The organism is Streptomyces sp. NPDC005898 (genome assembly GCF_040629635.1).
GTDB lineage: Bacteria > Actinomycetota > Actinomycetes > Streptomycetales > Streptomycetaceae > Streptomyces.
The window spans coordinates 1-57,671 of record NZ_JBEXWC010000005.1 but is presented as its reverse complement, the minus strand read 5'-3'; the positions used below and the strand labels follow the sequence as shown (position 1 = coordinate 57,671).

The window sequence follows — 57,671 nt, the reverse complement described above, 5'->3', positions numbered from 1 at the left end:
TGATGGCCGCCCGGCTGACCGGCGAGAAGCGCGTCGACCACGCCGTGCGCGCCTTCGCGCAGATCGCCGGCGCGCATCCCGACTGGCGGCTGCGGATCTTCGGCAGCGGCCACCGCGAGCGGCACCTGCGCCGCCTGGTCGACGGGTTCGGCCTGCACGACCGCGTCGAACTGCTGGGACCCTGCCAGGACATGGCCGCCGAGTGGGCCAAGGCCGGCCTGAGCCTGATGACCGCCGGGCACAACGAGGCGTTCCCGCTGGTGCTCCTCGAAGCGCTCGCCGCCGGGGTGCCCGTGGTGGCGTACGACGTGCTGACCGGGCCCGCCGAGATCGTGCGCCACCGCGTCGACGGGCTGCTCGTGCCGCCCGGCGAGGTCGACGAACTCGCCCGCTCCATGGACGAGTTGCTCGGCGACGACGCGACACGGCGGGCGTACGCGCGCGCCGCCCGCGAGGGCGTCTACGCCCGCTTCTCCTCGGCGGACGTCACCGCCCGCTGGGAGGAGCTGTACACGCGGCTCGTGGCCGGGCGGGAGCGGCCGCGCCGCCTTCGCGGACGCGCGGACCGGGTGGCGCTCGGTGTCGCGTCCGGCGGCTGCGGCTTCAGGCCCACCGCCCCGCACACCTTCGACGCCGCGGCCGCCGCCGACGAGCGGGCCCGCGAGGACGAGATCATCGCCGCCGACACCACGGGCCGCGTCATCCGCTCGGTGGGCCGCCTCGCCGAGCGGCGCGACGACGTCCTCGCGCCGGACATGGCGCGGTGGAACCTGCGACTCACCGCGTCCGCCCTGGAGGCCGAGGACGTGCCCTACGTCCTGGTGCGCACCCCCGACGGCACCGCCCACACCCTGGCCGTGGCCGCCGACGACCGGAGCCGCGCCCTCAAGGCGCTGGCCGGGGCGCTGCGCGGACAGCCCGTCTACGCCGAGCTGGTCAACCCGCGCGACGCGGCGCCCGGCGCCGTCCTCGCCGAGCGCCTCGACGCCATCGGCGACCTGTCCGGCGTCAAGGTCTTCAAGCCGGTGACCACGACGACCCTGTCGCTGCGGCACGGCGCGGGCCTCGCCTGCACGGTGGCGTTCTGGCCGAGGGCCGCGCCGGGGGTGCCCGGCGCCGGGGCCGCCGAGGGCTTCCGCGCGCCGTTCGGGACGACGCTGGCCGGCGCGGAGCTGCCCTCGCTCACCCCGACGGCGACGCTGCGGGTGGGGGACCGCGCCTATCCGACCCTGCGGATCTTCACCGAACTCCTCGTCAAGGACGTCGACTTCCCCGTCGACGCCGTCTACACCTGGGTCGACGACTGCGACCCGACGTGGCGGGCCCTGCGGGACGCGGCCCGGGGCGGCCCGGGGCAGGAGTCGGCGGACGACGGCGCCGTGCGCTACCGCAACCGCGACGAGCTGCGCTTCAGCCTGCGCTCCCTGGCGATGTACGCGCCGTGGATCCGGCACGTGTACCTCGTCACGGCGGGCCAGGTCCCCGACTGGCTCGACCGCGACCACCCCGGGCTGACCGTCGTGGACCACCGTGAGCTGTTCGCCGACCCCGAGGCGTGCCTGCCGACCTTCAACTCGCACTCCATCGAGTCGCAGCTGCACCGCGTCGAGGGCCTGTCGGAGCACTTCCTGTACTTCAACGACGACATGTTCCTCGGCCGCCCGACCACCCCGGACACCTTCTTCCTCAGCAACGGCCTGGCCCGCTTCTTCTGGTCGTCCGCGTCCGTGCCCGCCCTGCCCCTGGCGCCGGACGACGAGGGCTATCTGGCGGCGGCGAAGAACAACCGCGAGCTGCTGCGCCGCGCGTTCGGCAGGACGACGACGCACAGCTTCTTCCACGTGCCCTACGCGCTGCGCCGCAGCGTCCTGGCGGAGATCACCGAACGCTTCCCCGAGGAGCTGGCGGCCACCGCCCGCAGCCGTTTCCGCTCCGTGGGCGACCACTCGCTGGTCTCCTCGCTGCACCAGCACTACGCGTATCTGACCGGGCGGGCGGTGCCCGGCTCCATCTCGTACGACTTCGTGGACATCGGTGACCGCGCCGACCACGCGCGGCTCGGCCGGCTGCTGCAGAACCGCGACCGGACGGCGTTCTGCATCGGCGAGTCCCCCGACAGCGGCATGGCGGACGAGGAGATGGCGCTGGCCATCCGGTCGTTCCTGACGGCGTACTTCCCGGTGCGCTCGCCCTACGAACGCTGAGCGGGGGCCAGGAAGAGCCGCCGTACGACGCGTTCGGCGGCCCGCCCGTCGTCGTAGGGGCAAAAGCGCGCCCGGAACGCGGTGCGCAGCTCCGTCGTGCCGGGGGTGTCCCAGCCGCCGTCGCGGAACAGGTCGGCCAGCTCGTCCTCGGTGGTGGCCACCGCCCCCGGCGTCTCGCCCGGCCGCCCGGACAGCAGGTCGAAGTAGGTGCCGCGCGCCAGGCGGTAGGCCTGCCAGTCGGGGGCGTACGTCACGATCGGGCGGTCCAGGCAGGCGTAGTCGAACATCAGCGAGGAGTAGTCCGTGACGAGCGCGTCGGCGGCGAGGCACAGGTCCTCCACGCGCGCGTACCCGGTGACGTCCACGAGGCCGGGGTGCGGGTCGAGCCCGGCGTCGCCGCCGTAGAAGTAGTGGGCGCGCACGAGCACGACGTAGCGGGGGCCGAGCCGTTCCGCGAGGCGCCTGAGGTCCAGGCGGGGCAGGAAGCCCTTCTGGTAGTCGCGGTGGGTGGGCGCGTACAGCAGCACGGTCCGGTCGTCGGCGATGCCGAGGTGTTCGCGGATGCGGGCGATCCGCTCGTCGTCCGTCGTGAAGTACACGTCGTTGCGCGGGTAGCCCGCCTCCAGCGGCTGGTAGGCGGTGGAGGGGTAGACGCGCTCCCAGACCTCCGTGGAGTGCGGGTTGGCCGAGAGGCTGAAGTCCCACTGGTCGGTGTGGTCGAGGACCTTCTGGAAGCTGATGCCGTGCGTCCCGGCCGGGTAGCGGCGCTGGTCCAGGCCCATCTTCTTCAGCGGGGTGCCGTGGTGGGTCTGGAGGTAGACCTGGCCGGGGCGCTTGGTGAAGCCGCCGGGGAAGCTGGAGTTGTTGACGAGGTACGTGGCCCTCGCCATCGCCTCCCAGTAGCGCCGGGAGCCTTCGACGACGTACTCCACCCCGGGGGGCACCTTGTCCTGGTGACGTCCGGAGACCACCCACACGCCCCGGATGTGCGGGGCCAGTTCGCGGGCCTTGGCGTGGATGGCGGCGGGGTTGCAGGAGACGGCGCGGTTCCAGTAGGCGCCGTAGACCGCGAGGTGCGGGTCCAGGGAGCGGTACAGGTCGGCGCGGTAGGCGGCGCGCATGGCGCGGGCGCGCAGCTTCTTCTTCTGCCGCCCGAGGTGCCGGGTGACGCGCAGGCGCCGCGACTCGGCCTTGCGCAGGCCCTCGTGGGCGGCGAAGGAGGCGGCGGCGAGGGCCTTCTCGCCGGGAGTGCGGGGCTCGGTGCTCGCGGGCGCGTAGGTGCGGTGCAGGCGGGCCGCCTCGCGGAAGAAGTCGCGCCGGTCGCCCGCGCGGATCCGCCCGGGGTCGTCGAGGACGGCGAGGAGGTGCGCGGCGGCGTGCGGCAGCAGCCGGGCGCGGTCGTCGGGCCCGGCGGCGGCGAGCAGCTCCTCGTACCGCTCGACGAGGGCGAAGTGGTGGCGGCCCGGCGTCGTGGAGAAGCTGCCGCCGCGCCGCTCGCGCCAGCGCACGCAGCCGCGGTCGAGGACCGCGAGGCGCCCGCCCGCGCGCAGGGTCGCGGTGTGCACCGGCACCACGTCCTCGTAGGCCCCCTCGGAGAAGGCGAGGTGGCGCGCGCGCCAGAACTCGCGGCGGAAGACGCGGTTCCAGGCGGCCGGGGGGAGCGCCAGGGGCCGGCTCGCGTCGGGGGTGCCGCCGGGGCGGACGGTGTCCCACCAGTCGACGCGGTCGTGGCCGAGGAGCAGCACGTCCGGCTCGCCGTGTCCGGTGAGGGCCGCGTCGATGGCCGCGAGGGCGCCCGGCAGCAGGAGGTCGTCGCCGTCGAGGAAGAGGAGGTGGTCGCCGGTGGCGCGGTCGGCGCCGGCGTTGCGGGCGGGGCCGGGGCCCGCGTGGGCGGCCAGCCGGATCAGTCGCACGCGCGGATCGCGCTGGGCGTACTCCCCGGCGATGGCGGCGCAGGCGTCGGGCGAGGCGTCGTCGACGACGAGCAGTTCGAGGTCGCCGAAGGACTGGGTGAGCACCGAGTCCAGGCACTCCCGCAGGTAGCCCTGGACGCGGTGGGCGGGGACGACAACCGAGAAGCGCGACATGTCAACCGACCGTAGTCAGCCGGACACCGCCTGTCGAAGACCTGCCGTCACTCATTGGGGTGGAAGGCGGTGGAGAAGCTGACCGTCGGGAGCGGGCGGAGGGCAAAGGGGGATAAATATGCCCGTACTCTCACGAAAGGCCGGTCGCCGTGCAGCCCCGTCTCAGCGTCGTCGTGCCCATCTACAACGTCGAGGAGTTTCTGGAGGAGTGCCTGGAGTCGATCGCGCGGCAGACCATCGACGGGCCGGGCCGGCCAGGCGGTCCGGAGGGGCCGGGCGGCCTGGAGTGCGTCATGGTGGACGACGGTTCGACGGACTCCAGCCCCTCCATCGCCCGTGAGTTCGCCGCCCGGGACCCCCGCTTCGTCTACGTCCGCCAGCGCAACGCCGGGCTGAGCGCCGCCCGCAACACCGGTGTGCGCAAGGCGTCCCCCACCGCCGAGTTCCTCACCTTCGTCGACAGCGACGACGTGGTGCCGCACGACGCGTACGAGCGGATGATCGCCAGCCTGGACGGGACCGGCTCCGACTTCGCCTGCGGCAACGTCTGGCGGCTCACCGAGCGCGGCCGCTCCCAGGCCTGGCAGTACAAGTGGCTGACCGAGCAGCGCGCCCGTACGCACATCACGCGCGACCTCGACCTGCTCTCCGACCGCGTCGCGTGGAACAAGGTCTTCCGCCGCTCCTTCTGGGACCGCCACCGCTTCGCCTTCCCCGAGGGCAAGCTGTACGAGGACACGCCGGTGATGATCCCGGCGCACTTCCTCGCCGGTTCCGTGGACGTGCTCAGCGACCACGTCTACTACTGGCGCGTGCGCGAGGGCTCCATCACCCGCCGGCGCACCGACGTCAAGGGCGTGCGCGACCGGATCGCGGCATGCGCGCACGTCTCCGGCTTCCTCGCCCGGCACGCGCCGGAGATGAGGAAGACGTACGACGCCTCCTGTCTGCGCGACGACTTCGTGTACTTCCTGGAGGGGCTGCCGATGGGCGGGCCCGAGTACCGCGCGGCCTTCATGACGGACGCCGCCGCCTTCCTGCGCCGCGCCGATCCGTCCGTGATCGCCGGGCTCCCCGTGGACCTGCGCGTCAAGTGGCAGCTCGTGCGCGAGGGACGCACCGCCGAACTCATCGACCTGCTCTCCTTCGAACGGACCAACGGCACCGCCTTCCACGTGCGCGGCACGGTGCGCCGCCGCGCCTCCTACCCCGGCGTCGGCCGGCTCCCCGAGAAGCTGACGCGCGTCGGACGGCACGAACTGCCCGTCGTGGCACGGGCCGGCGAGGCGCGCTGGGGCGCCGACGGGAAGCTGCGGATCAGCGGATACGCGTACGTGCGCAACCTGGAGGCGACCCGGCCCGGGCACTCCGTGAAGGCCGGGCTGCTCAAGTCGGTCCGCAGCAAGCGGGAGTTCCGCCGCGTGCCGACGAGGACGGTCGCCGCGCCGGAGGCCACCGAGCGGTCACGCCAGCGCCTGCACTGCTACGACCTGTCCGGCTTCGAGATGACGATCGACCCCGAGCAGTTGAAGACCGGCGGGCGGTGGCGGCCCGGCAACTGGCTGCTCGGCGTGGTCGTCGCCGGCCACGGCACCGTGCGGCGCTCGGCCGTGCGGGCCGCCGACGGCGGGTCGGCGCAGTCCCTGGTGCGCGAGCTGGACGACGGGCTGCGCCTCGTCCTCGGCCACAGCAAGGGCCGGCTCGTGCTGCGCGTCCAGGAGTACGCGGCCCGTGTGGAGGCCCATCGGCGCGACGGGGGTGACGTGGTGCTGAGCGGCAGCCTGCCCGGGCGGCTGCGTCCCACGGCCCTGCGGCTCACCCACAAGCACTCCGGGACCGAGGTCGAGTCCCCGGTGGCCCGCGCCGACGACCGCTTCGAGGTGCGCGTACGGCTCGCCGACCTGGCGCGGGTGGCCCCCACCCCGCACCTGGCGCCCAAGGAGGTCGAGCCGCCGCACGGGGAGCGCTGGCAGGCCAACCTCGTGCTGCCCGACGGCACCCTGAAGTCCCTCGCCGCCACCTTGGACCTGCCCCCCGGGCGGTACGCGACGGACACCGGACGCGAACTGTGCGCCACGGCCAACGACCAGGGGCAGCTGGTCGTGGAACTGACCCGGCAGCCGGTTGCCGACCGCATCGCCTGGGGCGCCGACGGCACGCTGACCGTCGAGCTGTCGGCCACCGGCGCCGGCTGGCCCGAGGCCGAGTTCGTCCTGCGGCACAGCGGCCACGACGAGGAGCTGGTGGCCCCGGCCGAACGGACCGGCGACCGACTGCGCGCGGTCCTCGCACCGGGGGGCGGCGCCCTGCGGGAGGGCCGGTGGTACGCCTTCCTGCGGGAGACCGGGACGGGGCCCGGCGGGGCGGGGGACGGTCGGCCCGGGGCCCGGGACGGACACGGTGGGGGCCGGGACGGACACGACGGAGACCGGGACGGGCAGGTCGGGGTCCGGGACGGGCACGGCGAGGGCCGGGACGGGCACGGCGAGGGCCGGGACGGGCACGGCGAGGGCCGGGGCGGACACGGCGGGGGCCGGGACGGGCACGGCGAGGGCCGGGACGGGCACGGCGAGGGCCGGGACGGGCACGGCGAGGGCCGGGACGGGCACGGCGGAGACCGGGGCGGGCAGGTCGGGGTCCGGGGCGGACACGGCGGAGACCGGGACGGGCGCGGTGGGGGGCGGCGGGGTGATGACGGTGTGCCGGTGCGGTTGCTCGCCTCGGTGGCGGCCGCGCTGCCCCTGCACCAGGAGGTCGAGGGGCGGGAGTTCACGGTCGACCGGCGGTTCGGCGACCGGCTGCTCGTCGAGGCGGGGTCCGTCCTCGCCCGCTCCGAGCGCGGCGCCTACCGGCAGCACCGGCTGCGCACCGCCCACTATCCGGGCTGCCGCGAGCGGCCCCTGACGGACGCCGTCCTCTACCTCGACGGCGACTCGCCCCGCGCCGTCCACGAGGAGCTGGTGCGGCGCGGCGCCGAGGTGGAGCACCTGTGGGTCACGCACGACCAGCAGACCCCCGTCCCGGCCGGCGCGAAGGGCGTGGAGCAGTACAGCGCCGCCTGGTACGAGGCGCTGGCCCGCTGCCGCCGCATCGTCGCCTCGGGCCACCTGCCGGAGTTCTTCGAGCGCCGCGAGGGCCAGACCGTCGTACAGACCTGGCACGGCGCCCCCCTCAAGCGCATCGGCACCGACCTGACCGACACCCTCTACGCCGACCACGGCCACCTCGACGCCCTGCCGGGCCTGTCCCGCCAGTGGGACGTGCTGGTCTCCCCCAACCGCTTCTCCACCCCCCACCTGGGCCGCGCCCTCGCCTACGACGGCGAGGTCCTGGAGGCGGGCTCGCCCCGCAACGACGTGCTCTTCGGCGACGACCGCCACAAGGTCGCCGACCGGGTGCGCCGCGAGCTGGGCGTCGGCCCGGACAAGCGGATCGTGCTGTACGCGCCGACCTACCGGGACCATCTCGCGTACGCCCCGGGCCGGTTCCGCTACGAGCCGGCGCTGGACTTCCGCGCGGCGGAGTCGGTGCTCGGCGACGACCACGTCCTGCTGGTGCGCAAGCACCCGCTGACGTCGGGCCGGCTGCCGGGCGCCCGCGCGCCCTTCGTCCGCGACGTGTCGGCCCACCCCCGGGCGGCCGAACTGCTGCTGATCGCCGACGTGCTGGTCACCGACTACTCCGCGCTGATGTTCGACTTCGCGCACACCGGGCGTCCGATGCTCTTCCACGCCTACGACCTGGAGCACTACCGCGACACGGTGCGCGGCTTCTACCTCGACTTCGAGACGAGCGCCCCGGGCCCGCTGCTCGCCTCCACCGGCGAGGTCGTCGAGGCGCTGCGCGACCTGGACGCGATCGCGGCCCGGCACACGGACGCGTACACGGCCTTCCGCGAGGCCTACTGCGATCTGGACGACGGCGGGGCCGCCGCCCGGGTCGCGGAGAGGCTGATGCGGTGAGCGGCACGCTCATGGCCCGCCGGACCCTCCACGGCGCGACGGCCCTCGGCGGCGCCCCCCGTTTGCGCCCCTCGCCGTACCTGGTCTTCGGCGGGCTGTTCTGGCTGGTGATGTCGCTGGCGTTCTGGCGGGTGCCGATGTGCTGCGACTTCGGGCAGCACGCGGCGGTGGTGGAGCGCCTGAAGGCGGACCTCCTGCACCCCTCGCACCCGATGGCGGACCTGCCGGGCCAGGGCAGCGCGTACTACTCGCCGTACGCGGTCGCGCAGGGCCTGTTCGCGCGGGCGACGGGCCTCGCGGGCTGGGAGGTGGTCAAGCTCGCGGGTCCGCTCAACCTCCTCGTGCTGCTCACCGGCATCGGCCGCTTCGTGCGGGTGCTCACCTCGCGCCCGTGGGCGCCGGTCCTGGCACTGGGCGCGATGGTGCTGCTGTGGGGCACCCGGATGGCGTGGTGGAGCGGCTATCTGGGCCTGATGTCGATGACGGGGAACCTCGGCTACCCCTCGACCTTCGCGATCGGTTTGGCGTTCTGGGCGTGGGCGTGGGCCGGTTCGCTGACCCGGCCCCCGGAGCGGGGCCTTTGGTCCTACGTGGGTCTCGGCGCCCTGTGCGGGCTCATCCTGCTCGTCCATCCGATCTCCTCGGTGGCGGCGGTGATCGGCGTCGTCGCCTTCGCGGTGTCCGGGCGCGTGCTGTGGCCGTGGGCGGCGACCGGCCTGACGGCGGTGGTCGGGGCGGCGCTGTGGCCGTACTTCAGCGTCTTCTCGCTGGTCGGTGACGAGAGCGTGGACTGGATCCACCGCCAGCTCTACACCGAGATGCCCCAGCGCTTCTGGCTGGCGCTGCTCGGCCTGCCCGCGCTGTGGCTGCGGCTGCGCAGGGACCGCAGGGACCCGCTGGTCGTGATGTTCGTCCTGGAGTGCGCGGTCGTCGCCTACGGCTGGTTCAGCGGCCACTACACCTACGGGCGCATCCTCGGCCTGACCCTGGTCCCGCTCCAGTTCGCGCTGGCCATCGAGCTGGCGGCGCCGCGCACCTGGGGGTGGCGGCGGGGCGCGCTGGCCGGGGCGGCGGCGCTCGGGGCGTGCGTGGGGTTCTTCCAGATCCAGGCGGGGGCCGTGGTGCCCCGAGCGCTGGACCCCATCGGCTTCGACCAGCCGCCGCGCTGGCCCGGTTACGGCTGGGCGAGTGGCCACATGCGCCCCGGCGACGTGGTGCTGACCGACGGCTACCGCCCCACCCGCTCCGTGCCGGGCCACGGCGCCAACCTCGTCGCCCCCGCCTGGCCGGACGCCTCGCTCGACGAGGACGTGCGCCGGCGGCGCCTCGCGGCCGTGCGGACCTATCTCTCCCCCGACTCCACTCGCGCGGAGCGCACGGCGATCGTCCGGCGCTACGACGTGCGGTGGCTGCTGCTCTCCCCCGGGCAGAAGGTGCCGCCGGAGGCGGTGGTCGTCGACTGGAGCCGGCGGACCGGCGAGGTGCTCGCGCGGGTGGGCGGGGCCACTCCGACGAATGCCCCCCTAATCGGATAATTACGAGCAACCTATAAAATTTCCTCCGTGGACCGCATCCTGCCTCTCCCGACTGCCCTGAACACTCCCGCCCCTAACGCCCGCTCCTCCCGGGTCTCCGTCGTCGTGATCGGCTTCAACGACGCGGCCCACCTCGCCGACGCGGTGCGCTCCGCGCTGGCCCAGGGCCCCGTCGTCCACGAGGTCATCGCCGTCGACGACTGTTCGAGCGACGGCAGCGCGGAACTCCTCGCCGGGCTCGCCGCGCGGGACCGGCGCGTGAAGGTGCTGCGCCGCGAGAGCAACAGCGGCGGCTGCGGCACCCCCCGCAACGACGGCATCGACGCCGCGTCGGCGCCGTACGTGATGTTCCTCGACAGCGACGACGTGCTGCCGCCCGGCGCGGCCGCCGCGCTGCTCGCCGCCGCCGAACGGCACGGCAGCGAGGTCGCGTCGGGGCTGTGCGTGCGCCGCGAACTGCCCTCCGGGCGCGACGTGCCCTGGCAGCCCGAGCTGTACGCCAGGGCCCGGCTCGTCGCCCGGCCCGAGCTGCGCGCCCGCCTCGTCCACGACACGCTGTGCGTCAACAAGCTCTACCGCGTGGACTTCCTGCGCGAGCACGGCATCCGCTTCCCCGAAGGCCGCTTCGTCTACGAGGACTTCGTCTTCACCGCGCGCGTCCTGGCCGCGGCCCCGCGCATCGCGCTCGTCCCGGACACGGTGTACGTGTGGCACGTGCGCCGCGCCGCCGCCAAGCTGTCGATCTCCCTGGACCGCTCCGGCATCGCCAACTGGCGGGCCCGCATGGAGGCCCACCGGCAGTCCGTGGAGATCCTGCGGGACGCCCGCGGCAACGGCGGCAAGCGGCTCGCGCGGGCGGCCCGCACCAAGTTCCTCGACCACGAGCTGCGGATGTACACCCGCGAACTGCCCGCGCGCGGCAAGGAGCACCAGCGCGAGTGGTGGGCGCTCACGCGCGCGTACCTGACGACGTTCGACGCCGCCGACCTCGACGCGGCGCCCGCCCCCGGCCGCGTCATCGCGCGCGTCGTCCTCGCCTCCGAACGCCCCCGTGACCTGGCCCGGCTCAAGCAGGTGGCGGCGCGCCCGGCGCGGCTCGCCCCGCCCTATCCGAGGGCGGCCGACGCCACGCCGGTGTGGGCGGACGACCTGCCCCAGGTCACCCTGGAGCACCTGCTCGTGCGGCCCATGCGGCTGCTGCCCCTGGCGGTGGACGGCGAACTGCGTCCGCGCGCGGGCGGCGCCCGGCTCACGCTGCGGCTGCGCGAGCTGTACGGGCGGGTGGCGGAGGCGGGTCCCGCCACCGTCGACGTCGACCTGGTCCACCGGCACAGCGGCCACCCGGGCCTGCGCCGTACGGCGTCGTTCGGCGCCGAGCGGCCCGGCGAGACCTGGACGGCCACGGTCCTGCTGGACCTCGCCTCGCTGGCGGGCGGGGTGTGGGACGTGCGGCTGCGGGTGCGCTTCGCCGACGGGACGGTGCGCGAGACGACCGCGCACGCCGTCACGGGGCCCGGACTGCTGCGCCGCACGGTGGTGCCGGGCGGCCGGCGCGGCATCCTCCTCGTCCAGCCGTACGCCACTCAGGCGGGCCACCTCTCCGTGCGCCTCGCCCCCGGCCCACGGGGCGTGGCCGGGGTGGCGAAGCGGCGCCTGGCCCGCCTGGTCCGCGCCGTCACCGGCCCGCGCGCCCGCTGACGTGCCCCGTACGCGCCCTCTGCGAGACTGCGGGTCCCGGAGCCGAGCAGACCGGGGCAGGCGGCACAGAGCACACGTACGACAGGACAGGACGCGACGACCATGACCTGGCTGATCACCGGAGGCGCCGGATACATCGGAGCGCATGTCGTGCGCGCCCTGACCGAGGCGGGCGAGCGGGCCGTGGTCTACGACGACCTGTCCACCGGCATCGCCGACCGCGTCCCCGCCGGCGTCCCCCTGGTGACGGGCTCCACCCTGGACGCGGACCTGCTGGCCCGCACCCTCGAGGACCACGCGATCACCGGCGTCGTCCACCTCGCGGCGAAGAAGCAGGTCGGCGAGTCGGTGGAGCAGCCGCTGCGGTACTACCGCCAGAACGTGGAGGGCCTGCGGGTCCTCCTGGACGCGGTGGTGGCGGCCGGGGTCCCCTCTTTCGTCTTCTCCTCCTCGGCAGCGGTCTACGGCATGCCCGACGTCGACCTCGTCACCGAGGAGACGCCGTGCGTGCCGATGAGCCCCTACGGCGAGACCAAGCTGGCGGGCGAGTGGCTGGTGCGTGCCACGGGGCGCGCGCACGGCCTGGCCACGGCGTCCCTGCGGTACTTCAACGTGGCGGGCGCGGCCTCGCCCGAGCTGGCCGACACCGGCGTCTTCAACCTCGTCCCGATGGTCTTCGAGAAGCTCACGGCCGGCGAGGCGCCCAAGATCTTCGGCGCGGACTACGCCACCCCCGACGGCACCTGCGTACGCGACTACATCCACGTCGCCGACGTGGCCGAGGCCCATGTGGCGGCCGCCCGCAGGCTCGCCTCGGCGGCGCCGGGCACGGACCTCACCCTCAACGTCGGGCGGGGCGAGGGCGTCTCGGTCCGCGCGATGACGGACCTCATCAACGAGGTCACGGGCCACGCCACCACGGCCGAGGTGACCGCCCGGCGCCCCGGCGACCCGGCCCGCGTGGTGGCCTCGGCGGACCGCGTCGCGGCGGAACTGTCCTGGTCGGCCGAGCGCGACGTACGCGACATGATCGCGTCGGCGTGGGCGGGCTGGACGCGGCTGCACCCGGGGGCAGCGCCGAAGTAGCCGCCAAGGGGCTGCCTCAGGGGGCGCGAGGTGCTGCCTCAGAGCGCGCGAAGTGCTGCCTCAGAGCGCGCGAAGTGCCGCCTCAGAGCGCGCGGAGTGCCGCCGCCGTGGCCTTCGCGAGCCTGCCCAAGTAGCCCTTGGGCAGGTCGGCGCGCACCACCACCGAGCGCCAGTAGAGCGGCCCCGAGAGCAGGTCGAGGGCCAGCTCCTCGTCGGCGCCCGCCCGCAGCTCGCCCCGCTCGACGGCGGCCCGCACGATGCCGCTCGCGACCCCGTGCTGCCCCTCCCGCAGTGCCTTCTGCAGGGCCTCGGCGATCTCGGGGTTGCGGGCCGCCTCGGCCTGGAGATCGGGGATTACCTGCGAGGCGACGGGGTGGCGCAGGGCGCGCGAGGTCACCTCGTACAGCAGCCGCAGGTCCCCCTCCAGCGAGCCGGTGTCCGGCGCGGGCAGGCCCTGGACCGCTATGGCCGACACCAGGTCGAGCACGAGGTGCAGCTTGGAGCGCCAGCGGCGGTAGACGGCCGTCTTGCCGACCCCCGCGCGGCGCGCGATGCCCTCGATGGACATGCGGGCGTATCCGACGGAGGCCAGCTCCTCGAAGACGGCGGTCCGGATGGCCTCGGTCTTGTCCGCGCGGAGCACGGCGGCCCCGGCGGGCGCCCTGCGGCGGGGCCGACCGCCCCCGGGGCCGTCCGCCTGTTCACCCTGCTGCCTGCTCGTCGTCATGCGGACAGCATAAAAGCGCGACGACGATACGGTTGCGTTCCGACGTGACGAGTCCTACGCTCGGCGTTGCGACGATACGGGCCCGTCCCGACGTGTGTCGCAGCCCTCCGCAGCCTCCCCGAGCGAAAGCCACGCACGTGAGCCAGGTCCTCGACGCACCCCCGCCTCCCGCCTCCGCGCAGGCGGCCCCCATGAGCCCCGCCGAGCTGGCCGCCCGGCACGGCCTGACCGTCAGCGGCGCCCGCCCCTCCCTGCCCGCCTACGTCCGCCAGCTGTGGCAGCGCCGCCACTTCATCACCGCCTTCGCGACCGCCAAGCTGACGGCGCAGTACAGCCAGGCGAAGCTCGGCCAGCTCTGGCAGGTGATGACCCCGCTGCTGAACGCGGCGGTCTACTACTTCATCTTCGGCGTCCTGATGGACACCAGGCGTGACGTGGACGACTACGTCCCCTTCCTCGTCACCGGCGTCTTCGTCTTCACGTTCACCCAGGCGTCCGTCATGGCCGGCACCCGCGCCATAGCGGGCAGCCTCGGCCTGGTGCGCGCCCTGCACTTCCCGCGCGCCTCGCTGCCCATCTCGCACTGCCTGCAACAGCTCCAGCAGCTGCTCTTCTCCATGGGCGCGCTGCTGGTCATCCTGCTCGGCTTCGGCGTGCCGCCGACGGCGTCCTGGCTCCTGGCGGTGCCGGTCCTCGCCCTCCAGTTCACCTTCAACACCGGCCTCGCGCTGGTCATGGCCCGGCTCGGCAGCAGGACGCCGGACATCGCGCAGCTGATGCCGTTCGTGCTGCGCACCTGGATGTACGCGTCCGGGGTGATGTGGAGCATCGACGCGGTCCTGAAGGACAAGCACCTGCCGCACGTCGTCCAGGTGCTCCTGGAGTGCAATCCGGCCGCCGTCTACATCGATCTGATGCGGTTCGCGCTGATCGACAGCTTCCACGCCGACCGGCTCCCGCAGCACGTGTGGGCCTGGGCGCTGGGCTGGGCCCTGCTCGCCGGGATCGGCGGGTTCATCTACTTCTGGAAGGCAGAGGAGACGTACGGCCGTGGCTGAGACCGAGACTTCCCCGGAACCCGCGCCCACCGTCATCGTCGACCGGGTCGACATCGTCTACCGCGTGCACGGCGCCGGCGCCACGGCCGGGCGCGGCGCCGCGACGGCCGCCCTCGGCCGCATCCTCAAGCGCGGCGGGGCGCGTGGCACACGTACCGTGCACGCCGTCAAGAACGTGTCCTTCACCGCCCGCAAGGGCGAGGCCATCGGCCTGATCGGCACCAACGGCTCGGGCAAGTCCACCCTGCTCAAGGCGGTCGCGGGCCTGCTGCCCGTCGAGCGGGGCCGGATCTTCACCGATGGCCAGCCCTCCCTCCTCGGCGTGAACGCGGCCCTGATGAACGACCTGTCGGGCGAGCGCAACGTCCGCCTCGGCGGTCTGGCCATGGGCATGTCGCGCGAGCAGGTGCAGCGGCGCTACCAGGAGATCGTCGACTTCTCCGGGATCAACGAGAAGGGCGACTTCATCACCCTCCCCATGCGCACCTACTCCTCCGGCATGGCGGCCCGCCTGCGCTTCTCCATCGGCGCCGCCAAGGACCACGACGTCCTGCTCATCGACGAGGCGCTGGCCACCGGCGACCGCTCCTTCCAGAAGCGCTCCGAGGCCCGCATCCGCGAGCTGCGCGCCCGCGCGGGCACGGTCTTCCTGGTCAGCCACAACAACAAGTCGATCCGGGACACCTGCGACCGGGTGCTGTGGCTGGAGCGCGGCGAACTGCGGATGGACGGCCCCACGGCGGACGTCATGAAGGAGTACGAGCGGTTCACGGGCGGCGGCAAGGGTTAGCCGACGCCCGCACCGTCCCGCTGGGTCGCCGGGTCGCCGCGAGCCACCGTCCAAAACCGGACAGGTAGCCCTTTTGTCGCATCAATAGCCGCATCCTTACACTATGGGAGCGTTTAGCAACAGAAGGAGTGCGCGTGCAGCCACGGCTGAGTGTTGTCGTCCCCGTCCACGACGTCGAGCTGTACCTCGACGAGTGCCTGGAGTCCCTGGCGGCCCAGACCTTCACGGACTTCGAAGTGGTCATGGTCGACGACGGGTCGCGGGACGGCAGCGCGGCCATCGCCGGGCGCTTCGCGGCGGCCGACCCCCGCTTCCGGCTGATATCGCAGGAGAACAAGGGCTTGGGCGCCGCCCGCAACACCGGTGTGCGGCAGATGTCCCCGCACAGCGAGTACCTCGCGTTCGTCGACAGTGACGATACGCTGCCCCCGACGGCGTACGCGCTGCTCATCGAGACGCTCGACGCGACCGGCTCGGACTTCGCGGCGGGCAACGTCACGCGCTTCCGCTCCGCCGGGTACGTCCAGTCGCCCGTGCACCGCGTGCCCTTCGCCACGACCCGGCTGCGGACGCACGTCTCCCGGTTCCGCCCGCTGCTGACCGACCGCACCGCGTGGAACAAGGTCTACCGCCGCTCCTTCTGGGAGAAGCACCGGCTCGCCTACCCCGAGGCCATGCTGTACGAGGACGCCCCTGTCAGCGTCCCCGCGCACTACCTCGCGGACGCCGTGGACGTGCTGAGCGAGCCGATCTACAACTGGCGCGAGCGCGAGAGCGGCGAGCGTTCCATCACGCAGAACCGCACGAACCCGCAGGGTCTGATCGACCGCGTGAAGTCGATCCGCATGGTGCGCGCGTTCCTGCTGGCCCGCGTGGACGACGACCCCATGTACGCCGAACACCTGCGGGTCTACGACGACAACGCGCTCGCCGAGGAGATCCCGCTCTTCTGGAAGGTGCTGCCCGGCTCGGACGCCGCCTATCAGGAGGCGTTCCTGGAGCACGTGGGCCGCCTGGTGCGCGAGATCGGGCAGGACGCGGTGCGCGCGCTGCCCGTGCCGCACAAGCTGAAGCTGTACCTGACCGTGCACCGGCGCCTGGACGAGCTGATCGCGCAGCTGGAGTTCGAGAAGGAGCACGGCGGTTCGATCCCCGTCACCGGGACGCTGCGCCCCCAGGCCGACTACCCCTTCCTCGACCCGACGGTCCCCGTGCCGGACGCGGTGCTCCGCCTCGACCAGGAGCTGCGGCTGCGCAGCCGGCTCGACGAGGCCGCCTGGCACGACGGCAAGCTGTGGCTGACCGGCTGGGCGTTCCCCCGCCAGCTCGGCGCCGAGTCGCGGGGCAAGGCCCTCAAGTCGCTGATCCTGAAGGAGAAGGGCAGCCGCCGCACGGTGCTCGTGCCCGCGCGCAGCCACATCGACCCGGAGGCCACCGTCGCCTCGGGCGCGGAGTTCCGGCACGCCGACTGGGCGGGCTTCGGCGCGCTGGTGAACCCCGCGCGGCTGCGCCGCCGGGGCCGGTGGGTCGACGGCCTGTGGCGGGTGCGGATCGCCGTCGCCGGCACCGGCATGACGCCCCGGCGCGGCCCGCTGCACGGCGCGGGCACCGGCTCCGGCCAGACGCCGCCCGCGCACTGGGTCGCCGAGGACGTCCGGGTGGCCCCGCAGATCCAGGACGGCGAGCTGGCCATCCGCGTGGAGACGGCCCACGCGCGTGCCCTTGAGGTCCGCGCCGAGGGCTCCCACCTCGTCGTACGCGGCATCCTGCGCACCGCCCCCGACGGCGCGCCCCGGCTGCGCATGCGCCACCGCGAGTCCGGCGCGATCCGCACCGTCCCGCTGGACCTCGGCGTCCCGCGCGACGGCCGCGTCCCCTTCACGGCCCGGGTCGGCACGGCAGCCCTGACGCAGGTGCGCGAGGACCACGAACGCCTGCGCCCGACCCAGGCGGAACGCTCGATCGCCCGCTGGGACATGTCGGTGGAGATCGTCACCGGCACCGGCACCGGCACCGGCACCGACGCCGACGCCGGCAACACCGGTGCAGAGCCCGCGTCGACGCGGCTGGCCCTCGTCCTGGACGACCGGGAGGGCTTCTCCGGCGCCCAGTTCCCGCACGCCGGCCGCGCCATGTACGCCCGGCGCAGCCCCGGCGGCTACCTCCAGTTCGTGGACCAGCCCGTCCAGCCCCTCGTCGACCGCGTCTCCGTGTCCCCCGACGGCACCGTCACCCTCACCGGCAGCTACCCCGCGCCGGGCGCCCACGCCCTGGACCTGATGCTCCGCCAGACCTGGTCGGGCCACGAGTACACCTTCCCGGCCCGCGCCGACGACGGCCGCTTCGAGGCCCGTTTCGTCCCCGCCCCCACCCACCGCCCCACCGGCGGAATCCCGCTGCGCGCCGGCTTCTGGTGGCCGTCCGTCCGGCGGCCGGACGGCACCCGCACCGCCGTCCAGCTCGCCCCGCCCGTCCACGGCCACCTCCCCATGGAGGTCGAGGCGCACGGCAAGCGCGTCGAGCTCCAGGCCCGCCAGTACGACCAGTTGGCCCTGATGGCCCATTCCGAGCTGCGCCCCGACGAGCGCAGCCGCTACCGGCAGACGAGGCTGCGCACCGAGACCTACCCGGCCGCCCGCCACGAGCCGCTGCGCGAGGCCGTCCTGTACGACGTCTTCGGCGGCCGGATGTACGGCGACTCGCCGCGCGCCCTCCACGAGGAGATGGTCCGCCGGGGCCTGCCGGTCGAGCACCTGTGGGTCGTCAGGGACGGCCAGTGCCGGGTCCCGGCCACCGCGAAGGCGGTGCGCGTGCACAGCCCCGAGTACTACGAGGCGATGGCCCGCTCCCGCTACCTCGTCGGCAACACGCACTTCCCGCGCTGGCTGGTGCGGCGCGAGGGCCAGCAGATCGTCCAGACCTGGCACGGCACACCGCTGAAGCGCATCGGCTTCGACTTCGCCAACGACCACTTCGCGAGCACCCAGTACCTCGTGGACCTGGACCGCGAGCGCCACCAGTGGACGATGCTCCTGTCCCCGAACCGGTTCAGCACCCCGATCCTGCGCGGCGCCTTCCGGTTCGGCGCCGACGTGGACGGCGAGCTGGTGGAGACGGGCTACCCCCGCAACGACGTCCTGCTGGCCCCCGACCGCGCCGAGCGCGCCGCCCGCGTGCGCCGCGCGCTGGGTCTGCCCGAGGGCAAGAAGGTCGTCCTGTACGCCCCGACGTGGCGCGAGGACAAGCAGCGCCACCGGGGCGGCTTCCTCCTGGACCTGCGCCTCGACCTGGAGAAGGCGCGGCACGAACTGGGCGAGGACCACGTCCTGCTGGTGCGGCCGCACGCGCACGTCGTGGAGCCGGTGCCGGGCGCGGGCGACGGCTTCGTGTGGGACGTGGCGGGCCACCCCGACGTCATGGACCTGCTCCTGATCGCCGACGTCCTGGTCACCGACTACTCCTCGGTGATGTTCGACTTCGCCGTGACGGGCCGTCCGATGCTCTTCTTCACGTACGACCTGGAGCACTACCGCGACCGGCTGCGCGGCTTCTACTTCGACTTCGAGCGGCGCGCGCCGGGCCCGCTCGTCCCCACCTCCGACGACCTGATCGCCGCCCTGCGGGACGTGGAGGCGGCGAGCGAGCCGTACGCAGAGGCGTACGAGGCCTTCCGCGCCGCGTTCTGCGACCTGGACGACGGGCGGGCCGCGGCCCGTGTGGTGGACCGGATGCTCGCCCACCGAGGGGCGGCCGCCGTATGAGTACGCGGAAGGGGGGCACCGCCGTGCCCGGACGCAGTGACACCGCCGAGCCCGTGCTGAGCGTCGTCGTCCACGGGCGTGACGTCCAGGGCCGGCTGGGCGCGGGCCTGGACGCGCTGGCCGCGCAAACCTCCCCCGGCGTCGAGGTGGTCGTCGCCGCGGTGGGCGCCGCCGCGCGGTCCGCCGCCGCCGACCGGCCCGGCGTCACCGTCGTCCCGCTGCCCGAGGGCACGGGCGAGGCGGCGGCGCGGGCCGCGGGCGCCGAGCGGGCGGCCGGCCGGTGGCTGCACCTCGTGCCCAGCAAGGACACCGTGCCGACGGGCGCGCCCCGCATGGTCGCGGACCGGGTGGCCGCTCTGCCGGACGGCGTGGACGTCCTCGTCGCCGACCACGTCCGCTCGACGTGGCGCCACCAGGGCCTGCCGAGCCCCGACGGCGGGCACCTCGCCCGGCAGGGCCGCCGTGACCTGCCGCTCGCCGACTGCGCCGACCTGCTGCGGGTCACGCCGCTGCTGGGCGTGCGGGTGCTGCGGGCGGACTTCTGGCGGGCGCACGCCGAGCGGCTGGCCGGGGACGACGAGACGTTCGCCGCGCACGCCGCGCTGCTCCTCGCGGACCGGATCGCCACGCTCGACCAAGTCATCCTGAACGTACGGGAGTTGCGGCCGGAGAGCCTGCCGCCGGTCCCGCCCGAGGCGCGCTTCGGCGTCATCGCGCGGTACGAGTCGCTGCTCGCCCTCGCGGACGGCCTCGGCCTGCCGGCGGCGCCCCGCACCGCGCTCTACGACGTGATGGTCGGCGACTGCCTGCGGATCGTCGCCCGCGAGAAGCTGCCCGAGCCGGTGCGCGAGGAGTTCTTCCACCGCGCCGCGCGGGCCGCCGTCGCCCTGCGCCCCGAGGGGTATCAGCGGCCGGCCGGCCTGGAGGGCGTGCGGCGCCGCATCCTCGAAGAGGACGCGTACACCAAGTACCGCACGTTCCGGGCCGCCAACCAGCAGCGGCGCAAGCTGCGTTCGGCGGTGCTCGCGCGCAGGCACCAGGTGGGCGTGAAGGTCCGCGACCTGCGCTACCGCAGGGACCTGGAGCGCCCGGTCGACCCCCGCCTCGCCGTCTTCACGGCCTACTGGGACCGGGGCGTGGCCTGCAACCCGGCGGCCATCGCCACCAAGCTCGCCGAACTCGCCCCGCACATCCACCCGGTGTGGGTCGTCTCGGCGGCGAACGCGCCACTGCTGGCGCCCGACACCGACCACGTCGTGCCCGGCACCCGCCGCTACTGGGAGGTGATGGCGCGCGCCAAGTACCTGGTGAACAACGTCAACTTCCCCAACGCGATCGTCAAGCGCCCCGACGCGGTGCACGTCCAGACCCACCACGGCACCCCGCTCAAGCGCATGGGCCTGGACCAGCTCGACTACCCGGCGGCCGCCAAGGGCCTGAACTTCCACAGCCTGCTCGCCCGCGTCGACAAGTGGGACTACAGCGTCTCCGCGAACAGCCACTCCACCCGCATGTGGGAGCGCGCCTATCCGTCGCGTTACGAGTCCCTCGACCACGGTTATCCGCGCAACGACGTCTTCTACCGCGCGACGGCCGCCGACATCCGCGCGATCCGCGAGAAGCTCGGCATCGCGCCGGGCAGGCGGGCCCTGCTCTACGCGCCCACCCACCGCGACTACGAGGCCGCCTGGACCCCGCGCCTGGACCTGGCGACCCTCGCCGACCGCCTGGGCGAGGACACCGTCCTGCTCGTGCGCGGCCACTACTTCTACGGGGGCGCCGCCTCGCCGCTCGCGGGCCTGCGCAAGAGCGGCCGGGTCATCGACGTCTCCTCCTACGACCCGGTGGAGGACCTCTGCCTGGCGGCGGACGCGCTGATCACGGACTACTCCTCGATCATGTTCGACTACGCCAACCTCGACCGGCCGATCGTGGTCTACGCCGACGACTGGGAGACGTACGCGACGACACGCGGCGTCTATTTCGACCTGATGGCGCAGGCGCCGGGCCAGGTGGCGCGCACGCAGGAGGAGTTGACGGAGCTGTTCACCTCCGGCGCGTGGCGCGACGCGGCGGCCGACAAGGCCCGCGAGGCGTTCCGCGAGCGCTTTTGCGAGTACGACGACGGGCGCGCCGCCGAGCGCGTCGTCCGCCGGGTCTTCCTCGGCGAGAGCGAGAACTCCCTGCCGCCGGTGACCCCGCTCGCCGGGCGCACCCCGGCCCCGACGCCCGAGGAGGCGACGCAGCGATGACCCCGATACCCGACGTGACGGTCACGGTGATCGTCTACAACGACGCGGAGCGCCTGCCGCGCGCGGTGGCGTCCCTGCGCCGCCAGACGCACGAGAACATCGAGATCATCATCAGCGACGACCACTCGACGGACGACACCCCTGCGGTGGCGCGGCGGCTGGCGGCGCAGGACGACCGCGTCACGTATCTGCGCCTGCCGGCGAACAGCGGCGGGTGCAGCGCGCCGCGCAACCGCGCCCTGGAGATCGCGCGCGGCCCGTTCCTGATGTTCCTGGACAGCGACGACGAACTGCCCGAGCGGGCCGTCGAGTTGCTCCTCGCGGCCCACCGCGAGCACGAGGTGGACTTCACGATGGGCGCGGTGGAGCGGGTCCGCGTGGACACGGGCCGCACCTCCACCTGGATGCCGCACCTGGTGGCCGAGCGCCGCACGGTGCACGGCATCGCGGCGGAACCGGCCCTGTTCTTCGAGCACCTGTCGACCAGCAAGATGTACCGCCGCGCGTTCCTGGACCGCAACGACCTGCGCTTCCCGGAGGGCATCCACTACGAGGACCAGCTGTTCTCGGCGCAGGCGTACTGCCTCGCGCGGGCCTTCACGGTGATCCCCGAGCCCGTCTACCGCTGGTACATAGCGCCGTACGAGGCGGCGGAAGCGGCGTCGATCTCCAACCAGCGCCACAAGCTGTCGAACGTCCGGGACCGCGTCCACGTGCAGCGCCTGATCGACGACTTCCTGACGTCGAGCGGCCACGGCGCCCTCCAGGAGGCCAAGGACCACAAGTTCCTGAAGCACGACTTCCGGATGTACGCGGGAGACCTCCCGTTCCGTGACGAGGAGTGGCTGACGGGCTTCGCGGACATCGTGAACCCCTATCTGGCGGGGCTGTCCCCCGGCGCGTACGCCCGCCTGCCCCGCGCGGAGCGGGTCGTCCTCCAACTGGTCCGCGACAACCGCCTGGCGGAGGCGCGGCTTGCGGCGCGGGGCCTCGGCCACGGGGTGGCGCCGCGCGAGACGTCGATGGACGCGGAGGGCCGCGTGTACTGGGGCGGGCACGTCCCGCAGACGCCCTCGGGCCGCGCGGAACTCGACCTCACCGACCTGGGCCTGGACTCCCGCCCGTTCCCGAGCGCGCAGTTCCGCCACGAGATCACGCGGATCGAGCGGGGACCCGGCGCCAGGGTCGACCTGACCGTGCGCACCTACGACCCCGGCCTGCGCCTGCCCGTGGGCCCCCAGGTGGCGACCCTCCTCGTGGCCCCCGGCCACCGCCGCATGAAGACCCCCTTCCGCCTGGACCCCGTCCTCCCCGGCGTCTTCGAGGGCACGGCCCGCCTGGACCTGGCCCGGGCCCCCCTCCCCCTCGACGGCTTCGAGGGCGTCCGCCACCCGGTCCTGCAACTGACCTCCGGCGGCCTGCGCAACACGTCCCTGCTCCTGGCCCCGCTGACCTTCCCCACCCTGCGCGCCCGCATCGACTACCGCTCCGGCGCGACCCCCCACGAGGTCACACTCGAACCGGAGGGCCGCGCGACGGGCCGCCTCCAACTCCGCTGGACCCCGGTAGGAGTAACGGCCCACATCATCCGCCCCCTCACACGCCGAGCCGCCGCGAAGACGGGCCCCCGCCTCCGCAGAACAGCCCGCCTGGCGGCGAGCGTGCTGCGCTGAGACCGGTCCGGTACGCCGTGGCCGGGCCCGCGTTCACCGCGCGGCCTCGATCGCGTCCGGCGAGGTCGTCCACTCCCGCCCTCCCTCTTCCGGCGCGAGCCACACCACGGGGGGCGTCTCCGGGATGAGGAGGACCGGCCCGGCGGGGTGCTCGTCCACGTCGGGAGCGAACGCGCGGAAGATCCCGACGCGATCACCGTGTGCGTGATCGATGACCTTCCGGCCGATCAGCGGGTGCGACCAGTGGCCCATACCGAGGGGCTGACTCATGGCGGATGGAACTCCCTGCTGCGTCTCGGGTGTTCGTGCTGCTACGTTCAGTGACGATGCGAAGAGCGTGCCGCCGGGCCCGGGCGCATCTCCACCGCCGTCGCACCGTCACGTTCGTCCGCATCGGATGACGGCAGGCGCCATCGGACCGTCAACGGACCGTCAACTTCAGCTCTTCGCACGGGAAGGGCGAGTCCGGGGGCAGGCACAGACCTACTGTCTGCTCAGGAGCCGCCGGACAGGTCGGAGGTCACCATGCGCACGCTGCTCCAGCTGCTCACCGCTCAACGGGACTGGCAGTCCTACGCCACGTTCAAAGCGCAGTTCGAGCGGTCGGCGCGGGAACTGGCCGAGACCGAGGGAACACCTCACCTCGCCAACCTGGCGCCCTCGGAACGGACTTACGAGCGCTGGTACTCGGGTGCGTCGAAGCCGGTCCCCGACGCCCGCCGCGTCCTGGCGCACATGTTCGGTCACCCCATCGGCGAACTCCTGGCGCCGCCGGGTGCGGGCCCGCACCCGGCAGGGGCGCCTCGCACCGGACAGCCGGCGCCCACCGATCACATCAGCCCGTGCACGGACATTCAGGAAATGGGAAGGCAGGCGGCAATGGCGGCGAACAGGGCACTGCGGTACGCGGTGATGGCGGAGACCAGTGCGATCGGTCCGGAGACCTTCGCCCACATCAGGGACGAGGTAACCCGAATCGGCGCGGCCTACCCCCGCGTCGCCCTCCATGAGATCCTCTCCGACCTCACCGAAGTACACGACCTCATCTTCCGACTCCTGGAATCCGGACGAGCCACTCCGGCACAAGGCGTCGACCTGCAACTCCTTGCGGCCATGGCCTCCGGCATGCTCGCCAAGGCGTCCCACGACCTGGGTGACCCCAAATCGGCGATGATGCAGGCCCGTGCCGCCTACGTCTGTGCCGACCAGGCAGGACACAACGGCATGCGCGCCTGGGTCCGGGGCCTGCAATCCCTCATCGCCTACTGGTCCGGACGCCCCGCCGATGCCGCCACATACGCGGCCCACGGCACCGCCGCCCTGGCCGCCCGGTCCGGCAGCGTCAGCGTGTGGCTCGCCGCCCTGGAAGCCCGGGCCCACGCGGTTCTCGGCGACTCGGACGGAGTCCGCTCCGCGGTGCTGCGCGTCGGCACCGCCCGAGACTCCGCGGTCCCCGACGACCTCGACAGCATCGGCGGCATCCTGACGTTCCCCCGGCCGCGCCAGGCCTATTACGTCGCCGAAGCCCAGGTCCTCCTCGACGGCGGCGGCGCGGAAGCGGAGCGGTCCGCGCAAGAAGCGGTGCAGGCCTACGTCTCGGCCCCCGCCGATGAGTGGGCGTTCGGCGATGCCGCCGGCGCCCGCACCAACCTCGCCCTCGCCCGCATCGCCCGCCGTGATCTCGAAGGCACGGCCGAGGCCGTCCACCCCGTCCTCGATCTCCCGCCCTCACAGCACAACCACGGCATCGTCGCATCGGCCCGTCGCGTCCATGCAGCCCTTGTCGCGAGTTCCCTGCGTGCGGAGAACCAGGCGCGGGACCTCCGGGCCCAATTGGAGCTGTTCACCGCGACTCCGACCCCCGCACTGCCCAGGTAGGGTCCGGCTCATGTATCCGGTCGAGCACGCCAGCCCCCGCCTGGTCCTACGGGAGATCGGCATCGATGACGTGGACGCGGTCCACGCCATCTACAGCAACGCGGAGGCGACGAGACACCTGTCGTTCGAGCCACGCACCCGGGAGCAAGTAGGCAAGATCATCGCCCGTTCCATGGTCTCCGCCACCACGGAGCCCCGGGACGAATACTGCCTCGCCGTCACCGAACGCGAGAGCGGCCACCTGATCGGTTACGCCCGCCTCGCCCTCGACCCGCACCAGCCGAAAGCGGCGACGATGGGTGGCGCCCTCCACCCCTCCGTCTGGAGGCTCGGCCACGGCACGGAAACCGTCCGTGCCCTGCTGGCCCTCGCCTTCGACAGCCTCGGCCTGCATCGCGTGTGGGCCGCCCGCGCGCCTTTGAACACCGCCTCCCACAAAACGCTGCTCCGCGCGGGGATGCAGGAGGAGGGCAGGATCAGACAGCACGTGTTCGTGGACGGCGCCTGGCGCGACTCCATCACCTACTCGATCCTCGAAGACGAATGGAAGGCCGCACCGGAGTAACCGCTCCGCCCGCCCCTCGGGGCGCTCACCCCACCACCTCGTACAGCACCTGTCCCCTCGGGCCCACGGAGGTCTTCCGCAGGGCGGGGTCGTCGGGGGGCAGGCCGTGGTCCGTGGGGTAGGCGATGATCCAGCGCACCCCGTACCTGTGCAGCACCGCCAGGCGGGTCTCGCGTCGTGTGTCCGGTGCGAAGTACGTCCGTACCGCCGCGAGGCGCTCGGGCTGGTCCGGGAGGAAGAAGTCCGGGTAGCCGGGGGCGACCGTGTAGGGGCCGTACGCGGGGATCTGGCGGGACGGGAAGGTCTTGGCCATGACCACGTCGCCGTGGCGGACCTCCGGGGCCAGCCAGTCGTAGCCCGGCCAGGGCGCCCGGTACTTGGCGGCCACCGGGCCCGGCAGGGCCCCGCGCGGCGCCACGTAGCCGAGCGTCCCCGCCTGGGTCCACGCCCCGAGCAGCAGGGCCGCGCCCAGCAGCGCGGCGGCCGCGCGGCGGACGGCGCCCCGTTCGAAGACCTCCAGCGCCGCCGCCACCTGCGCCGGGATCAGGGCCGCCGGCAGCACCCGGCCCCACGAGTAGTGGCCGCTCAGGCCGCCCGCCGCGAACAGCACCGCGCCGAGCGCGAAGAAGAGGACCAGGGGGTCCCGGCGATCCCGGCGCCACCGGCACACCAGGGCCGCCACACCGAGCAGCGCCAGACCGAAGTGCGGCAGCAGCCCCCGGTACAGCGAACGGTGGATGTCCTCCAGGCCGCCGGCCCCGAAGAGGCCGAAGAAGGAGTAGTAGGGCCAGAGCGCCAGCACCGCGATGCCGAGCGCCGCTCCGCACGCCAGCCGCCCCCACACCTGCCGGGACGGCCACGGCCGCGCCCCCAGCACCATCGCCGACGCCCCGAAGGACGCCACCACCCCCGTGAACTGGTGGCTCAGCAGGATCACGGCCCACAGCACCCCGAGGCCGAGGAACGCCCGCACGCCCGCGCCCGGCAAGGCCTTCCGCAGCAGCGCCCAGAAGTGGAAGGAGAGCCCGAGCGCGAACGTACTCGGGTACGAGACCGTCAGGGCGAGGGAGTTGAGGCCGAGGAAGCCGCTCCAGCTGAACAGCCCCGGGCCCCAGAGCAGCAGCAGGCAGAGCAGGGCCAGCGGCACCGCCCCAGGACGCGTGCTGAACGTACGGACGAAGTTCCGCACCCCCGTCACCAGCAGCGCCAGCCCCACCAGCGCCGCCACCCGCAGCACCACGAACGTGCCGAGCCCGGTCACCCTGGCCAGGCAGCCAAGGAGCAGCGTCCAGGGCGAGTAGTAGGGGCTCGGGGTGTCCGCGTCGACCAGCGGGTTGCCGGGGTCGAGCGGATCGGCGCGCAGGCGTTCGATCGTCGCCGCGTGGATGCCGAGGTCGCCCGCCCACGGCAGGCGGACGATCACCAGGAGCAGCAGGACGATCAGGGCGAGCAGGGGCAGGGCGGCGGCGAGCGGTACGAGGTTTCGCGGCGCCCGTATGGCCCCTTCGGCGGCCCCTTTAGAGGCGGCGCGCATCGTGCTGGAAGACCCACGTCCGGTACACCAGGAAGCGGAACGCCGAGGCGAGGGCGATCGAGAGCGCCTTGGCGATGTTCGAGCCGAGCGGGCCGCTCATGCCCGCGCCCCGGTAGGCCGCGTAGAACAGGACGCTCTCCATCACCACGCCGATGCCGCTGAAGACGAAGAAGAGGGCGATCTGCCGCTTGGTGCGCGAGGCGCGGTCCCGGTAGGCGAAGAAGCGGAAGCCGAGGTAGTTGGTGCCCATGGCCACGCAGCTGGCCAGGACGGTCGCCGTCATGGGGCGGGAGCCGAAGCCGTGCAGGAGGAGGTTGAAGACGAGGAGGTTCACGGCGACACCGCTGCCGCCGACCACGCCGAACTTCATGACCTCCAGGGAGAGCCGGCGCAGGCGCCCGACCGCGGGCGCGGGCGCGCGGTCCGGCGCGGGAGAGGGCGCGGGGACGGCGGCGGACCCGGCGGGCGGCGCCTCCCGCAGCGCGGGCCCCGTCATCCGCGTACTCCCGCGCCGCCCCGCACGTCCCCGCCCCGCACATCGCCGCCTCGCACGTCCCCGCCCCGCCCGGACGCCCTCGCGTCGAGCCGCAGCTTCCAGGGCATCACGATGGACTCCAGCTGCACCATGAGGTTCATCTTGGACTCGCCGATCGTGCGGTCCTCGAAGTGGATCGGCACCTCCATGACGCCGAAGCCGCGGCGCAGCGCCCGGTACTTCATCTCGACCTGGAAGCTGTAGCCCGCGCTGTCCACGGAGGCGAGGTCGATGGCGCGCAGGGCGTCCGCGCGCCAGAGGTTGAAGCCGCCGGTGATGTCGCGGACGCGGGTGCCGAGGATGGTGCCGGCGTAGGCGTTGGCCCAGCGCGAGAGCAGCTTGCGGTGGGCGCCCCAGGCGTCGGAGAGCGTGCCGCCCTGCACGTACCGGCTGCCCATGACGACAGCCGCGTCGGTGGCGAGGGCGACGCCGAGCAGCTCGGCGACCTTGGCGACGGGGTGGCTGCCGTCGGCGTCCATCTGCAGCACGTACGCGGCGCCCTCGGCGACGGCCCGGGTCATGCCGGCCGCGTAGGCCCGACCGAGGCCGTCCTTCTCGGTGCGGTGCAGGACGCTCATCCGGGCGCTGCCGTACCGCTCGGCGAAGCGTTCGGCGATGTCGCCGGTGCCGTCGGGGCTGGAGTCGTCGACGACGAGGAGGCGCAGGCCGGGCAGCGGGAGCGCCATCAGGGCCTCGGCCATGCCCGGCAGGTTCCCCGCTTCGTTGTACGTCGGCATGACGACGGTCAGCGCGGTGGCGGCCCAGGCCTCGGGCAGGTGCGCGGCGAGCTCGTCGGAGAGGTTCTCGGGGGTGTTCACGGTCACGGCTGGCCCTTCGGTGGTCCGCGGTCGATGGGTGGTCCGGTTCCCTGCGCTGTGGATTTCGTACCTCCGTCAGACAATCTCACCCACCTTAGACCAAATGCCCGAATTAAGGGGGTATGGCGAATCTCATCACCCATTCCGCGCCACGGAGGCAACCAATCGGTCCAGGGGAGAACTCACTCCGGACCGGCCCTACCTCCGCTGCCGCTGATCGGCAACACGAGTCCGCCGACGAAGACGCCACAGGGCCCGCCGACGTTGCCCCGGCGCCGGAGCGGGGGCGGGGCCAGGGTCAGCGCAGGGGCCAGGGCCGGGACCAGGGCCAGGGCCCGGCGCACGAAAAGAGCCCGCCCCCTGCCGGACTGCCGGAACACGGGGCGGGCGACAATGGCGCCCTCACAGCAGGTGACGCAGCACCAGCCGGGGAGTGCGGTGGACGAGCCAGGCGCCGGCCAGGCCGATCACGGCGCCGACGGCCACGTCAGTGGGGTAGTGCGCGCCGGAGTGCACCCGCTCCACCGCGACCGCCGCCGCCGGCACCGCGCAGGCGGCGCCCCACCCCAGGGAGGTCCCGGCGACACCGGCGGTGAAGCCGACGGCCGCGGCGGTGTGCCCGGAGGGGAACGAAGAGCTGTCCGGACGGTCGTGCACGTCCTCGTGCGGGATCAGCTCCTTGGGCGGCCTGCGCCGTTCGTAGAGCTGTTTGCACACCGCGTTGGACACCAGCTCCGCGACCCCCATGGCGGCCAGTCCGGCCACCGCGGCCGTCCGCTCCCGGCGGCCGCCGGTCACGGACATGAGCACCGCCGCACCCCACCACAGTTTGGTGTGTTCAGCCGCCGACTCCACGGCCGGCAGCACCCGCCGCGCCAGGGGCGAGGTCCAGTGGGCCATGCGGCGGGTGAGCCGTACATCGCCTTCTTTGACGTCCGCCAGGACATCCGCCAAGCCGATCATGCGACCCAGTTTCCCCCTCCCGGCTCCGTCATGCACGGGGACATTGACGAACATGCGTACGAAGACCTGTCCAAAGATACGGCCGAAGAAAGGGACGCATACGGCGCGGTTTCCCGGGCACTTGGGCTTGCAGATTCCCGACAGCCTTTTTTCAACAGTAGGAGGAGCCGACGTGTCATTCCTGTGGGCCATCATCGCCGGACTCATCATCGGCCTGCTGGCCAAACTCGTCCTGCCGGGCCGTCAGCCCATTCCGCTGTGGCTGACGGTCATCCTCGGTATCCTCGGCGCCGTCGTCGGCAACGCCCTGGCCACCGCGGTCGGCGTCCGCGACACGAACGGCATCGACTGGATCAGGCACATCTTCCAGATCGGCGTCGCCGCCGTCCTCATCGCCGTGGTCACGCCCCTGTGGGCCCGACGCGGATCCCGTCGACACGCCTGACCCACCGCGGTCCGCTCCCCACGGAGCGGCGTAAGGGGGGCGCCCCGAGCCACCAGGCCCGGGGCGCCCCCCTTTCGCGTGCCTACGCACACCTACGCGGCGGCGTCGTCGGCGTACCTACGAATGCGTACGCAGCAGCGTCCGCATCGTCCGCATCGCCACCGACAGGTTCGCCAGATCGAACGCCTCGGAGCTCTGGATCTCCTCCAGCGTCGAGCGGGCCCGGCTCAGGATCGGCGCGTTCTTCTCCTCCCACGCCTTGAACCGCTCCTCCGGCGTGCACTCGCCCTCGCCCCCCGCGGCCAGGACGTCCGCCGTGAGCGCGGCGTGCGCCGCGTACAGGTCCTCGCGGATGGAGGCGCGGGCCATGGACTGCCAGCGGTCGGCCCGGGGCAGCTCGATGATGCGGTCCATGAGCTGGGTGATGCGCAGCCGGTCGGCGAGGTCGTAGTAGACCTGGGCGACGGCCATGGGCTCCTTGCCCACCCGGTCGGCGACCGCGACGATGTCCAGCGCCGGGAAGGCCGACGAGAACCCGGCGACGCGCTGGGCCAGCGCCTCGGGGACGCCCGCGTCCGTCAGCTCGTCCCGGATGCCCTGGTACCACTCCAGGTCCGAGCCGCGCAGCAGGTTCGCCAGCTCGTCCCAGACCTGGGCGACGCCCTCGCTGAAGAAGCCGATGGTCTCGGCGAGCTGGAGCGGCTGCGGCCGGTTGTTGAGCAGCCAGCGCGAGCCGCGCTCGACGAGGCGGCGCGAGTGCAGCCGTACGCGGGTCTGCACATCGGCGGCGACGACATTGTCGAGCGCCTCGACGGCGTCCCAGACCTCGCTGAGGCCGAAGATCTCCCGCGCGGCCAGCTGGGCCCGCACGATCTCCTCCAGCGAGGCGCCCGTCTCCTCCCGCAGCCGGTGCAGGAACGTCGAACCGCCCGTGTTCACCGTGTCGTTGACCAGGACGGTCGTGACGATCTCCCGGCGCAGCGCGTGCCCGTCGACCTGGTCGGGGAACCGCTCGCGCAGCGCCTTCGGGAAGTAGGCGTGCAGCAGGCGCCGCAGGTAGGGGTCGTCGGGCAGCGTCGTCTGGATCAGCTCGTCGGCGGCCGTGATCTTCGTGTAGGCGAGCAGGACGGCCAGCTCGGGCTGGGACAGGCCGCGGCCGGAGTTGAGCAGTTCGCGGATCTGCCGGTCGTTGGGCAGGAACTCCAGGCTCCGGTCCAGGTGGCCCTGCTTGCCGAGCCGGCGCATGAAGCGCTGGTGGGCGTGGAGCAGGGACGGCGACTGGGCGACGGCGTTGGCCAGCGCGGTGTTCTGCGCGTAGTTGTTGCGCAGCACCAGGTGCCCGACCTCGTCGGTCATCTCGGCGAGCAGCTTGTTGCGCTGCTTGACGGTCATGTCGCCGTCGGTGACGACCGCGTTGAGCAGGATCTTGATGTTCACCTCGTGGTCGGAGGTGTCCACGCCCGCGCTGTTGTCGATGGCGTCGGTGTTGATGCGTCCGCCGGCGCGCGCGAACTCGATGCGCCCCAGCTGGGTCAGGCCGAGGTTGCCGCCCTCGCCGACCACCTTGACGCGCAGGTCCGAGCCGTTCACGCGGATCGCGTCGTTCGCCTTGTCGCCGACGTCGGCGTTCGACTCCGCCGAGGACTTCACGTACGTGCCGATGCCGCCGTTCCACAGCAGGTCCACGGGGGCCTGGAGGATGGCCCGCATCAGGTCCGCCGGGGTCATCTTGACGACGTTGCTCTCGATGCCGAGGGCCTCGCGGATGTGGCCGTTGAGCTGGATCGCCTTGGCGGAGCGGGAGAAGATCCCGCCGCCGGAGGAGAGCAGCGCCTTGTCGTAGTCGGCCCAGGACGAGCGCGGCAGCTCGAACAGGCGGCGGCGCTCGGCGTAGGAGGTCGCGGCGTCCGGCTGCGGGTCGATGAAGATGTGCCGGTGGTCGAAGGCGGCGACCAGGCGGATGTGCTCGGAGAGCAGCATGCCGTTGCCGAACACGTCGCCGGACATGTCACCGACGCCGACGACGGTGAAGTCCTCGGACTGGGTGTCGCAGCCCAGCTCCCGGAAGTGCCGCTTCACGGACTCCCAGGCGCCGCGGGCGGTGATGCCCATGCCCTTGTGGTCGTAGCCCGCGGAGCCGCCGGAGGCGAACGCGTCGCCGAGCCAGAAGTCGTAGGACTGGGCGACCTCGTTGGCGATGTCCGAGAACGTCGCGGTGCCCTTGTCGGCGGCGACGACGAGGTAGGTGTCGTCCTCGTCGTGGCGCACCACGTCGGAGGGCGGCACGACCTCGCCGGCGACGAGGTTGTCGGTGATGTCGAGCAGCGCGGAGATGAACGTCTTGTAGCAGGCCACGCCCTCGGCGAGCCACGCGTCGCGGTCCACCGACGGGTCGGGCAGCTGCTTGGCGACGAAGCCGCCCTTGGCGCCGACCGGCACGATGACGGTGTTCTTCACCATCTGCGCCTTGACCAGGCCGAGGATCTCCGTACGGAAGTCCTCGCGCCGGTCGGACCAGCGCAGCCCGCCGCGCGCGACCTTGCCGAAGCGCAGGTGGACGCCCTCGACGCGGGGCGAGTACACCCAGATCTCGTACGCGGGACGCGGCGCGGGCAGGTCGGGGATGGCCTGCGGGTCGAACTTCATGGAGACGTAGGCGTGCGGCTCGCCGCTCTGCGTGCGCTGGAAGAAGTTCGTGCGCAGGGTCGCCTTGATGACGGTGAGGAAGGACCGCAGGATGCGGTCCTCGTCCAGCGAGGCGACCTGGTCGAGCGCGCCGTCCAGCTCCTCCAGGAGCCCGTCGGTCAGCTCGGTCCCGGCGCGCTGGCGGTCCGGCGACATGCGCGCCTCGAAGAGCGAGACGAGCAGCCGGGTGGTGTGGACGTTGTTGCGGAGGGTGTCCTCCATGTAGTCCTGGCTGAACATGGCGCCGGCCTGGCGCAGGTACTTGGCGTACGCCCGCAGCACCATCGCCTGGCGCCAGTTGAGGCCCGCGCGCAGCACCAGCGAGTTGAAGCCGTCGACCTCGGCGGCACCGGTCCAGGCGGCGGCGAAGGCCTCCTGGAAGCGCTCGCGGCCGTCGTCGCCGAGGTAGTCGCCGCCGTTCGGGGACTTGGGCATGCGCAGCCCGAAGTCGTAGATCCACGCGTGCGTGCGGTCGGCGCAGCGCAGCTCGTACGGGCGCTCGTCGGTGACCTCGACGCCCAGGCGCTGCAGGACGGGCAGCACCGCGGAGAGGGAGACCTGCTCGCCGGAGCGGTAGATCTTGAAGCGGCGCTCGCCGGGCGCGGCGCCCACCGGCTCGTACAGGGAGAGCGCGAAGTCCTTGTCGCCCCGGCTGAGCTGCTCCAGGTGCTGGAGGTCGGCGACGGCGGCGCGCGGCGTGTGGTCGGCCTTGTAGCCCTCGGGGAAGGCGCCCCCGTACCGGCGCAGGAGTTCGGCGGCGCGCTCCTCGCCGCACTCGGCGGTCAGCGCCTCGGCGAAGCCGTCGGCCCAGGAGCGGGCGGCGTCGACGAGCCGGCCCTCGATGCGCTCGATGTCGGCGTCGGAGAGGTCGGGGACCGCGGCGCCCTTGGGCACCCGCACCACGAAGTGGATGCGGGAGAGGATCGACTCGGTGTTCCAGGCGGTGAAGTCGACGCTGGCGCCGTTCAGCTCCTCCTTGAGGATGTCGATGATCCGCAGCCGCACGCCGGTGGTGTAGCGGTCGCGCGGGAGGTAGACGAGCGCGGAGTAGTAGCGCCCGTACTCGTCCTTGCGCAGGTAGAGCCGCAGCCGGCGCCGCTCCTGGAGGTAGAGGACGCTCGTCACGATGGAGCGCAGCTCGTCGGCGGGCGTCTGGAACAGCTCGTCGCGCGGGTAGGTCTCCAGGATCTGGAGCAGGTCGCGCCCGTCGTGGCTGTTGGCCGAGAAGCCGGCGCCCTTGAGCACCTCGGCGACCTTGCGGCGGATGACGGGCACGCGCCGCACGGACTCGGTGTACGCGGCGGACGAGAACAGGCCGAGGAAGCGCCGCTCCCCGATGACGTTGCCCTCGGCGTCGAACTTCTTCACGCCGACGTAGTCGAGGTAGCTGGGGCGGTGCACGGTCGCCCGGCTGTTGGCCTTCGTCAGGACGAGCAGCTTGTGCTCACGGGCCTTGGCGCGCGCGTCGGCGGGCAGCTGGTTGAAGGACGGGCTGACGGGGTGGTGGTCGTCGCCGTGCTTGGGGTCGGCGCGCAGGATGCCCAGGCCGGTGCCGGGGACGGCGGCCAGCGAGTCGTCGTCGGTGAGGTTGTACTCCCGGAAGCCCAGGAAGGTGAAGTGGTTGTCGGCGAGCCAGCGCAGCAGCTCGCGGGCCTCCTCCACCTCCTGATCGCGCAGGTCGTCCGCGGTGGGCTCGGAGGGCAGCTCGTCGGCGATGCGCAGCGCGGCGTCGCGCATCTTCTCCCAGTCCTCGACCGTCTCGCGCACGTCGGACAGGACGCGCAGCAGGTCGGCGGTGATCTGCTTCAGGTCGGCGCGGTCGGTCTCGCGGTCCATCTCCACATGGATCCACGACTCGACGAGCGCGTCCTGCGGCCGCTCGGCGCCCACCTCCGCGGGGAAGACCTCGAGGAGCTTGCCGGTCAGGTCACGGCGCACGACGACCTGGGGGTGGATCACCACATGGATGCCGCGGCCCTGGCGGGAGAGCTCGTTGGTGACGGAGTCGACCAGGAAGGGCATGTCGTCGGTGACGACCTCGACGACGGAGTGGCTGCAGGTCCAGCCGTTCTCCTCGACCGTCGGGGTGTGGACGCGCACGTTCGCCGTGCCCTGGGGGCGGTTCTCGGCGAGCCGGTAGTGGGAGAAGGCGGCGCCGAAGACGTCGACCGGGTCGCGGTCGGCGAGGTCCTCGGGGGCAGTGTGCAGGTAGTAGCGCTGGAGGAACGCGAGGGCCATGTCCTGGTCCGGCGTGGCCCCGCTCGTCTTCCCGGTCGGTGCACCGCTCGGCGGGCGCCCCCCGACCGGGCTGTTCTCAGCTACCCGGGCGGCCCGCGCGAGCAGCTCGGCCTTGGCTTCGTCCAGCTTGGTCTGCATTGTCCTCATGACTCCTGCCGCGCGTCATTGCGCGACGTAGAAGGAAGTGAAGTGACATAACGCCCTGGCCCGGGGTCTCCGGCCGTCATCGACGTTAGGCGGCGGTACGGAAACAGCCATCGACTTTCCGCCATTTTCAGCGGTTTCGGCGACAGATTCGCCGAATCCGTCGCCGGGCGGGCCGCCCGGCCCGCTCGGCCGCACCGCGAAGAGACGTCAGCGAGGCCCCGGGCACGGATGTCCTCCGTGTTTCCGGGGCGCAGGGCGGAGGCACCGATGCCTCCGCGGGATATCGCGCTGATCACGGGACAAGGCTATCGCTCCGCACCCCGGAACCGTCATGAGCCGTATGTGTACAAAAGCAGGGGCAGAACCTGGACACTCTGCACAGTACGCGGGGGCGCCCGTCGAGGTCGCCCCGCTCGGCGGAGCCGCCCCGGGCGGGCACGTTGTCCGGGAAGGACGACGGACGCATCCGTACGGCCGTACGAACGCGCGAGCGCCCGGACATCTCAGGCGGCGAGCCGTTCCGCCACGAGCACGGCCTCTCCCAGGCTGTCCACGACCGGCACACCGGCGCACTCCAGGCTGGCCCTGCTGTGCGAACCGCCGGTGTAGAGCACGGCCCGCGCCCCCACGTGCGCGGCGGCGATCGCGTCGTCGAGGGCGTCACCGATGACGACGACCCGCTCGGCGGCGGCGACGACACCTTCCAGCGCGGCGAGGTGCCGCACCATCCGCTCGGCCTTCCCGGCGTGCGAGTCGTCGGTGCGCCCGTCGATCCGCACGAAGTGCTCCTGGATGCCGTGCCTGCGCACCAGCGGTACGAGGTGTTCGTGCGGGGCCAGGGACAGCAACGACTGCGTGTGCCCCTCGGCCCGCCGCTCGGCCAGCAGCCGGGCGGCCCCCTCGGTGAGCCCGCAGGTCTCGGCCCGCGCCCAGTAGTGCCGGTGGAAGACGGCGTCCATGACGCGCCACTCACTGTCGCTGGGCAGCCGCCCCAGCAGCCGCTCGTAGAACAGCGGGATCGGCACGCAGTACAGCTCGCGGTACCGCTCCAAGGTGATGGGCTCGATCCCGAGCTCCGCGAAGGAGGCGTTCGTCGCCTCGATCACCGCGTGAATGTCATGCAGGAGCGTCCCGTTCCAGTCCCACACGATGTGCGCCCCGCGCCGCGTCCCCATCCCCCAAATCTACCCTCCGCCGATGCCCGGCGAACGCCCGCGGAGACCTGCCCGGAGGCCAAAGGCTCGGGACTTCGAAACCGGCTTCTCAGGCGATCAGCCCGGGAATCTCCTGCGTGGCGAACCAGAGCAGCTCGTGGTCCTCGACCCCGTCCACCACGAACCGCGCGTCGTCGTCGCCCTGGTCCGCGGCGCCCAGCAGGGACGCCGCCGCGGCCACGTCCGCCTCCGCGTCCGGCGCGTCCACGTGCACGGCCGCCACCTTGCCCATCGGGAGCGCCTCGGCGATCCGCACCTCCCCGAGCGCCCCCTGGTCGAGCCCCCGGTCGGGGTCGGCGACGGCCGCCCCGTCCGGTACGTCGGCCGCCAGCACGACCCGCCGCCGCGCCGCCTTGGGGTCCACCGCCACCAGCCGCAGCGACGCCATCGCCGCCCGGTTCAGCGCCGCGTACTCCAGCTCCTCGATGTCGTCGGAGACGTACCACTCCCGCAGCGCCGGGGTCACGGCGTAGGCGACCAGCGGCCCGGGCGCCAGCTCCCCCGCCCGGTACGCCTCGGCGAGCCGGGACAGGGTCAGGGGAACGTAGAGGCGCATGACTGACCGCTTTCATTCGTGTCCGCCCGCGGACGGAGCTGCGTGGCCGGAGAAGGCCTTCAGGATACGTCCGTGAGTCCCCCATCGAGCTGCCCCCACCTGCCGGGGAGCCGTCCACGCCCGTCCGCGGTCTCACCCGCCGCCATCCCGCGCTCGCGGCGCCACCGGCCCGCGCGACCCCCCGGATAGGTGAACCGCCCGGCCCGCCCCCGGGCCGCCGCCGAACCCTTGCACCGGCCACCACCGCCCCCGTACAAGATCCCCAACGGGAAGTTACTCCCCGGTACAGCAGGCGATGAAGGAGGCTCCCATGCGCAAGGTGATGACGAGACCACGTCCCCGCCCCTCGGCGTCCCGCCCGCCCACCGGCCGTCCGCCCACCCGCAGGGACTCCCGCCGGCCCCTGCGCGCGATCCCGGCGCAGCCGCCCCCGCACCCCACGGAGGTCTTCGCCGAACGCCTGCTGCTCGTCCTCAGCGGACAGCGCCCCCTGCACTGGGTGGCCCGCCACATCGCCAACACGGCGTACGACGAGCTGGCCCGCCTCGCCGAGCTGGCCCCGCTGTGCGCGGACGGCCACCGCCCCACCATCCACCGCATCGGCCACTACCAGCCGCACCCCGACGCCTACGAGGTCTTCGCCCGCGTCACGGCGGGCCCGAGACTGCGCGCGCTCGCCTTCCGCCTGGCGCTGGGCCCGGACCGCAAATGGCGCTGCACGGCGGTGGAGACGGAGAAGAGCCACTGACCTACGCCACAGGGGCCGGGCCCCACGACAAAGGGGCCGGAGAAATCCCCGGCCCCTCGAACCAGCCCGCGCCCGGCCCGGTCAGGCCGCCCGGGGGCAACCTGACCGGACCCGGTCAGCGCCCGGTCACCGCGACAGCGCGCCTCACTTCTTGCGGCGACGCCCGCCCTTCTGGGCCTTGCGGCGCTCCGCGCGGGTCATCCCGTCCGCCTCGGACCGCACCCCGGAACCGTCCGTGGTGAAGTCGCCCTCGTCCACGCCGCCCTCGGCGTTCGGCGCCTGGAAGTGCAGGCGGTCGGGGCGCTGCGGAGCCTCCAGGCCCTTCGCGCGGATCTCGGGGCGCGCCCCGGCGCCGGCCGGAACCGCGTCCTGCGCGCCGTCCTTGGTGAGCGAGGTGGCGGCCGCGTCCTCGACGGGGACCTCCTCGACCTGCTGCTCGACCTGGACCTCCAGGTTGAACAGGTAGCCGACGGACTCCTCCTTGATGCCGTCCATCATGGCGTTGAACATGTCGAAGCCCTCGCGCTGGTACTCGACCAGCGGGTCCTTCTGCGCCATGGCCCGCAGGCCGATGCCCTCCTGGAGGTAGTCCATCTCGTAGAGGTGCTCGCGCCACTTGCGGTCGAGCACCGACAGGACGACCCGGCGCTCCAGCTCACGCATGATGTCGGAGCCGAGCTGCTGCTCCCGCGCCGCGTACTGCTCGTGGATGTCGTCCTTGATGGACTCGGAGATGAACTCGGCGGTGAGGCCCGCGCGGTCGCCCGCCGCGTCCTCCAGCTCCTCGATGGTGACCTTGACGGGGTAGAGCTGCCGGAAGGCGCCCCACAGCCGGTCCAGGTCCCACTCCTCGGCGAAGCCCTCGGCGGTCTCGGCGGCGATGTACGCGTCGATGGTGTCGTCCATGAAGTGCGCGATCTGCTCCTGCAGATCCTCGCCCTCCAGGACGCGGCGACGCTCTCCGTAGATGACCTCGCGCTGGCGGTTGAGGACCTCGTCGTACTTGAGGACGTTCTTGCGGGTCTCGAAGTTCTGCTGCTCGACCTGCGACTGGGCCGAGGCGATGGCGCGCGTGACCATCTTGTTCTCGATCGGCACGTCGTCGGGGACGTTGGCCATCGACATGACGCGCTCGACCATCTGCGCCTTGAAGAGCCGCATCAGGTCGTCGCCCAGCGAGAGGTAGAACCGGGACTCGCCCGGGTCGCCCTGGCGTCCGGAACGACCACGCAGCTGGTTGTCGATCCGGCGCGACTCGTGGCGCTCCGTGCCGAGGACGTACAGCCCGCCGAGGGCCTTGACCTCCTCGAACTCCTGCTTGACGGCCCGCTCGGCCTTCTCCAGGGCGGCGGGCAGCGCGGCCGCCCACTCCTCGACGTGCTCCACGGGGTCGAGACCGCGCTGGCGCAGCTCGGCCTCGGCGAGGTCCTCGGGGTTGCCGCCGAGCTTGATGTCCGTACCACGGCCGGCCATGTTCGTGGCGACCGTGACGGCGCCCTTGCGACCGGCCTGCGCGACGATCGTGGCCTCACGGTCGTGCTGCTTGGCGTTGAGCACCTCGTGCTGGATGCCCCGCTTGGAGAGCTGCTGCGAGAGGTACTCCGACTTCTCCACGGAGGTGGTGCCGACCAGGATCGGCTGCCCCTTCTCGTGCTTCTCCGCGATGTCGTCGACGACGGCGGCGAACTTGGCGACCTCGGTGCGGTAGATCAGGTCGGACTGGTCGGCGCGGACCATCGGCCGGTTCGTCGGGATCGGCACGACGCCCAGCTTGTAGATCTGGTGGAACTCGGCGGCCTCGGTCATCGCCGTACCGGTCATGCCGGACAGGCCGCTGTCGTAGCCCTCGCGCTTGTAGAGGCGGAAGAAGTTCTGGAGGGTGATGGTGGCGAGGGTCTGGTTCTCGTCCTTGATGTCCACCCCTTCCTTCGCCTCGATCGCCTGGTGCATGCCCTCGTTGTAGCGGCGGCCGGCGAGGATACGGCCGGTGTGCTCGTCGACGATCATGACTTCGCCGTCGATGACGACGTAGTCCTTGTCCTTCTTGAAGAGTTCCTTGGCCTTGATGGCGTTGTTGAGGTAACCCACCAGCGGCGTGTTCACCGACTCGTAGAGGTTGTCGATGCCCAGCCAGTCCTCGACCTTGCTCACGCCGGACTCGTGGATGGCGACGGTGCGCTTCTTCTCGTCGACCTCGTAGTCCCCGGTCTCCTCGATGCCCTTGAGGGGGTTGCCGGGCTCGCCCTTGGTGAGGCGGGTGACGAGCTTGGCGAAGTCGCCGTACCACTTGGTGGCCTGGTCGGCGGGGCCGGAGATGATCAGCGGGGTGCGGGCCTCGTCGACCAGGATCGAGTCGACCTCGTCGACGATCGCGAAGTTGTGGCCGCGCTGCACCAGCTCGTCCTGCGACCACGCCATGTTGTCGCGGAGGTAGTCGAAGCCGAACTCGTTGTTCGTGCCGTAGGTGATGTCGCAGTTGTACTGCTCACGGCGCTGGGCCGGCGTCATGTTGGCCAGGATGCAGCCGACGCTCAGACCCAGGAACTTGTGGACGCGGCCCATCATCTCGGAGTCGCGCTCGGCCAGGTAGTCGTTGACCGTGATCAGGTGGACGCCCTTGCCTGACAGGGCGTTCAGATACGCGGGCAGCGTGCCGACGAGGGTCTTGCCCTCACCGGTCTTCATCTCGGCGACATAGCCCATGTGCAGCGCGGCACCGCCCATCATCTGGACGTCGTAGTGCCGCTGGCCCAGGACGCGCTTGGCGGCCTCACGGACCGTCGCGAAGGCCTCGGGCAGCAGGTCGTCGAGCGTCTCGCCGTCGGCGTATCGCTCCTTGTACTCCTGGGTCAGCGCGCGCAGCTCGGCGTCGGAGAGGCTGACGAAGTCCTCTTCGATGGAGTTGACCTGGTCCGCGATGCGGTGCAGCTTGCGCAGGATCTTGCCTTCGCCTGCACGCATGATCTTCGAGAGGACGGACACGGGGGTTGGTCTCCTTGCCGGTCGGGCCTGGCATGGTCGGGTTTTACTCGTCGGGCAACGGTCATCGTATGCGAGGACCCGCCCGCGCCGGGAGGTCTGCTCTGAGGTCAACGGCCGAGGGGCGCCGAAGGTGCCGGGTGGCATGTGCGGCCGGTACGTGATGACCACACCGGGCCGGCAAAAACGCTGGCCCCCGGAACGGCGCCCCCCGCATCATCTCCTGATGGAGCCCGTCACCCTCACGACCGACCGCCTGAGCCTGCGCGCCTTCACCCCGCGCGACATCGACGAGGTCCACGCGGCCTGCCAGGACCCCGAGATCCAGCGCTGGACCACCATTCCCTCGCCGTACGCGCGCGTGGACGCCGAGAACTTCGTCCACCGCATGGTCCCCGACGGCTGGCGGGGCGACTCGGAGTACACCTTCGCCGTACGGCCCCGGGACGGCGGCCCCCTGCTCGCCGCGACCAGCCTGCACCACCCGCACTCGGGCGCCTGGGAGGTCGGCTTCTGGACGGCCGAAGAGCACCGGGGGCAGGGCTACATGACGGAGGCGGTGCTCGCTCTCGCCCGCTGGGCCTTCACCGAACTGCGCTGCCCGCGCCTCGAATGGCGCGCCGAGGTCGGCAACCACGGGTCGCGGGCCGTCGTGGAGAAGGCCGGTTTCACCGTCGAGGGCGTGCTCCGTGCGAGCCTGCTGAACAAGGGCACCCTCCGGGACGGCTGGGTGGGCGCCCTGCTCCCCGGTGACCTCGGTCTGCCGTCCGCGCGGCCCTACCTGCCGGCGCGAACCTGAGGGGTCGAGACCCCCGCCCGGCTGTCAGTGCCGCCGCCTATCGTTTCGACCATGACGAGCCTGCCGCGCCCCGTGATCGACCTCTCCGCCGACGAAGCCCGCCGCATCGCGCTGCGGGCCCAGGGGTTCCTGGGCGCGCCCGACCGCCGCTCCGGTGTGCGGGGCGTGCTGCGTCACCTCGGCGCGGTCCAGCTCGACACGATCTCCGTGCTGGCCCGCTCGCACGAACTCGTCCCTTACGCCCGCCTCGGCGCCGTCGGCCGCGACACGGTCGAGGCGGCGTACTGGACGCAGACCCACGCGTTCGAGTACTGGTCGCACGCCGCGTGCGTCCTGCCCGTCGAGGAGTGGCCGCACTTCGCCTTCCGCCGCCGCGCCTACCGCGCCCGCCCCCACTGGCACCACGACCTGCCCGACGGCGCCTACGACCAGGTCGTCGCACAACTGCGCGCCGAGGGCCCACTGACCGCCACCGAGCTGGGCGGCGCGAAGAACAAGGGCGAGTGGTGGGACTGGTCGGACGCGAAGATCGCCGTCGAGCGCGCGCTGATGTACGGCGAGGTGGTGTGCACCGAGCGCCGCTCCTGGAAGCGGGTGTACGACCTGGCGGAGCGCGCCATCCCGGACGCGCTGCTGCACGACGACCTGAGCGACACGGAGTGCCTGCGCCGCCTGGTGCGCCTGGCCGGCGAGGCGCTGGGCGTCGGCACGCGCGCGGACATCGCCGACTACCACCGCCTGAAGGGCGAGCAGTTCGACGCGGTGGTCGCGGAGTCGGGTCTGGTGCCGGTGACGGTCCAGGGCTGGGACAAGCCGGCCTGGGCCGACCCGAAGGCGCTGGAGACGACCCCCCGCGGCCGGCACCGCACGACGCTGCTGTCCCCCTTCGACTCCCTGATCTGGGAGCGGGCGCGCACGGAGCGGATCTTCGGCTTCACGCACCGCCTGGAGGCCTATGTGCCCAAGCCCAGGCGGATACACGGCTACTTCGCGATGCCCCTGCTCGCCGGCGGCAGGCTCCTGGGCCGGGTCGACCCCGCGCGCGAGGGCAGCACGCTGGTGGCCAGGCAGGTCTCGCTGGACTCCCCGAAGGCGGTGGCGCCGATGGCCCAGGCGCTCCTGGAGGCGGCGTCCTGGGTCGGCTGCGATGCCGTACGGGTGGAGCGGGTGAACCGTCCGGAGCTGACGGCCGAGCTGGTGCGCGCCCTCACCTGATCTCCAGGATCTTCTCCCGCATCGCGTACACCACGGCCTCCATCCTGGAATGCAGTTGCAGCTTCTCCAGGATGTTGCGCACGTGGTTCTTCACGGTGTTCTCGGAGATGAACAGCTCTTTGGCGATGTCGCGGTTGTTCATCCCCGTGGCGACGAGTTTCAGGACTTCCAGTTCACGGTCGGTCAGGCGCGGCGCGGGCACGAGTCTGCGCTCGTCGGTGCGCTGGATCATCGACTTGAACTCGGTGAGCAGCTTCGAGGCCATCGACGGGCTGATCTGCGACTGCCCGTCGGCCACCGCGCGAATCGCCGTGGCCACCTCGTCCGTGGAGATCTCCTTGAGGAGGTATCCGGTGGCGCCCGCCTTGATCGCGTCGTAGAGGTCCGCCTCCTCGTCGCTTATGGTCAACATGATGATCTTGGCGCTGGGTGCCACCTCCTTGATGGAGGTGCACGCCTCGATGCCGCCGCGCTTGGGCATGCGGACGTCCATCAGCACGATGTCGGGCAGCAGGTCGGCGGCCTTGTCCACCGCCTCGGCGCCGTCGCCGGCCTCGCCGACGACCTGGATGTCCTCCTCGGCGGCGAGGACGATCTCCAGGCCGCGGCGGAAGAGGGCGTGGTCGTCCACGACAAGGACCCGAATGGGCTCCTTGCGCGGAGTGCCCGCCTCCGATCCGATGCCGATGCCGTCCGCGGCATCCTCGTGACGCATCGGTCCGAAGCTGTCCGCCATCGTTCCTCCCCCATGAAGGCCGTGGCCTGTTGTGCCGGTGCTGCGCCAACCCCGGGCGGCAGCACGCCGGTTGACCGGCGGGCCCATGATTTCACGTCCGGAGCCGGTGCGGTGCGCGCACTGGTCGCACGAGGGTGCCCCTGGGGGGCGCACACGCGCTCCAGGGGCACCATGACGGCGGTCAGGGGGGCGGCGGGTCAGCCGCCGAGGGCCCCACCGGCACCGGCCGTCTCCGCGTTGGCGACCATCGGGTCGGTGTTGAGGCGGATGACGCCGTAGTCGTAGGCGTGCCGCCGGTAGACGACGCTGGGTTCCTTGGATTCGGAGTCGACGAACAAGTAGAAGTCGTGTCCGACCAGTTCCATCTCATAGAGCGCCTGATCGAGCGACATGGGGGCCGCGACGTGCGTCTTCTCGCGGACCACGAGGGGGCCTTCGCCCTGGATCTCCAGCGAGCCGATCTTCTTGACCGGTACACCGTCGGGCTCTTCGTCACGCGCGAGGGTGCCGTCCCCGTTGAGCGTCGCCGCGTCGGGGACGCGCTCGGCGACCTCGGCGGCCGAGAGCCGGCCGTTGCCACGCCGGTTGTGGCGCTTCTCGTGCTGCTTGCGCAGGCTGGCGTCGAGCTTGGCCGTGGCCAGGTCCAGCGCCGCGTACGGATCGGCCGCCGCGGCTTCCGCGCGGATCACGGGTCCGCGCCCGCGGAGGGTGATCTCCACGCGGTCGGAACGGTCGGCCTGACGCGGGTTGGTTTCCTTGGACACCTCGACGTCGAGGCTGATCACCTTGCCGTCGAGCTTCTGGATCTTGTCCAGCTTCAGCTTCTCGGCCACGTGCTTGCGGAACCGCTCGGGCACCTCGGTCTTGCGGCCCTTGACGACGATGTCCACGCAGAACTCCGTTCCCGGATCGCTCCGCTTCAGCGGCGGAGCATCTCCCTTTTGCACCAGACCCCGGTGACTTCCGGGGCCTCGGACTCGGTGACGTCCACCTCCTCCTCCCCCGCGGGCAAGATCTCCACCCCACCGGTCCGGGTGATTGCGCGAATCCAAGATCCGCGAACCCTTTGGACCGGCATGGACCGGCATTCCGATATGCGAGGCGCGGCGTTCGCCATTCCTCACAACCGAACATATCTCGCCCGGACGGATGTCGTCACCCTCTACTGCTACGTACCTCCATTCAGGTGTATCAGTCCTCTCACCACCTGCAACGACACAACTTCTCCATCAGTTCCGGTTTATTCCGAAAGAATCCGGAGGCCCGGCGACAACGGCCGCACCGGCCTCCGGCCGCATGCCGTTTTCTCTGTACTGTTCACGTATTGCGCGCGCGGCCTCCGCCAATGAGGCGCCGGTGGTCATCAGGTCGTCCACGACCACGATCCGGCCGGACCCCGCCAGCAGTCGGCCGCCCCCGGCGGTCACCTCCAGGGCGCCCGCCAGATTGGCCCGCCGCTGCCGGGAGCCGAGCCCCGACTGATCGGCCACCGCACGCCGTTGGCGCAGCACCGCGAGCACCCGCGCCGGGATCCCCGCTCGTCGCAGCTCACCCGCCGCGGCGAGCGCGATCCGCCGCGCCGGGTCATGTCCACGCGCCCGCACCGCGGCACGCGCCGACGGCACGGGGACGAGCGACAACGGCACCGCACGCCCCTGTGAGCCGCCGTGCGTGCCGTCTACCCAGGAACCCGTCCCCGTATCACCCCGTTTCCCGCCCTCCGCCCGCAGACCGGCGAGCACAGCTCTGGCCAACGCTTCGCCCAGGGGTCCCGCGAGCCCCAGGGCGCCGCGCTCCTTGTGCGCGAGCAGCGCGGCCCGCACCGCGTCCGCGTACGGCGCCGCCGCGTGTACCACCGGCAGTCCGTCCGGCTCGGGCACCGGCCGCACCCGGCGCGGCGCGCTCCCGCACAGCGCCGCCCGGCACTCGGCGCACAGCACCGCGCGAAGCCGTCCGCAGCCCCCGCACTCGGCCGGCAGCACCAGGTCGGTCAGGTCCCGCCACCACCCCCGCATGACCCCACTGTGCCAACGGGCGGCCGGCGCCACCAGCCCTGTGGACAAGCGCCTGTGGATAACTCTCACGCGACCCCGCGACCCCGCGACCCCGCGACCCCGCGACCCGCGCCCCCACGCCGGACCGCCTCACCCCGGGTAGACCGGAGCCGACCCCTCCTTGACCACTGTCTGCCACTGCGATCCCGCCGGCAGCCGTACGATCCCGTCGTCCGAGTGCGCCACCAGCGGCTGCTGCTCGCTCTCGGAGGCCGCGATCTCCTTGACGCCCGTCAGCCCCGGCAGCGTGGTGCCCGAGAGCACCGACCCGTCGCACTGGACGTACCGCATCTGCTGCACCCCGCCGGACTCCCGCCCGACCACCACGAGGCGGCTGCCCCCGGCCCAGGACATGGCGGTGACCCGCTCCATCCGCGGCGCGGCCTGGGTGGGGTCGAGCACCGATATCCGCGGCCGCTCGCCCTCGCCCCGCTCACCGCGCTCCACCCGGCCGATCCACAGCGAGGTCTTGTCGTCCTTCTCCACCAGCAGTGCGATGCGCACGCCGTCGGCCGACACCCGTACCGCCTCGATACGCCCGTCGAGTCCGGGCACCTCGACCTGCACCGCGTGGCCCTCGCCCCGCTCCAACCAGAGCAGCCGCGGCCGCTGGGGGTCGCGGTCGGCCACCCACAGGTCGCCCCTGCCGTCCCAGCTGGGCGTGGAGAGGCGGTCCTCCTCCGCCTTGGCCTTGCTGCGCACCTGCGCCTTGCCGAGCGTGTCCTCCAGGAACAGCGACCCGGTGTACAGCGACTTCCCGTCGAGCGACACCCCGGCGGCCCGCTTCTCGTCGCGCGAGACCGCCGCCGAGCGCAGCGGCTGGTCGCCGGTGCCGAGGATGCCGTTCACCGGCTCCGGGTCCGCGGTGCTCCCGGCATTGGCCGGCATCCGCACCAGGCGGTGCTTCTCGTCGATGAAGTACTGGTAGTCGGGCCGCTCCGCGCCGCGGTGCGCCGCGACGCTCTGGGCGTGGTTCTGGCTCAGGACGCAGAGCATCGAACCGTTGGACCTCTGGAGCGTCACCTGCTCCACCCCCGAGGGCGTCAGGTCCTGGAGGGTGAACAGCAGTTGCGCCGCCATCTCCCGGCACCGCGTCTGACTGGCGTCGTCGGCCTGCTTGTTCAGCTGCACGGTCAGCCGGTTCTGGTCGTCCGGCGTCAGCGACGCCCGGGGGTCCTTGAGCCGCGTACCGCTGCGGAACCTCGACTCGACCACCTGGTCGAGCCAGTTGGTCGGGCCCGCCAGCAACGCCTTCACCGTCTGCGTCAGCGGATCGATCCGCTGCCGGATGTAGATGGGGTCGGCGACGAGTCCCGTCCGGCCGTTCGCGCCCGCCCCCGAAGGGCCCGCGAAGTAGTACTTGTTGACGGACCGGTAGATGCGCTGGAAGTCCGACTCGCCGAGCACCACTCCCGGCGGCGGCTTGTCGATGCGCCACTCCTTGCGGCCCCCGGGCCCCCGCACCTGGCTCAGGTGCACGCTCTGGCTGTAGGACGCCTCCTCGGGCCGGTACGCGTGCTGCTCGTCCACCCGCGCGACCTGCCGGCCGGTCAGCGCGAACCGCCGACTGCCCTCCACGTCGTTGCCCGCGTTGCCCGCGTCGGTGTTCGGGCCGTCCGCGAGCACCGTGGTGGACCCCTCGGGGTTCCAGTGCTTCGACGCGTCCTTCGTCAGATACTTGCGTGCCATCGCGAACTGCGGATCGTCGCTGGTCAGCGCCTCCAGGAAGCCCTGCACGATCTCCACGGCCCGGGCGCCCTCGCGCGGCGGCATCGCGTAGACGCGGACCTGCGGGCGGGAGTCGGGCCGCTGCGAGGCGTCCACGGACTCCAGGTTCCCGCTGTCGGGCATCGCGGCGCAGCCGGCCAGGAGGGCCGCACAGCCGCCCAGCAGCAGCCCGGTGCGCAGCGGACGCCCCCGGCGCCCACGGCGGTCACGCCCCTGCCGGTCGGCGCCCACGCGTGCCTGTCGGTCAGCGCCCACGCGTGCTCTCCCCATCCTTCGCCGAACCCGCCTCGCCCTCGGGCGCCGCCTGCCGCGGACCACCCGCCGGGCGCTGTGCCTCCGCGGCCCCTTCGGGACCGCCTGCCACCACGTCACCGTCCGGCGCGCCGTCTCCGTCCGGCACACCGTCGTCCACCGGCCTGCGCGGCACGACCCGCGAGCCGCTGCCGGGCAGCGCCGTCGGGTCCACGGCGCCGGTCCGCGCGAACCGGGGGGCCATCGGGCCCTTGCCGGGCATGGACGGCGACACCCTCTCGGAGACGGCGGACGGCTGGGCGGGCACGGTCGCGAGCTTGTTGCCGCCCCCGAGCGGCAGCCCGGCGTCGTTCAGACCGCGGTGGCGCCGCGAGTCGTCGGGCTCCAGCGGTATCGGCGAACCCCGCAGCGGCTCGTCCGCCGTCCTCGGCAACGTCAGCCGGAACTGCGAGCCGCCCCCCGGCTCGCCCCACGCCTGGAGCCACCCGCCGTGCAGCCGGGCGTCCTCCAGGGCGATGGACAGCCCGAGGCCCGTACCACCGGTGGTACGCGCGCGTGCCGGGTCCGCCCGCCAGAAGCGGCTGAAGACCCGGGTCGCCTCGCCGGGCTTGAGGCCCACGCCGTAGTCCCGCACCGCGACCGCCACCGCGCCGCCCGCCGCGGCGAGCCGCACCACGACGTCCTTGCCCTCGCCGTGCTCCACGGCGTTGACCACGAGATTGCGCAGCACCCGCTCCACGCGCCGGGCATCGGCCTCCGCGACCACGGGCTGCTCGTCCCCGACGATCCGTATGTGCGTGCCCTTGCGCTCGGCGAGCATCTCCGCGCCGCCGACGACCCTGCGGACGACCTCACGCAGATCTATCGGCTCGGCCTCCAGCGCGGCCGCCCCCGCGTCGAACCTGCTGATCTCCAGCAGGTCCGCGAGCAGCGACTCGAACCGGTCCAGCTGATCGGCGAGCAACTCCGCCGAGCGCGCCGTCACCGGATCGAAGTCCACCCGCGCCTCGTGGATGACGTCGGCGGCCATCCGCACGGTCGTGAGCGGCGTGCGCAGCTCGTGCGAGACGTCGGACACGAACCGCCGCTGCATCCGCGACAGCTCCTCCAGCTGCTGGATCTTCAGCTGGAGGTTCTGCGCCATCTTGTTGAACGCCTCACCGAGCCGCGCGATGTCGTCCTCCCCCGTCACCTTCATACGTTCCTGAAGGCGCCCGGCGGACAGCCGCTCGGCGATCCCCGCGGCCATGCGCACGGGCGTGACCACCTGGCGCACCACCAGCCAGGCGATGGCGCCCAGGAGCACGACGACGAAGAGCCCGGCGGTGGCGAGGGTGGTCCTGACGAGGTTGAGCGACTCCTCCTCCTGCGTCAGCGGGAAGAGGTAGTACAGCTGGTACGGATCGCCGTTGAGGTCGTTGAGCCGCTTGCCGATCACGAGGCCGGGCTGCGGCTCCCGCCCGTCGTCGTAGACGATGCGCGTATTGGCCTGGAGGACCTCGGAGCCCTTGTCGACCTGCCCGCGCAGCTCCTCCGGCACGCTCAGGATCGGCTCCACACCGCCCGAGGCCCGCGAACCGCGGACGCTGCCCGCGTCGCTCGTGGACGTCAGCGTCACCACGGCGAACGCGTTCTGGCCGCCGCTGGACAGCTGCTCGACGAGGTCGGACATCCACATGGCGGCGTTGCGCCCGTCGACCGTGCTGCCGTCGGGGCCTTGGCCCTGCTCGGTGCTCTGCCGCGCGGCGTTGACACTGTCCTGGGCGGCCCGGAAGCCGCCGTCGGCCTGGCTCTGCGAAGCCTTCACCTTGGCCTTGAGCAGGCCGTTGTTCACCGAGCTGAGCACGGCGAAGCCCAGCATGAGGACCACGCCGAGCGACATCAGGAGGGTCGTGACGACGACCTTCAGCTGGATGTTGCGCCGCCACAGCCGTACGGCGGGCAGCAGCGGCCTGCGCACCCAGCGGGCGAAGAGCCGCAGCACGGGGCTGCCCTGCACGCCGCCCTGCAACAGCAGCCCGCCGTCGGCGAGCCGTCCGAACCGTGACCCGTGCCGCGCCGGTCCAGTCCGCCCCGACCGAGCCCTTGCACCGCCGGGCGCCGAGGAGGAACTGTCCCGGGACATGTCAGCTCGGTCCGGCCTTGTAACCGACACCCCGGACGGTCACCACGATCTCCGGCCGCTCGGGGTCCCGCTCGACCTTGGAGCGCAGCCGCTGCACGTGCACGTTCACCAGCCGGGTGTCCGCCGCGTGCCGGTAGCCCCAGACCTGTTCCAGGAGCACCTCGCGGGTGAACACCTGCCACGGCTTGCGCGCCAGCGCCACCAGCAGGTCGAACTCCAGCGGCGTCAGCGCGATCGACTGCCCCTCCCGCTTCACGGAGTGCCCCGCCACGTCGATGACCAGGTCACCTATGGCCAGCTGCTCCGGCGCGGGCTCCTCCGAGCGGCGCAGCCGCGCCCTGATCCGGGCCACCAGCTCCTTCGGCTTGAAGGGCTTGACGATGTAGTCGTCCGCCCCCGACTCCAGACCGACCACCACGTCCACGGTGTCGCTCTTGGCGGTGAGCATGACGATCGGCACCCCGGACTCCGCCCTGATCAGGCGGCACACCTCGATGCCGTCGCGGCCCGGCAGCATCAGATCGAGCAGCACGAGATCGGGCTTGGCCTCCCGGAAAGCGGCCAGCGCCTTGTCGCCATCAGCCACGAACGACGGCTCAAAACCTTCACCACGCAGCACAATCCCGAGCATCTCGGCCAGTGCGGTGTCGTCGTCGACGACAAGGACTCGTCCCTTCATGCCTGACATCATCCCATTCTCGTAACAGTGACTGGGGTGCTGGTGAGAGAGGTCACTGACCTGTGACGATAGTCGTATCGGGGCATCACTGTCTGCGGTGGCCGACCGCGGCCGAGGTCGGTAACGGACGCCGGGCGGGTCCACCCGTGACACCTCGCCCCGAGCCGACCGACAGCAAACCGGCCGGGTCAGGGGTACGAAACAAGCCAAGAAGCACCCGGCCGGGCACCGCCACGGCACCCGCCGGGACGATCCCGGTCTTGAGCCGGCCTCCCCGAACCCGCCCCGGCACCGTCCCACCGCCGCCCGCAGCCCGTCGCCGTTCCCGCACTCAGCCCCCCGCCCCCGCGCTCCTTCCCCTCCCGTCGGACGGCCCCGGACCGGCCCGGTGCCGGGCCCGGCCCGGCACCGGGGCATCCGGTCAGCCGACGGTCACCCCGCGCGCCTGCCGCACAGCTCCGCGAGACCCTCCGCCGTCACCGGCGACAGGACCCCCTCCTCCGTGACGATCGCCGTCACCAGCTCCGGCGGTGTCACGTCGAACGCAGGGTTGTACGCCTGCGTCCCCAACGGAGCCACCGCGATACCGCCTCCTGCCTCCGTCCCGATCATCGACACATGCGGCACCGTGACCTCCGTCACTTCATGGCCGGACCGCTGCTCCACCTCGATCGACGCTCCGTCCGGGGTCTCCAGGTCCACGCTCGTCACCGGCGCCACCACGATGAACGGCACGTGGTGATACCGCGCGAGCACCGCCAGCGGATAGCTCCCCACCTTGTTCGCCACCGAACCGTCGGCCGCGATCCGGTCGGCACCGATCAGCACCGCGTCCACCTCCCCGGCCGCGAACAGCGAACCCGCCGCGTTGTCCGTGAGCAGCGTGTACGCCATGCCGTTGCGCGCCGCCTCGTACGCCGTGAGCCGCGCCCCCTGGAGCAGCGGCCGCGTCTCGTCCACCCACAGCCTGCGCAGACTCCCCGCCCGATGCGCCCGCAGGGCCACCGCGAACGCCGTGCCCTCCCCACCGGAGACCAGCGCCCCGGTGTTGCAGTGCGTCAGGATCCGGTGCCCGCCGCCCGGCAGCAGCTCGTCGAGCAGCGCCAGGCCGTGGGCCGCCATCCGCCGGCTGGCCCCGGCGTCCTCGGCGTGCAGCGCCCGCGCCGCCTCCAGCGCGGCACCGGCCGCCCGCTCGGGCCCCGCGCCACTCACCACGGCCGTGCGGTGGGCCGCCTGGGCCCGGCGGGCGCCGTAGGCGAGGTTCACCGCGGTGGGCCGCGCCCCCGCCAGCGCGTCCGCCGCCTCGTCCACATCGAAACCGCGGGCCGCGGCGAGCGCGACGCCGTACGCCCCCGCGATGCCCAGCAGCGGTGCCCCGCGCACCGCGAGCGCGCGGATCGCCTCCACCAGAGCCGGTGGGTCGGTGCACACCAGCTCGCTCTCCTCGCCCGGCAGCCTGGTCTGGTCGAGGAGGACCAGTACGGGGCCTTCGGGTGGCTCCTCCCAGCGGATCGCGGGAATCGTCGGGGCCTCGGTCGGCCGTATGTCCTCGCCGGATTGCGCGTACTGATCAGCCATCCGCCCAGTCTGCCCCGTACCCGGCGGACAATTGAAGGTGTCCCGTGAAGGTGTCCCGCCGCTGTCCGAGGACGTCCCACCCCTGCGGCACCCGGTCACCCCGCCGGTGCCCCGTGGCACGATGGCTGGCAACCTGCCGCCGCACCCGCGGACGGGCACCGTGAAGGAGCGACGATGAACGACTCTCCGGGCTGGGCTTCGCCCGGATCCGCCCCCTCCGACGGACAGGACTCCGACGGGCCGGACACCGGCAAGCCGGACGCCGCCGAGCCCGCGGACGCAGGCCGCCAAAGCGGCCCGTCCAAGTGGTCCAAGGAGCAGCCGCCGCCCGCCGCATGGTCCCCGCCCGGCACCTCCGGCCCGACCCCGCCGCCTCCGCCCCCTCCGCCCGGCCAGGGCGGCGGCTGGGGCTGGGGCCAAGGCCCCCACGGCGGCCCCCCGGCAGGCCCAGGAGCCCCCGGCGGTCCCGGGGGCGGCTACCCCGGCTGGGGCGCCTGGCAGGGCCCGCCGCCCGCCGCCAAGCCGGGCGTCATCCCGCTCCGCCCGCTCGGCGTCGGTGAGATCCTCGACGGCGCCGTGTCCACGATGCGCGCCCACTGGCGCACGGTCCTCGGCATCTCCCTGACCGTCGCGGTGCTCACGGAGATCGTCGTCGTCCTCCTCCAGGGACTCGTCCTGAACGAGTCGGTGGACACCGACGCCCTCGACGACCCGAGCGCGACCGTCGGCGAACTGACCCGCGCCATGGGCGACACCATGCTGAACTCCGGAGTGGTCCTCGTGATCACCCTGCTCGGCACGATCGTCGCCACGGCCCTGCTCACCATGGTCACCAGCCGCGCGGTGCTCGGCAGGTCCGTGACGGCGGCCGAGGCCTGGCGGGACTCCCGCCCCCAACTGGCGAAGCTGTTCGGCCTGACCCTGCTCATCCCGCTCATCGGCGCCACGGTGATCGCCGTCGGCATCCTGCCCGGCCTCCTGATCGCGGTCGGCGGTGCCTCCGACGCCGGGGCGAGCCTCGCCGTCCTCGGTGGCCTCGCCGCGGGGGTCGCCGCCATCTGGCTCATGATCCGCTTCTCGCTCGCCTCTCCCGCGCTGATGCTGGAGAAGCAGAGCGTCCGGAAGTCCCTGACCCGCTCCGCCAAGCTGGTCCGCGGCTCCTGGTGGCGCGTCTTCGGCATCCAGCTGCTCGCCGCCGTCATCGCGAACATCGTGGCGTCGATCATCGTCATCCCGTTCACCTTCCTCGCCGGCGCGCTCAGCGGTGACGGCATCACCGGCTTCCTCGACCACACCGGCGAACTGGGCTGGACGTTCCTGATCATCAGCGGCGTCGGCTCCGTGATCGGCTCCATGCTGACGTTCCCCATCACGGCCGGCGTCACCGTGCTCCTCTACATCGACCAGCGGATCCGGCGCGAGGCCCTCGACCTCGAACTCGCCCGCGCCGCCGGTCTGCCCGGCCAGGGCCCCGGCCCGTCCGGCACACCGGGGAGCTGATGCGGTGACCGCGGCGGGGGCAGCGCTCATGGGGTTCGGAGCGGCACCGCTCCTGCCGCGCGCCGGCGACGACCCGCCGGTGACGATCCCCCGCGACCCCGCGCGGGAAGCCGCCGAGCGCGAACTGTCCAAGCCGATGTACCACGAGCAGGACCCCGGCGTCCTCCAGCGCGCCCTGAACCGCTTCTGGTCCTGGGTCGACGACCTGTTCACCGCCGCCTCGGGGGCCACCCCGGGCGGCGGGTTCGGCCTCCTCGTCATCGTCCTGGCCGCCGTACTCCTCGGCGTCGCCCTCTGGTGGCGCCTCGGCACCCCCACCCGGACCCCCGCCGGGACGCCGCCCCTCTTCGACGACCGCCCCCGCAGCGCCGCCGAACACCGAGCGGCCGCCGCCGCGCACGCCGCCCGGGGCCACTGGAACCAGGCCGTCCAGGAACGCATGCGCGCCCTCGTCCGCGCCCTGGAGGAACGCGCCCTCCTCGACCCGCGCCCCGGCCGCACCGCCGACGAGGCCGCGGCGGAAGCGGGCCGCACCCTGCCCGCCCACACCGGCCGACTGCGCGCCGCCGCCCACGAGTTCGACGACGTCACGTACGGCGGCCGCACCGCCGACGAGCCCGCGTACCTCCGCCTGACCGAACTCGACCACGACCTGGAACACACCAAGCCGACCCTGACCGCCAACACCCACCCCACCCCGCCCAGCACCCCCCACGGAGCCACCGAATGACCGGCTCCCCCGACCCGACCGAACCGCCTCAGACCGCCGCCGAGTGGCAACACCCGGGGGGCCACCGAACGACCGGCTCCCCCGGCCTGAGCGAGCCACCCCACGCCACCGCACGCCCCGCTACCGAACAGCAACACCCGAAGGGCCACCGAGCGGCCGACTCCTCCCACCCCACTGAGCCACCTCAGGCCGCCGCACGCCCCGACACCGAGCAGCAACACCCTGAGAGCCCCCGAGCGGACGGCTCCCCCGACCCCACCGAGCCGCGGCAGCCCGACGCCCCCACGTCCTCCACCTCGGTCGCGTCCACGCCCGGTCAGCTCTGGAGCCGCTCCCGGGGCATCGTCCTCGCTCTGCTCGTCCTCCTGGCGGCGGCCGTCGTCATGGCCGCCCTCCGCTCCGGCGGCGAACACGGCCGCCTCGACCCGCGCTCCGCCGCCCCCCACGGCAGCCGGGCCCTCGCCGAACTCCTCGCCGACCAGGGCGTGTCCACCCGCGTGGTCACCACCGCCCGAGCGGCCCGAGCCGCGGCCGGCCCCGACACCACCCTCCTCGTCGCCGACCCGGACCTGCTCAGCGACGGCCGGCGCTCCCGTCTGCGCGCCGCCACCAAGGACTCCGGGGGCCGGACCGTCCTCGTCACCCCCGGCACTCCATCCCTCAAGGCCCTCGCCCCGGGGGTCACCGCGCACGCCACGCCCGCCGAGCGCTCCACCCTCCCCCCGGCCTGCTCCCTCCCGGCCGCCCGCCGAGCGGGCCCCGCCGACATCGGCGGCATCCGCTACGACACCTCCGCCCCGAACGCCGAGGCCTGCTACCTCAGCGACGGCCTGCCCAGCCTGCTCCATCTCCCCGCCCCCCACGGAAAGGGCGACACCGTCGTCCTCGGCGCCCCCGACATCCTCTACAACGACCGCCTCGACCAGCAGGGCAACGCCTCCCTCGCCCTGCAACTCCTCGGCTCACGCCCCCACTTGGTCTGGTACCTGCCCTCCCTCGCCGACGACACGACGGCAACCGACTCCGAGCGCCGCGGCTTCTTCGACCTGATCCCCTCCGGCTGGCGATGGGGCACCCTGCAACTGGCCGTCGCCGCCGTACTCGCCGCCCTGTGGCGCGCCCGCCGCTTCGGCCCCCTCGTCGTCGAACGCCTGCCCGTCGCCATCCGCGCCTCAGAGACGGTCGAAGGCCGGGCCCGCCTGTATGCCAAGGCGAACGCCCGCGACCGCGCGGCCGAGGCCCTGCGCGCCGCCACCCATGCCCGCCTCGCCCCCCTCGTCGGCGTGCCCCCCGCCCAGGCCCACACGCCCCAGACGCTGATCCCGGCACTGTCCACGCGCCTTCGCGCCCTCGACCACGACCCACACCCCCTTCTCTTCGGTCCGCCACCGGGCGACGACGCAGCCCTCATCGCCCTGGCCGACCGACTCGACGCCCTCGAAAGTGAGGTACGCCACTCATGATGGACCCGACCACTGACAACGGGCCCGCCACCGCCACCGGGCCCGCCGGAGCTCCCCGCGACGCACGCGCTTCCCTCGAAGCCCTGCGCGCCGAGATCTCCAAGGCCGTGGTCGGCCAGGACCCCGCCGTCACCGGCCTCGTCGTCGCCCTCCTGTGCCGCGGCCACGTCCTGCTCGAGGGGGTCCCGGGGGTCGCCAAGACACTGCTCGTCCGCGCCCTCGCCGCGAGCCTCGAACTCGACACCAAACGCGTCCAGTTCACCCCCGACCTCATGCCGAGCGACGTCACGGGCTCCCTCGTCTACGACGCCCGCACCACGGAGTTCTCCTTCCAGCCGGGCCCGGTCTTCACGAACCTCCTCCTCGCCGACGAGATCAACCGCACCCCGCCCAAGACCCAGTCCGCGCTCCTCGAAGCGATGGAGGAACGCCAGGTCACGGTCGACGGCACGCCCCGCCCCCTCCCCGACCCCTTCCTCGTGGCGGCGACCCAGAACCCCGTCGAGCACGAAGGCACCTACCCCCTCCCCGAAGCCCAGCTGGACCGCTTCCTCCTCAAACTGACGGTGCCTCTCCCGTCCCGCGAGGACGAGATCGACGTCCTCACCCGCCACGCCGACGGCTTCGACCCCCGCGACCTGCGCGCCGCCGGCGTACGCCCCGTGGCGGGCCCGGCCGACCTGGAGGCCGCCCGCACAGCCGTCGCCGAGACCTCCGTCTCCCCCGAGATCACCTCCTACGTGGTGGACGTGTGCCGCGCGACCCGCGCATCCCCCTCCCTCACCCTCGGCGTCTCCCCCCGAGGCGCCACGGCGCTCCTCTCCACGGCACGCGCCTGGGCCTGGCTCACCGGCCGCGACTACGTCATCCCCGACGACGTCAAGGCCCTCGCCCTGCCCACACTCCGCCACCGCGTCCAGCTCCGCCCGGAAGCGGAGATGGAGGGCATCACCGCGGACTCCGTCATCAACGCGATCCTCACCCACGTCCCGGTGCCCCGCTGATGGCCCTCACCGGACGCGCGGCCCTCCTGGCGGCCCTCGGCAGCCTCCCCGTGGGCCTCTGGGACCCCAGCTGGACGGGCATCCTCACCGTCAACGCCCCGCTGGCCCTGGCCTGCGCCTGCGACGCCGCCCTGGCCGCCCCCGTACGCCGCCTCACCCTGACGCGCTCCGGAGCGACCTCCGTACGCCTGGGCCAGACCGCCGACGTGGAACTCACCGTCACCAACCCCTCGGCCCGCCCCCTGCGCGCCCACCTCCGCGACGCCTGGCCCCCGAGCAGCCGGCAGCCCGAAACCGACGGCACGGAGCCCCGCCACCAGCTGACGATCCCGGCCGGGGAATGCCGCCGCGTCACGACCACCTTGCGCCCCACCCGTCGCGGCGACCACCACTCCGACCGCGTGACCATCCGCTCGTACGGCCCCCTGCGTCTCTTCGCCCGCCAGGGCTCCCACCGAGTCCCCTGGGCGGTGCGCGTGCTGCCGCCCTTCACCAGCCGGAAGCACCTCCCCTCCAAACTGGCCCGCCTACGGGAACTCGACGGCCGCACCAGCGTGCTGACACGCGGCCAGGGCACGGAATTCGACAGCCTTCGCGACTACGTCCCGGGCGACGACACCCGCTCCATCGACTGGCGCGCCACGGCCCGCCAGTCCGCCGTCGCGGTCCGCACCTGGCGCCCGGAGCGCGACCGGCACATCCTGCTCGTCCTCGACACGGGCCGCACCTCGGCGGGCCGCGTCGGCGACACCCCGCGCCTGGACGCCTCCATGGACGCCGCGCTGCTCCTGGCCGCGCTGGCCTCCCGGGCCGGCGACCGCGTGGATCTCCTCGCATACGACCGCCGAGTACGCGCCCTCGTCCAGGGCCGCTCAGCAGGGGACGTCCTTCCCTCCCTGGTCAACGCCCTGGCGACGCTGGAGCCGGAACTCCTGGAGACCGACGCCCGAGGCCTGACGTCGACGGCCCTGCGCACAGCGCCCCGCGGTTCCCTGATCGTGCTGCTCACCAGCCTCGACAGGGCGCCCATCGAAGAGGGTCTCCTGCCCGTGCTTTCCCGCCTCACCAGGCGGCACAAGGTCCTGGTCGCCTCCGTGGCCGACCCTCACCTGGAGAAAATGGCCTCCGCACGCGGAACGGCGGAAGCGGTGTATGAAGCGGCAGCAGCGGCTCAGGCCCAATCGGAACGCAACCGCACGGCGGAACAACTCACCCGCCACGGCGTCACCGTCGTGGACGCCACCCCCGAGAACCTGGCTCCCGCCCTGGCCGACGCATACCTCTCTCTGAAGGCAGCCGGCCGCCTTTAGAAACGCCCCGGGGTGCAACCGATACTCCCTGAACGCAAAAAAGCCTCAGGCCCCGGACAATGTCCAGGGCCTGAGGCTTTATCAAAATTAGTTCGGCGGCGTCCTACTCTCCCACAGGGTCCCCCCTGCAGTACCATCGGCGCTGTGAGGCTTAGCTTCCGGGTTCGGAATGTAACCGGGCGTTTCCCTCACGCTATGACCACCGAAACACTATGAAACTGTCAACCGCACCGCAGTCGTGGCCCGACATACGGGGTTGTTCGTGGTTTCAGAACCAACACAGTGGACGCGAGCAACTGAGGACAAGCCCTCGGCCTATTAGTACCAGTCACCTCCACCCGTTACCGGGCTTCCAGATCT

At 72.7% G+C, this 57,671-nt stretch carries 39 protein-coding genes and 1 rRNA gene (1 of these 40 running past the window's edge); 21 read left to right on the top strand and 19 right to left on the bottom strand.

The window, feature by feature from the left end; translation table 11 throughout:
- Positions 1 to 2,204, top strand: partial view of a stealth conserved region 3 domain-containing protein gene (locus ABZ385_RS09285; protein WP_358910643.1) — the 3' portion only. The gene continues 640 nt to the left of window position 1, outside the view; only the last 2,204 of its 2,844 coding nucleotides appear in the window; its start codon lies beyond the left edge, outside the window; it ends in the stop codon at positions 2,202 to 2,204.
- Here the strand turns inward: ABZ385_RS09285 and ABZ385_RS09280 are convergent.
- Positions 2,192 to 4,291, bottom strand: a complete 2,100-nt coding sequence (locus ABZ385_RS09280; protein ID WP_358910641.1) for a CDP-glycerol glycerophosphotransferase family protein — start codon at positions 4,289 to 4,291, stop codon at positions 2,192 to 2,194. The two genes, ABZ385_RS09285 and ABZ385_RS09280, sit on opposite strands and share 13 nt — an antisense overlap.
- A 149-nt stretch (positions 4,292 to 4,440) precedes the next feature.
- On the opposite strand from ABZ385_RS09280, the gene ABZ385_RS09275 reads away from it, so the two are divergent.
- From ABZ385_RS09275 to galE, 4 genes are all read left to right on the top strand, one after another.
- Positions 4,441 to 8,253, top strand: coding sequence for a CDP-glycerol glycerophosphotransferase family protein (locus ABZ385_RS09275; protein ID WP_358910639.1), 3,813 nt, complete (start codon positions 4,441 to 4,443; stop codon positions 8,251 to 8,253).
- Positions 8,250 to 9,788, top strand: a complete 1,539-nt coding sequence (locus ABZ385_RS09270) for a hypothetical protein (RefSeq protein ID WP_358910637.1) — start codon at positions 8,250 to 8,252, stop codon at positions 9,786 to 9,788. Before ABZ385_RS09275 ends, ABZ385_RS09270 begins: the two co-directional genes overlap by 4 nt.
- Before the next feature lie 36 nt (positions 9,789 to 9,824).
- A complete protein-coding gene (locus ABZ385_RS09265) occupies positions 9,825 to 11,486 on the top strand; it encodes a glycosyltransferase family 2 protein (protein WP_358910862.1) in 1,662 nt (553 codons plus the stop codon).
- A 102-nt stretch (positions 11,487 to 11,588) separates the two neighbouring features.
- Positions 11,589 to 12,572: a UDP-glucose 4-epimerase GalE gene (gene galE, locus ABZ385_RS09260; RefSeq protein ID WP_358585963.1), complete on the top strand. Its 984-nt coding sequence runs from the start codon at positions 11,589 to 11,591 to the stop codon at positions 12,570 to 12,572.
- Positions 12,573 to 12,654: 82 nt separating this feature from the next.
- Here the strand turns inward: galE and ABZ385_RS09255 are convergent, their stop codons facing one another.
- Positions 12,655 to 13,299 carry a TetR/AcrR family transcriptional regulator gene (locus ABZ385_RS09255; RefSeq protein ID WP_358910635.1) on the bottom strand — a complete coding sequence of 215 codons (645 nt, stop codon included), beginning with the start codon at positions 13,297 to 13,299 and terminating at the stop codon, positions 12,655 to 12,657.
- Positions 13,300 to 13,436: 137 nt separating this feature from the next.
- Here ABZ385_RS09255 and ABZ385_RS09250 point away from each other — a divergent pair, with 137 nt between their 5' ends.
- The 5 genes from ABZ385_RS09250 to ABZ385_RS09230 all read left to right on the top strand — a co-directional run bounded on the left by ABZ385_RS09250 (position 13,437) and on the right by ABZ385_RS09230 (position 22,833).
- Entirely contained in the window at positions 13,437 to 14,357 is a 921-nt protein-coding gene (locus ABZ385_RS09250) for an ABC transporter permease (protein ID WP_358585959.1), read from the top strand.
- On the top strand, positions 14,350 to 15,147 hold the full coding sequence (locus tag ABZ385_RS09245) for an ABC transporter ATP-binding protein (RefSeq protein WP_358585958.1): 798 nt from the start codon (positions 14,350 to 14,352) through the stop codon (positions 15,145 to 15,147). The genes ABZ385_RS09250 and ABZ385_RS09245 overlap by 8 nt, the downstream gene beginning before the upstream one ends.
- Positions 15,148 to 15,281: 134 nt before the next feature.
- Positions 15,282 to 18,908 carry a bifunctional glycosyltransferase family 2 protein/CDP-glycerol:glycerophosphate glycerophosphotransferase gene (locus ABZ385_RS09240; RefSeq protein WP_358910633.1) on the top strand — a complete coding sequence of 1,209 codons (3,627 nt, stop codon included), beginning with the start codon at positions 15,282 to 15,284 and terminating at the stop codon, positions 18,906 to 18,908.
- Positions 18,909 to 18,931: 23 nt separating this feature from the next.
- The gene (locus ABZ385_RS09235; RefSeq protein WP_358910631.1) at positions 18,932 to 21,160 is read left to right on the top strand and encodes a CDP-glycerol glycerophosphotransferase family protein; all 2,229 of its coding nucleotides are present in this window, start codon (positions 18,932 to 18,934) and stop codon (positions 21,158 to 21,160) included.
- Positions 21,157 to 22,833 (top strand): glycosyltransferase family 2 protein, encoded by a 1,677-nt coding sequence (locus tag ABZ385_RS09230; RefSeq protein WP_358910629.1) that lies wholly within the window; start codon positions 21,157 to 21,159, stop codon positions 22,831 to 22,833. The genes ABZ385_RS09235 and ABZ385_RS09230 overlap by 4 nt, the downstream gene beginning before the upstream one ends.
- 33 nt (positions 22,834 to 22,866) lie before the next feature.
- Here the strand turns inward: ABZ385_RS09230 and ABZ385_RS09225 are convergent, their stop codons facing one another.
- Positions 22,867 to 23,103, bottom strand: coding sequence for a hypothetical protein (locus ABZ385_RS09225; RefSeq protein ID WP_358585951.1), 237 nt, complete (start codon positions 23,101 to 23,103; stop codon positions 22,867 to 22,869).
- A 255-nt stretch (positions 23,104 to 23,358) separates the two neighbouring features.
- On the opposite strand from ABZ385_RS09225, the gene ABZ385_RS09220 reads away from it, so the two are divergent.
- Together ABZ385_RS09220 and ABZ385_RS09215 are read left to right on the top strand one after the other, a co-directional pair.
- Entirely contained in the window at positions 23,359 to 24,711 is a 1,353-nt protein-coding gene (locus tag ABZ385_RS09220) for a hypothetical protein (protein WP_358585949.1), read from the top strand.
- A gap of 10 nt (positions 24,712 to 24,721) precedes the next feature.
- A complete protein-coding gene (locus tag ABZ385_RS09215; protein WP_358585948.1) occupies positions 24,722 to 25,276 on the top strand; it encodes a GNAT family protein in 555 nt (184 codons plus the stop codon).
- Between the two features lie 25 nt (positions 25,277 to 25,301).
- Here the strand turns inward: ABZ385_RS09215 and ABZ385_RS09210 are convergent, their stop codons facing one another.
- The 4 genes from ABZ385_RS09210 to ABZ385_RS09195 all read right to left on the bottom strand — a co-directional run bounded on the left by ABZ385_RS09210 (position 25,302) and on the right by ABZ385_RS09195 (position 29,126).
- Complete coding sequence (locus ABZ385_RS09210; RefSeq protein ID WP_358910627.1) at positions 25,302 to 26,810, bottom strand: hypothetical protein; 1,509 nt, start codon at positions 26,808 to 26,810, stop codon at positions 25,302 to 25,304.
- Positions 26,794 to 27,306 (bottom strand): GtrA family protein, encoded by a 513-nt coding sequence (locus tag ABZ385_RS09205; protein WP_358910625.1) that lies wholly within the window; start codon positions 27,304 to 27,306, stop codon positions 26,794 to 26,796. The genes ABZ385_RS09210 and ABZ385_RS09205 overlap by 17 nt, the downstream gene beginning before the upstream one ends.
- The gene (locus tag ABZ385_RS09200; protein WP_358910860.1) at positions 27,303 to 28,082 is read right to left on the bottom strand and encodes a polyprenol monophosphomannose synthase; all 780 of its coding nucleotides are present in this window, start codon (positions 28,080 to 28,082) and stop codon (positions 27,303 to 27,305) included. The genes ABZ385_RS09205 and ABZ385_RS09200 overlap by 4 nt, the downstream gene beginning before the upstream one ends.
- Before the next feature lie 483 nt (positions 28,083 to 28,565).
- Complete coding sequence (locus ABZ385_RS09195) at positions 28,566 to 29,126, bottom strand: phosphatase PAP2 family protein (RefSeq protein ID WP_358587516.1); 561 nt, start codon at positions 29,124 to 29,126, stop codon at positions 28,566 to 28,568.
- A gap of 172 nt (positions 29,127 to 29,298) precedes the next feature.
- Here ABZ385_RS09195 and ABZ385_RS09190 point away from each other — a divergent pair, with 172 nt between their 5' ends.
- Positions 29,299 to 29,571, top strand: coding sequence for a GlsB/YeaQ/YmgE family stress response membrane protein (locus ABZ385_RS09190; RefSeq protein ID WP_358587514.1), 273 nt, complete (start codon positions 29,299 to 29,301; stop codon positions 29,569 to 29,571).
- 117 nt (positions 29,572 to 29,688) lie between these two features.
- Here ABZ385_RS09190 and ABZ385_RS09185 read toward each other — a convergent pair whose 3' ends face one another.
- The 3 genes from ABZ385_RS09185 to ABZ385_RS09175 all read right to left on the bottom strand — a co-directional run bounded on the left by ABZ385_RS09185 (position 29,689) and on the right by ABZ385_RS09175 (position 36,411).
- Positions 29,689 to 34,632 carry an NAD-glutamate dehydrogenase gene (locus tag ABZ385_RS09185; protein WP_358910858.1) on the bottom strand — a complete coding sequence of 1,648 codons (4,944 nt, stop codon included), beginning with the start codon at positions 34,630 to 34,632 and terminating at the stop codon, positions 29,689 to 29,691.
- 512 nt (positions 34,633 to 35,144) lie between these two features.
- Entirely contained in the window at positions 35,145 to 35,816 is a 672-nt protein-coding gene (locus tag ABZ385_RS09180) for an HAD family hydrolase (protein ID WP_358697960.1), read from the bottom strand.
- Between the two features lie 88 nt (positions 35,817 to 35,904).
- Positions 35,905 to 36,411, bottom strand: coding sequence for a hypothetical protein (locus ABZ385_RS09175; protein ID WP_358587508.1), 507 nt, complete (start codon positions 36,409 to 36,411; stop codon positions 35,905 to 35,907).
- Between the two features lie 310 nt (positions 36,412 to 36,721).
- On the opposite strand from ABZ385_RS09175, the gene ABZ385_RS09170 reads away from it, so the two are divergent.
- Positions 36,722 to 37,159 (top strand): Rv3235 family protein, encoded by a 438-nt coding sequence (locus ABZ385_RS09170; protein WP_358910623.1) that lies wholly within the window; start codon positions 36,722 to 36,724, stop codon positions 37,157 to 37,159.
- Positions 37,160 to 37,303: 144 nt separating this feature from the next.
- Here ABZ385_RS09170 and secA read toward each other — a convergent pair whose 3' ends face one another.
- Positions 37,304 to 40,141, bottom strand: coding sequence for a preprotein translocase subunit SecA (secA, locus tag ABZ385_RS09165; RefSeq protein WP_358587504.1), 2,838 nt, complete (start codon positions 40,139 to 40,141; stop codon positions 37,304 to 37,306).
- 223 nt (positions 40,142 to 40,364) lie between these two features.
- Here secA and ABZ385_RS09160 point away from each other — a divergent pair, with 223 nt between their 5' ends.
- Together ABZ385_RS09160 and ABZ385_RS09155 are read left to right on the top strand one after the other, a co-directional pair.
- Positions 40,365 to 40,937 (top strand): GNAT family N-acetyltransferase, encoded by a 573-nt coding sequence (locus tag ABZ385_RS09160; RefSeq protein WP_358587502.1) that lies wholly within the window; start codon positions 40,365 to 40,367, stop codon positions 40,935 to 40,937.
- Positions 40,938 to 40,988: 51 nt separating this feature from the next.
- Positions 40,989 to 42,152: a crosslink repair DNA glycosylase YcaQ family protein gene (locus ABZ385_RS09155; RefSeq protein WP_358587500.1), complete on the top strand. Its 1,164-nt coding sequence runs from the start codon at positions 40,989 to 40,991 to the stop codon at positions 42,150 to 42,152.
- Here the strand turns inward: ABZ385_RS09155 and ABZ385_RS09150 are convergent.
- The 7 genes from ABZ385_RS09150 to mtnA all read right to left on the bottom strand — a co-directional run bounded on the left by ABZ385_RS09150 (position 42,145) and on the right by mtnA (position 51,304).
- Entirely contained in the window at positions 42,145 to 42,888 is a 744-nt protein-coding gene (locus ABZ385_RS09150) for a response regulator transcription factor (protein ID WP_358587497.1), read from the bottom strand. The genes ABZ385_RS09155 and ABZ385_RS09150 overlap by 8 nt on opposite strands.
- Positions 42,889 to 43,085: 197 nt before the next feature.
- Positions 43,086 to 43,811, bottom strand: a complete 726-nt coding sequence (gene raiA, locus ABZ385_RS09145; RefSeq protein ID WP_358587520.1) for a ribosome-associated translation inhibitor RaiA — start codon at positions 43,809 to 43,811, stop codon at positions 43,086 to 43,088.
- 306 nt (positions 43,812 to 44,117) lie between these two features.
- Complete coding sequence (locus ABZ385_RS09140) at positions 44,118 to 44,903, bottom strand: ComF family protein (RefSeq protein ID WP_358910621.1); 786 nt, start codon at positions 44,901 to 44,903, stop codon at positions 44,118 to 44,120.
- 129 nt (positions 44,904 to 45,032) lie between these two features.
- The gene (locus tag ABZ385_RS09135) at positions 45,033 to 46,793 is read right to left on the bottom strand and encodes an LpqB family beta-propeller domain-containing protein (protein WP_358910856.1); all 1,761 of its coding nucleotides are present in this window, start codon (positions 46,791 to 46,793) and stop codon (positions 45,033 to 45,035) included.
- A 121-nt stretch (positions 46,794 to 46,914) separates the two neighbouring features.
- Positions 46,915 to 49,047 (bottom strand): MtrAB system histidine kinase MtrB, encoded by a 2,133-nt coding sequence (gene mtrB / locus ABZ385_RS09130; protein ID WP_358910619.1) that lies wholly within the window; start codon positions 49,045 to 49,047, stop codon positions 46,915 to 46,917.
- A gap of 1 nt (position 49,048) precedes the next feature.
- A complete protein-coding gene (mtrA, locus tag ABZ385_RS09125) occupies positions 49,049 to 49,738 on the bottom strand; it encodes a two-component system response regulator MtrA (RefSeq protein WP_198502768.1) in 690 nt (229 codons plus the stop codon).
- A gap of 420 nt (positions 49,739 to 50,158) precedes the next feature.
- Positions 50,159 to 51,304, bottom strand: coding sequence for an S-methyl-5-thioribose-1-phosphate isomerase (gene mtnA, locus ABZ385_RS09120; protein WP_358910617.1), 1,146 nt, complete (start codon positions 51,302 to 51,304; stop codon positions 50,159 to 50,161).
- 174 nt (positions 51,305 to 51,478) lie between these two features.
- Here mtnA and ABZ385_RS09115 point away from each other — a divergent pair, with 174 nt between their 5' ends.
- Genes ABZ385_RS09115 through ABZ385_RS09095 form a run of 5 tightly spaced genes read left to right on the top strand, consistent with a single transcriptional unit; the run spans position 51,479 to position 57,311 of the window.
- Complete coding sequence (locus ABZ385_RS09115; RefSeq protein ID WP_358590125.1) at positions 51,479 to 52,804, top strand: glycerophosphoryl diester phosphodiesterase membrane domain-containing protein; 1,326 nt, start codon at positions 51,479 to 51,481, stop codon at positions 52,802 to 52,804.
- 28 nt (positions 52,805 to 52,832) lie between these two features.
- Positions 52,833 to 53,534 (top strand): DUF4129 domain-containing protein, encoded by a 702-nt coding sequence (locus tag ABZ385_RS09110; protein WP_358590128.1) that lies wholly within the window; start codon positions 52,833 to 52,835, stop codon positions 53,532 to 53,534.
- Positions 53,531 to 54,997, top strand: a complete 1,467-nt coding sequence (locus ABZ385_RS09105; RefSeq protein ID WP_358910615.1) for a DUF4350 domain-containing protein — start codon at positions 53,531 to 53,533, stop codon at positions 54,995 to 54,997. The genes ABZ385_RS09110 and ABZ385_RS09105 overlap by 4 nt, the downstream gene beginning before the upstream one ends.
- Entirely contained in the window at positions 54,997 to 56,001 is a 1,005-nt protein-coding gene (locus tag ABZ385_RS09100) for a MoxR family ATPase (protein ID WP_358910854.1), read from the top strand. The genes ABZ385_RS09105 and ABZ385_RS09100 overlap by 1 nt, the downstream gene beginning before the upstream one ends.
- Positions 56,001 to 57,311 (top strand): DUF58 domain-containing protein, encoded by a 1,311-nt coding sequence (locus ABZ385_RS09095; protein ID WP_358910613.1) that lies wholly within the window; start codon positions 56,001 to 56,003, stop codon positions 57,309 to 57,311. The genes ABZ385_RS09100 and ABZ385_RS09095 overlap by 1 nt, the downstream gene beginning before the upstream one ends.
- A 90-nt stretch (positions 57,312 to 57,401) precedes the next feature.
- Here the strand turns inward: ABZ385_RS09095 and rrf are convergent.
- Positions 57,402 to 57,518 (bottom strand): 5S ribosomal RNA (rrf, locus tag ABZ385_RS09090).
- Between the last annotated feature and the right edge of the window lie 153 nt (positions 57,519 to 57,671).

Bases quoted from the DNA above. Each gene is read 5' to 3' on its own strand.
- ABZ385_RS09280 (WP_358910641.1), bottom strand. From the start codon at position 4,291: ATGTCGCGCTTCTCGGTTGTCGTCCCCGCCCACCGCGTCCAGGGCTAC.
- galE (WP_358585963.1), top strand. From the start codon at position 11,589: ATGACCTGGCTGATCACCGGAGGCGCCGGATACATCGGAGCGCATGTC.
- ABZ385_RS09255 (WP_358910635.1), bottom strand. From the start codon at position 13,299: ATGACGACGAGCAGGCAGCAGGGTGAACAGGCGGACGGCCCCGGGGGC.
- ABZ385_RS09230 (WP_358910629.1), top strand. From the start codon at position 21,157: ATGACCCCGATACCCGACGTGACGGTCACGGTGATCGTCTACAACGAC.
- ABZ385_RS09225 (WP_358585951.1), bottom strand. From the start codon at position 23,103: ATGAGTCAGCCCCTCGGTATGGGCCACTGGTCGCACCCGCTGATCGGC.
- ABZ385_RS09220 (WP_358585949.1), top strand. From the start codon at position 23,359: ATGCGCACGCTGCTCCAGCTGCTCACCGCTCAACGGGACTGGCAGTCC.
- ABZ385_RS09215 (WP_358585948.1), top strand. From the start codon at position 24,722: ATGTATCCGGTCGAGCACGCCAGCCCCCGCCTGGTCCTACGGGAGATC.
- ABZ385_RS09210 (WP_358910627.1), bottom strand. From the start codon at position 26,810: ATGCGCGCCGCCTCTAAAGGGGCCGCCGAAGGGGCCATACGGGCGCCG.
- ABZ385_RS09205 (WP_358910625.1), bottom strand. From the start codon at position 27,306: ATGACGGGGCCCGCGCTGCGGGAGGCGCCGCCCGCCGGGTCCGCCGCC.
- ABZ385_RS09200 (WP_358910860.1), bottom strand. From the start codon at position 28,082: ATGCCGACGTACAACGAAGCGGGGAACCTGCCGGGCATGGCCGAGGCC.
- ABZ385_RS09195 (WP_358587516.1), bottom strand. From the start codon at position 29,126: ATGATCGGCTTGGCGGATGTCCTGGCGGACGTCAAAGAAGGCGATGTA.
- ABZ385_RS09185 (WP_358910858.1), bottom strand. From the start codon at position 34,632: ATGCAGACCAAGCTGGACGAAGCCAAGGCCGAGCTGCTCGCGCGGGCC.
- ABZ385_RS09180 (WP_358697960.1), bottom strand. From the start codon at position 35,816: ATGGGGACGCGGCGCGGGGCGCACATCGTGTGGGACTGGAACGGGACG.
- ABZ385_RS09175 (WP_358587508.1), bottom strand. From the start codon at position 36,411: ATGCGCCTCTACGTTCCCCTGACCCTGTCCCGGCTCGCCGAGGCGTAC.
- ABZ385_RS09170 (WP_358910623.1), top strand. From the start codon at position 36,722: ATGCGCAAGGTGATGACGAGACCACGTCCCCGCCCCTCGGCGTCCCGC.
- ABZ385_RS09160 (WP_358587502.1), top strand. From the start codon at position 40,365: ATGGAGCCCGTCACCCTCACGACCGACCGCCTGAGCCTGCGCGCCTTC.
- ABZ385_RS09155 (WP_358587500.1), top strand. From the start codon at position 40,989: ATGACGAGCCTGCCGCGCCCCGTGATCGACCTCTCCGCCGACGAAGCC.
- ABZ385_RS09150 (WP_358587497.1), bottom strand. From the start codon at position 42,888: ATGGCGGACAGCTTCGGACCGATGCGTCACGAGGATGCCGCGGACGGC.
- ABZ385_RS09140 (WP_358910621.1), bottom strand. From the start codon at position 44,903: ATGCGGGGGTGGTGGCGGGACCTGACCGACCTGGTGCTGCCGGCCGAG.
- ABZ385_RS09135 (WP_358910856.1), bottom strand. From the start codon at position 46,793: ATGCCCGACAGCGGGAACCTGGAGTCCGTGGACGCCTCGCAGCGGCCC.
- mtrB (WP_358910619.1), bottom strand. From the start codon at position 49,047: ATGTCCCGGGACAGTTCCTCCTCGGCGCCCGGCGGTGCAAGGGCTCGG.
- mtrA (WP_198502768.1), bottom strand. From the start codon at position 49,738: ATGATGTCAGGCATGAAGGGACGAGTCCTTGTCGTCGACGACGACACC.
- mtnA (WP_358910617.1), bottom strand. From the start codon at position 51,304: ATGGCTGATCAGTACGCGCAATCCGGCGAGGACATACGGCCGACCGAG.
- ABZ385_RS09115 (WP_358590125.1), top strand. From the start codon at position 51,479: ATGAACGACTCTCCGGGCTGGGCTTCGCCCGGATCCGCCCCCTCCGAC.
- ABZ385_RS09110 (WP_358590128.1), top strand. From the start codon at position 52,833: ATGGGGTTCGGAGCGGCACCGCTCCTGCCGCGCGCCGGCGACGACCCG.
- ABZ385_RS09105 (WP_358910615.1), top strand. From the start codon at position 53,531: ATGACCGGCTCCCCCGACCCGACCGAACCGCCTCAGACCGCCGCCGAG.
- ABZ385_RS09100 (WP_358910854.1), top strand. From the start codon at position 54,997: ATGGACCCGACCACTGACAACGGGCCCGCCACCGCCACCGGGCCCGCC.
- ABZ385_RS09095 (WP_358910613.1), top strand. From the start codon at position 56,001: ATGGCCCTCACCGGACGCGCGGCCCTCCTGGCGGCCCTCGGCAGCCTC.